The 56,477-nt window shown below is 69.5% G+C and carries 54 protein-coding genes and 1 tRNA gene (1 of these 55 only partly in view); 32 read left to right on the top strand and 23 right to left on the bottom strand.

The genetic code is table 11. The features are described 5' to 3' along the window. On the bottom strand, positions 1-501 hold the 5' portion of the coding sequence (locus ACFQW8_RS04355) for an MFS transporter (protein WP_380085736.1). Its footprint begins 1,071 nt before the window's first position; the window shows 501 of its 1,572 coding nt (coding positions 1-501); its start codon is at positions 499-501; the stop codon falls past the left edge of the window. A 33-nt stretch (positions 502-534) separates the two neighbouring features. Next, the gene (locus ACFQW8_RS04350; protein WP_380085735.1) at positions 535-1,146 is read right to left on the bottom strand and encodes a TetR/AcrR family transcriptional regulator; all 612 of its coding nucleotides are present in this window, start codon (positions 1,144-1,146) and stop codon (positions 535-537) included. Between the two features lie 144 nt (positions 1,147-1,290). Here ACFQW8_RS04350 and pepN point away from each other — a divergent pair, with 144 nt between their 5' ends. Next, positions 1,291-3,753, top strand: coding sequence for an aminopeptidase N (pepN, locus tag ACFQW8_RS04345; protein ID WP_380085734.1), 2,463 nt, complete (start codon positions 1,291-1,293; stop codon positions 3,751-3,753). Between the two features lie 71 nt (positions 3,754-3,824). Here the strand turns inward: pepN and ACFQW8_RS04340 are convergent, their stop codons facing one another. After that, positions 3,825-4,730: an SGNH/GDSL hydrolase family protein gene (locus ACFQW8_RS04340; RefSeq protein WP_380085733.1), complete on the bottom strand. Its 906-nt coding sequence runs from the start codon at positions 4,728-4,730 to the stop codon at positions 3,825-3,827. Positions 4,731-5,019: 289 nt separating this feature from the next. Here ACFQW8_RS04340 and ACFQW8_RS04335 point away from each other — a divergent pair, with 289 nt between their 5' ends. Further along, entirely contained in the window at positions 5,020-7,476 is a 2,457-nt protein-coding gene (locus ACFQW8_RS04335) for a GH92 family glycosyl hydrolase (RefSeq protein ID WP_380085732.1), read from the top strand. Between the two features lie 79 nt (positions 7,477-7,555). Here the strand turns inward: ACFQW8_RS04335 and ACFQW8_RS04330 are convergent, their stop codons facing one another. Beyond that, on the bottom strand, positions 7,556-8,050 hold the full coding sequence (locus ACFQW8_RS04330; protein ID WP_380085731.1) for a YajQ family cyclic di-GMP-binding protein: 495 nt from the start codon (positions 8,048-8,050) through the stop codon (positions 7,556-7,558). A 101-nt stretch (positions 8,051-8,151) separates the two neighbouring features. On the opposite strand from ACFQW8_RS04330, the gene ACFQW8_RS04325 reads away from it, so the two are divergent. Continuing rightward, positions 8,152-8,235, top strand: a tRNA-Tyr gene (locus tag ACFQW8_RS04325). Positions 8,236-8,297: 62 nt separating this feature from the next. Here the strand turns inward: ACFQW8_RS04325 and ACFQW8_RS04320 are convergent. The 10 genes from ACFQW8_RS04320 to ACFQW8_RS04275 are packed head-to-tail and all read right to left on the bottom strand — an operon-like array spanning position 8,298 to position 17,780. Further along, entirely contained in the window at positions 8,298-8,813 is a 516-nt protein-coding gene (locus tag ACFQW8_RS04320; RefSeq protein WP_380085730.1) for a glycosyl-4,4'-diaponeurosporenoate acyltransferase CrtO family protein, read from the bottom strand. Beyond that, positions 8,813-10,030 (bottom strand): glycosyltransferase, encoded by a 1,218-nt coding sequence (locus tag ACFQW8_RS04315; protein WP_380085729.1) that lies wholly within the window; start codon positions 10,028-10,030, stop codon positions 8,813-8,815. Before ACFQW8_RS04315 ends, ACFQW8_RS04320 begins: the two co-directional genes overlap by 1 nt. Then, entirely contained in the window at positions 10,027-11,400 is a 1,374-nt protein-coding gene (locus ACFQW8_RS04310; RefSeq protein ID WP_380085728.1) for a cytochrome P450, read from the bottom strand. The genes ACFQW8_RS04315 and ACFQW8_RS04310 overlap by 4 nt, the downstream gene beginning before the upstream one ends. Then, on the bottom strand, positions 11,397-11,735 hold the full coding sequence (locus tag ACFQW8_RS04305; protein WP_380085727.1) for a lycopene cyclase domain-containing protein: 339 nt from the start codon (positions 11,733-11,735) through the stop codon (positions 11,397-11,399). The genes ACFQW8_RS04310 and ACFQW8_RS04305 overlap by 4 nt, the downstream gene beginning before the upstream one ends. Continuing rightward, positions 11,732-12,115 carry a lycopene cyclase domain-containing protein gene (locus ACFQW8_RS04300; protein WP_380085726.1) on the bottom strand — a complete coding sequence of 128 codons (384 nt, stop codon included), beginning with the start codon at positions 12,113-12,115 and terminating at the stop codon, positions 11,732-11,734. Before ACFQW8_RS04300 ends, ACFQW8_RS04305 begins: the two co-directional genes overlap by 4 nt. Continuing rightward, on the bottom strand, positions 12,112-13,719 hold the full coding sequence (gene crtI, locus ACFQW8_RS04295; RefSeq protein WP_380085725.1) for a phytoene desaturase family protein: 1,608 nt from the start codon (positions 13,717-13,719) through the stop codon (positions 12,112-12,114). The genes ACFQW8_RS04300 and crtI overlap by 4 nt, the downstream gene beginning before the upstream one ends. Further along, the gene (locus ACFQW8_RS04290) at positions 13,716-14,645 is read right to left on the bottom strand and encodes a phytoene/squalene synthase family protein (protein ID WP_380085724.1); all 930 of its coding nucleotides are present in this window, start codon (positions 14,643-14,645) and stop codon (positions 13,716-13,718) included. The genes crtI and ACFQW8_RS04290 overlap by 4 nt, the downstream gene beginning before the upstream one ends. Next, a complete protein-coding gene (locus tag ACFQW8_RS04285) occupies positions 14,642-15,691 on the bottom strand; it encodes a polyprenyl synthetase family protein (RefSeq protein WP_380085723.1) in 1,050 nt (349 codons plus the stop codon). The genes ACFQW8_RS04290 and ACFQW8_RS04285 overlap by 4 nt, the downstream gene beginning before the upstream one ends. Positions 15,692-15,719: 28 nt before the next feature. Beyond that, the gene (locus ACFQW8_RS04280; RefSeq protein WP_380085722.1) at positions 15,720-16,610 is read right to left on the bottom strand and encodes a phosphatase PAP2 family protein; all 891 of its coding nucleotides are present in this window, start codon (positions 16,608-16,610) and stop codon (positions 15,720-15,722) included. A 27-nt stretch (positions 16,611-16,637) separates the two neighbouring features. Further along, positions 16,638-17,780, bottom strand: a complete 1,143-nt coding sequence (locus tag ACFQW8_RS04275) for a zinc-binding dehydrogenase (protein ID WP_380085721.1) — start codon at positions 17,778-17,780, stop codon at positions 16,638-16,640. 82 nt (positions 17,781-17,862) lie between these two features. Between ACFQW8_RS04275 and ACFQW8_RS04270 the strand changes: the two genes are divergently transcribed. From ACFQW8_RS04270 to ACFQW8_RS04230, 9 genes are all read left to right on the top strand, one after another. Next, complete coding sequence (locus tag ACFQW8_RS04270) at positions 17,863-18,450, top strand: nucleotidyltransferase family protein (RefSeq protein ID WP_380085720.1); 588 nt, start codon at positions 17,863-17,865, stop codon at positions 18,448-18,450. Positions 18,451-18,544: 94 nt separating this feature from the next. Beyond that, entirely contained in the window at positions 18,545-20,170 is a 1,626-nt protein-coding gene (locus tag ACFQW8_RS04265) for an HNH endonuclease signature motif containing protein (protein ID WP_380085719.1), read from the top strand. Positions 20,171-20,209: 39 nt separating this feature from the next. After that, entirely contained in the window at positions 20,210-21,085 is an 876-nt protein-coding gene (locus tag ACFQW8_RS04260; protein WP_380085718.1) for an AAA family ATPase, read from the top strand. Further along, positions 21,082-22,191: a vWA domain-containing protein gene (locus tag ACFQW8_RS04255; protein ID WP_380085717.1), complete on the top strand. Its 1,110-nt coding sequence runs from the start codon at positions 21,082-21,084 to the stop codon at positions 22,189-22,191. The genes ACFQW8_RS04260 and ACFQW8_RS04255 overlap by 4 nt, the downstream gene beginning before the upstream one ends. Then, positions 22,184-23,299 carry an XdhC family protein gene (locus tag ACFQW8_RS04250; protein WP_380085716.1) on the top strand — a complete coding sequence of 372 codons (1,116 nt, stop codon included), beginning with the start codon at positions 22,184-22,186 and terminating at the stop codon, positions 23,297-23,299. Before ACFQW8_RS04255 ends, ACFQW8_RS04250 begins: the two co-directional genes overlap by 8 nt. A gap of 101 nt (positions 23,300-23,400) precedes the next feature. Next, positions 23,401-23,907: a (2Fe-2S)-binding protein gene (locus tag ACFQW8_RS04245; protein ID WP_380085715.1), complete on the top strand. Its 507-nt coding sequence runs from the start codon at positions 23,401-23,403 to the stop codon at positions 23,905-23,907. After that, positions 23,904-26,393, top strand: coding sequence for a xanthine dehydrogenase family protein molybdopterin-binding subunit (locus ACFQW8_RS04240; RefSeq protein ID WP_380085714.1), 2,490 nt, complete (start codon positions 23,904-23,906; stop codon positions 26,391-26,393). The genes ACFQW8_RS04245 and ACFQW8_RS04240 overlap by 4 nt, the downstream gene beginning before the upstream one ends. Continuing rightward, positions 26,390-27,244 carry an FAD binding domain-containing protein gene (locus ACFQW8_RS04235; RefSeq protein ID WP_380085713.1) on the top strand — a complete coding sequence of 285 codons (855 nt, stop codon included), beginning with the start codon at positions 26,390-26,392 and terminating at the stop codon, positions 27,242-27,244. The genes ACFQW8_RS04240 and ACFQW8_RS04235 overlap by 4 nt, the downstream gene beginning before the upstream one ends. 2 nt (positions 27,245-27,246) lie before the next feature. Next, the gene (locus tag ACFQW8_RS04230; protein WP_380085712.1) at positions 27,247-27,918 is read left to right on the top strand and encodes an SRPBCC family protein; all 672 of its coding nucleotides are present in this window, start codon (positions 27,247-27,249) and stop codon (positions 27,916-27,918) included. 10 nt (positions 27,919-27,928) lie between these two features. Here ACFQW8_RS04230 and ACFQW8_RS04225 read toward each other — a convergent pair whose 3' ends face one another. Continuing rightward, positions 27,929-28,126 carry a hypothetical protein gene (locus ACFQW8_RS04225; RefSeq protein ID WP_380085711.1) on the bottom strand — a complete coding sequence of 66 codons (198 nt, stop codon included), beginning with the start codon at positions 28,124-28,126 and terminating at the stop codon, positions 27,929-27,931. Positions 28,127-28,209: 83 nt separating this feature from the next. On the opposite strand from ACFQW8_RS04225, the gene ACFQW8_RS04220 reads away from it, so the two are divergent. Beyond that, positions 28,210-29,166, top strand: coding sequence for a GlxA family transcriptional regulator (locus tag ACFQW8_RS04220; protein WP_380085710.1), 957 nt, complete (start codon positions 28,210-28,212; stop codon positions 29,164-29,166). A gap of 42 nt (positions 29,167-29,208) precedes the next feature. Here ACFQW8_RS04220 and ACFQW8_RS04215 read toward each other — a convergent pair whose 3' ends face one another. Beyond that, entirely contained in the window at positions 29,209-30,978 is a 1,770-nt protein-coding gene (locus ACFQW8_RS04215; protein ID WP_380085709.1) for a hypothetical protein, read from the bottom strand. Positions 30,979-31,174: 196 nt separating this feature from the next. Between ACFQW8_RS04215 and ACFQW8_RS04210 the strand changes: the two genes are divergently transcribed. From ACFQW8_RS04210 to ACFQW8_RS04150, 13 genes are all read left to right on the top strand, one after another. Then, a complete protein-coding gene (locus ACFQW8_RS04210) occupies positions 31,175-31,900 on the top strand; it encodes a response regulator (protein ID WP_380085708.1) in 726 nt (241 codons plus the stop codon). Further along, a complete protein-coding gene (locus ACFQW8_RS04205) occupies positions 31,897-34,503 on the top strand; it encodes a DUF4153 domain-containing protein (protein WP_380085707.1) in 2,607 nt (868 codons plus the stop codon). The genes ACFQW8_RS04210 and ACFQW8_RS04205 overlap by 4 nt, the downstream gene beginning before the upstream one ends. A gap of 88 nt (positions 34,504-34,591) precedes the next feature. Beyond that, the gene (gene aroQ, locus ACFQW8_RS04200; protein WP_380085706.1) at positions 34,592-35,035 is read left to right on the top strand and encodes a type II 3-dehydroquinate dehydratase; all 444 of its coding nucleotides are present in this window, start codon (positions 34,592-34,594) and stop codon (positions 35,033-35,035) included. 49 nt (positions 35,036-35,084) lie between these two features. After that, entirely contained in the window at positions 35,085-35,243 is a 159-nt protein-coding gene (locus ACFQW8_RS04195) for a hypothetical protein (RefSeq protein WP_380085705.1), read from the top strand. Between the two features lie 102 nt (positions 35,244-35,345). After that, entirely contained in the window at positions 35,346-38,588 is a 3,243-nt protein-coding gene (gene icmF, locus ACFQW8_RS04190) for a fused isobutyryl-CoA mutase/GTPase IcmF (RefSeq protein WP_380085704.1), read from the top strand. A 342-nt stretch (positions 38,589-38,930) separates the two neighbouring features. After that, positions 38,931-40,790, top strand: coding sequence for an AAA family ATPase (locus tag ACFQW8_RS04185; RefSeq protein WP_380085703.1), 1,860 nt, complete (start codon positions 38,931-38,933; stop codon positions 40,788-40,790). A gap of 3 nt (positions 40,791-40,793) precedes the next feature. Then, the gene (locus tag ACFQW8_RS04180) at positions 40,794-41,843 is read left to right on the top strand and encodes a hypothetical protein (RefSeq protein ID WP_380085702.1); all 1,050 of its coding nucleotides are present in this window, start codon (positions 40,794-40,796) and stop codon (positions 41,841-41,843) included. Between the two features lie 111 nt (positions 41,844-41,954). After that, positions 41,955-42,992 (top strand): histidine kinase, encoded by a 1,038-nt coding sequence (locus tag ACFQW8_RS04175; protein WP_380085701.1) that lies wholly within the window; start codon positions 41,955-41,957, stop codon positions 42,990-42,992. After that, positions 42,974-43,237 (top strand): sensor histidine kinase, encoded by a 264-nt coding sequence (locus ACFQW8_RS04170; protein WP_380085700.1) that lies wholly within the window; start codon positions 42,974-42,976, stop codon positions 43,235-43,237. The genes ACFQW8_RS04175 and ACFQW8_RS04170 overlap by 19 nt, the downstream gene beginning before the upstream one ends. 56 nt (positions 43,238-43,293) lie before the next feature. Then, on the top strand, positions 43,294-43,599 hold the full coding sequence (locus tag ACFQW8_RS04165; RefSeq protein ID WP_380085699.1) for a response regulator: 306 nt from the start codon (positions 43,294-43,296) through the stop codon (positions 43,597-43,599). A gap of 11 nt (positions 43,600-43,610) precedes the next feature. Then, a complete protein-coding gene (locus ACFQW8_RS04160; protein ID WP_380085698.1) occupies positions 43,611-43,955 on the top strand; it encodes a response regulator transcription factor in 345 nt (114 codons plus the stop codon). Positions 43,956-43,980: 25 nt separating this feature from the next. After that, positions 43,981-44,301 carry a carboxymuconolactone decarboxylase family protein gene (locus ACFQW8_RS04155; protein ID WP_380088583.1) on the top strand — a complete coding sequence of 107 codons (321 nt, stop codon included), beginning with the start codon at positions 43,981-43,983 and terminating at the stop codon, positions 44,299-44,301. Continuing rightward, positions 44,220-44,765 carry a methylmalonyl-CoA mutase family protein gene (locus tag ACFQW8_RS04150; protein ID WP_449274536.1) on the top strand — a complete coding sequence of 182 codons (546 nt, stop codon included), beginning with the start codon at positions 44,220-44,222 and terminating at the stop codon, positions 44,763-44,765. Before ACFQW8_RS04155 ends, ACFQW8_RS04150 begins: the two co-directional genes overlap by 82 nt. Positions 44,766-44,879: 114 nt before the next feature. On the opposite strand, the gene ACFQW8_RS04145 is transcribed toward ACFQW8_RS04150, so the two are convergent. Then, a complete protein-coding gene (locus tag ACFQW8_RS04145) occupies positions 44,880-45,236 on the bottom strand; it encodes an IS110 family transposase (protein ID WP_380088581.1) in 357 nt (118 codons plus the stop codon). Between the two features lie 672 nt (positions 45,237-45,908). Here ACFQW8_RS04145 and ACFQW8_RS04140 point away from each other — a divergent pair. Next, positions 45,909-46,190 carry a hypothetical protein gene (locus ACFQW8_RS04140; protein WP_380085697.1) on the top strand — a complete coding sequence of 94 codons (282 nt, stop codon included), beginning with the start codon at positions 45,909-45,911 and terminating at the stop codon, positions 46,188-46,190. A 202-nt stretch (positions 46,191-46,392) separates the two neighbouring features. Here the strand turns inward: ACFQW8_RS04140 and ACFQW8_RS04135 are convergent, their stop codons facing one another. Continuing rightward, positions 46,393-47,442, bottom strand: coding sequence for a hypothetical protein (locus tag ACFQW8_RS04135; RefSeq protein WP_380085696.1), 1,050 nt, complete (start codon positions 47,440-47,442; stop codon positions 46,393-46,395). Between the two features lie 80 nt (positions 47,443-47,522). Here ACFQW8_RS04135 and ACFQW8_RS04130 point away from each other — a divergent pair, with 80 nt between their 5' ends. After that, complete coding sequence (locus ACFQW8_RS04130) at positions 47,523-48,980, top strand: phospholipase D family protein (RefSeq protein WP_380085695.1); 1,458 nt, start codon at positions 47,523-47,525, stop codon at positions 48,978-48,980. A 413-nt stretch (positions 48,981-49,393) separates the two neighbouring features. On the opposite strand, the gene ACFQW8_RS04125 is transcribed toward ACFQW8_RS04130, so the two are convergent. The 4 genes from ACFQW8_RS04125 to ACFQW8_RS04110 all read right to left on the bottom strand — a co-directional run bounded on the left by ACFQW8_RS04125 (position 49,394) and on the right by ACFQW8_RS04110 (position 52,481). Further along, positions 49,394-49,861: a DUF4395 domain-containing protein gene (locus ACFQW8_RS04125; RefSeq protein ID WP_380085694.1), complete on the bottom strand. Its 468-nt coding sequence runs from the start codon at positions 49,859-49,861 to the stop codon at positions 49,394-49,396. A 281-nt stretch (positions 49,862-50,142) separates the two neighbouring features. Then, positions 50,143-50,931: a hypothetical protein gene (locus tag ACFQW8_RS04120; RefSeq protein WP_380085693.1), complete on the bottom strand. Its 789-nt coding sequence runs from the start codon at positions 50,929-50,931 to the stop codon at positions 50,143-50,145. Between the two features lie 226 nt (positions 50,932-51,157). Continuing rightward, positions 51,158-52,183, bottom strand: coding sequence for an agmatinase (gene speB, locus ACFQW8_RS04115; RefSeq protein WP_380085692.1), 1,026 nt, complete (start codon positions 52,181-52,183; stop codon positions 51,158-51,160). A 76-nt stretch (positions 52,184-52,259) separates the two neighbouring features. Then, positions 52,260-52,481, bottom strand: a complete 222-nt coding sequence (locus ACFQW8_RS04110; protein WP_380085691.1) for a hypothetical protein — start codon at positions 52,479-52,481, stop codon at positions 52,260-52,262. A gap of 115 nt (positions 52,482-52,596) precedes the next feature. Between ACFQW8_RS04110 and ACFQW8_RS04105 the strand changes: the two genes are divergently transcribed. From ACFQW8_RS04105 to ACFQW8_RS04090, 4 genes are read left to right on the top strand one after another with little or no spacing between them, the layout of a single operon-like run. Next, positions 52,597-53,358 (top strand): SDR family NAD(P)-dependent oxidoreductase, encoded by a 762-nt coding sequence (locus ACFQW8_RS04105; RefSeq protein WP_380085690.1) that lies wholly within the window; start codon positions 52,597-52,599, stop codon positions 53,356-53,358. Between the two features lies 1 nt (position 53,359). Continuing rightward, positions 53,360-54,166, top strand: coding sequence for a serine hydrolase (locus ACFQW8_RS04100; RefSeq protein WP_380085689.1), 807 nt, complete (start codon positions 53,360-53,362; stop codon positions 54,164-54,166). A gap of 30 nt (positions 54,167-54,196) precedes the next feature. Then, entirely contained in the window at positions 54,197-54,880 is a 684-nt protein-coding gene (locus ACFQW8_RS04095; protein WP_380085688.1) for a class I SAM-dependent methyltransferase, read from the top strand. 10 nt (positions 54,881-54,890) lie between these two features. Beyond that, positions 54,891-55,646 (top strand): helical backbone metal receptor, encoded by a 756-nt coding sequence (locus ACFQW8_RS04090; protein WP_380085687.1) that lies wholly within the window; start codon positions 54,891-54,893, stop codon positions 55,644-55,646. A 57-nt stretch (positions 55,647-55,703) separates the two neighbouring features. On the opposite strand, the gene ACFQW8_RS04085 is transcribed toward ACFQW8_RS04090, so the two are convergent. Then, the coding region (locus ACFQW8_RS04085) for a hypothetical protein (RefSeq protein ID WP_380085686.1) at positions 55,704-56,477 on the bottom strand (774 nt) is incomplete at its 5' end.

Below are 56,477 nucleotides of genomic sequence, written 5' to 3'. Positions count from 1 at the left end.
GATGAGCCCGACCGCGGCACCGGCACCGGACATCGCGGCATACACGGCCATCGCGCGGTTGCGCTCCTTGCCCGCGGGGAACGTGGTGTTGATCAGCGCGAGCGCCGCGGGGGAGGCCAACGCCGCTCCAGCACCTTGGAGGGCCCGAGAGGCAAGCAGGAGAGGCTCGTTCGGCGCGAACCCGCCGAGCAGTGAGGCGAGCGTGAACAGGACGACGCCCGCGACGAACATGCGTCGACGCCCGAAGAGATCACCCAGGCGACCGCCGAGCAGCAGCAGGCTGCCGAAGGCCAGCGCATAGGCGGTGACGACCCACTGGCGGTTGGCATCGCTGAACCCGAGGTCGGTCTGGATCTCGGGAAGGGCGATGGTGACGATGCTGGCGTCGAGGACGATCATGAGCTGTGCGGTCGCGATGACCACCAGGGCGAGCGCCAGGTTGCGGGGTGGGGGAGCCTTGCTCTTCTGCTCCTGGGCAGCGTCGAGCGGTGTCGTGGACATGGGTGTTCCTTCTCAGCGAGGGGGGAGTGGTGCTCAGGTGTTGAGCGCTGCCTGGCAGGCCGGTAGGAGGACGTCGTCGATGACCCCTCGCATGTAGGCCTCCGTGGGACCTTGCCCACGGACGAACGTGTGGTGCATGGCCAACGCGGGAACGATGGCAGCGAGAAGCTCCAGGTCGGCGCGGGCGGCGACCTCGCCACGCTGCTGGGCGCGGTGCAGGATGTCGCCGATCATCTTCTGACGCGGAGCCACGAACGACTCCTTGAACCTCTCGGTCAGCTCCGTGTCGCGATGCAGGGCCGGGATGACCGCGGTCATCAGGTCCGGCAGGCGGCTGGTGAGCTCACCGTCCGTGCAGGCCAGGGCGTGCATGTCTCCGCGGAGCGTGCCTGTGTCGGGAGGGACGTCGTCGTCGCCGGGACACAGCTTCACGAGGGCGATGGCGCCCAGGACCAGGTCGGCCTTGGTCGGCCAACGCCGGTAGAGGGTGGCCTTGCTCGCCTTCACCTGGGCGGCGACCAGGTCGAACGTCAGCTTGTCGTAGCCCACGTCCTCCAGGACGTCCAGCACACCCTCGAGGATCTCGCCCTCGCGGTCGCCGGCGACTCGTGGGCGAACCCCAGCGGCTGTCGGCGTGATGTGCACTGCACTCCTCGGAGATGGGTACGTCGGGTACGAAACGAGACTGTACGGAACGAAACTGTTTCGTACACCGGCAACGTAGACCCTGGGGCCGGGCGCCGTCAACTGGCTGAAAGGCGGTGGCGGCGGCTGTGACACCATCGCTCAGTGGCATCACTGACTCGCGAAGAAGCCCGGCAGCGGGCGCAGCTCATCACGGTGAACCGGATGGAGGTCGATCTCGACCTCGACAGGGGCAGTGAGCACTTCGGGTCCACGACTCGAATCCGGTTCTCCTGCAACGTCCCCGGCGAGTCGACCTTCCTGGACCTGCGGTCGGTGTCAACCGGCTCTGTGACCCTCAACGGCGGCTCCATCTCGCCCGATGCCGTCGTCGACGGACGACTCCCGCTGACCGGCCTGGCGGAGGACAACCTCGTCGAGGTCGTCGCGACGATGGCCTACTCCCGCGACGGCCAGGGGCTGCACCGGAGCACCGACCCGGCCGACGGCGAGGACTACGTCTACGGACACCTCTTCCTCGACGCGGCGCCGACCGTGTTCGCCTGCTTCGACCAGCCCGACCTCAAGGCTCCGTATGCCGTGACCGTGCGCGCGCCGCAGGGATCCGTCGTTCTCGGCAACGGCCGGGCCACCCAGACGTCGCCCGGTCACTGGGAGCTCAGCGAAACCCTGCCTCTGGCAACGTACTTCGTCACTGTCTGCGTCGGGCCCTACGTCTCGGTGCATGACGAGCATGACGGCATTCCCCTCGGGATCCACGCGCGCCGCAGCCTGCAGCGCGAGCTCGAGCACCATGCGCCGCAGATGTTCGAGGTGACGAAGCAGTCCTTCGACCACTACCACCGCACCTTCGGCATCCGCTACCCGTTCGGCGACTACGACCAGGTCTTCGTCCCCGAGTTCAACGCCGGTGCGATGGAGAACCCGGGCTGCGTGACCTTCCGCGACCCCATGCTCTATCGCGGAGCTGCGACCCGCGAGCAGATCCTCCAGCGCAGCAACACCATCGCGCACGAGATGGCACACATGTGGTTCGGCGACCTCGTGACGATGCGCTGGTGGGACGACCTCTGGCTCAACGAGTCCTTCGCCGAGTTCATGGCCTACACCGCGACGAGTGCCGCGACCGAGTTCACCGACAGCTGGGTCGAGTTCGGGATCGCCCGCAAGCAGTGGGGATATGCCGCGGAGCGCGCGCCGTCGACCCACCCCGTTGCCGGGTCTCCTGCTCCCGACGCGCAGAGCGCCCTCGAGAACTTCGACGGCATCTCCTATGCCAAGGGCGCCTCCGTCCTCCGCCAGCTCGTCACGCACATGGGCGAGGCGGCGTTCACGTCCGGCGTCACGGCATACCTGCGCTCGCACGAGCACGGCAACGGTGAGCTCGCGGAGTTCCTCGCAGCGATGGAGGACGCGCACGGGTCCCCTCTCGGTGAGTGGAGCCGCGCGTGGCTGGAGACGGCCGGCGTCGACGTCATCGCGCTCGACCGCGACGGGATGATGACGCGAACGACGCCGGAGGCTTATCCAGCCGACCGCCCCCACTCGCTCGACGTCGCCGGGTTCACCGACGGGGCCGAGGCGTTCCGCACGACGGTGACCCTCGACCGGCCACGGGTCGAGGTCGCCGGTGTCGCACGGGACGTCACCCTGCTCGTGCCCAACGCAGGTGACCTCACCTGGGCCCAGGTCGACCTCGACGACGCCACGCTGGCTGCGCTGCCGGCTGGTCTCTCTCGCGTCACCGACCCGATCGCCCGTGGCGTCCTCTGGGGGGCGGTGCTCACCGGCGTCTTCCGGTCGAGCGTCGGTCCGCGGGTGGCGGTGGACGTCTTCACCGCAGACTGGCCGCACGAGGGCCATGACGCCCTGATGTCCCGCGTGGCTCTGGCCTTCACCGACCGCGTCGTCCCTCAGTTCGTGCCCACCGCGCTCGTCGAGTCCGTCGACGGGCGCATCGCCGGCGCGGCGCTCATGGCCTTCCAGGGCGCTGAGCCCGGTTCGGACCGCGCGATCGTGGCTGCTCGGGTGCTGGCGTCGACCACCACCGATGAGGACCGGCTGCGCGCGTGGGTCGATGGACACAACCTTCCTGACGGGCTCCAGGGTGACGCCGACTTCCGCTGGATCGTCGTGCGGACCCTGGCCCGGCTCGGCCTCGCCGACGATGCGCTCATCTCGCGCGTCGAGGCCGACGACACGACACTGTCCGGGCACCTCGCCGCGCTGGCCGCGCGAGCCGCGCGACCCGGCATACCGGACAAGCAGTGGGCGTGGTCGGAGCTGACGCAGAACCGCGAGCGCTCCAACTACGAGCTCAACGCCCTCGCGACCGGCTTCTGGTCGGGTGGGGACGTCGACAACCTGCGCCCGTATGCCGCCCGCTACGTCTCCGACATCCCCCACCTTGCGCAGTGGGTGGGCGCTGACGCGCTGGACCACGTCGCGACCCTCGCCTTCCCGGCCCGCGTGGTCGAGCCGGAGACCGTCGAGCTGGTGCGTGAGGCGATCGCCCGCCCCGACCTCACTGCCGGGGTCCGGCGCGCAATGGGCGACGAGCTGTCCAAGCTCGAGGAAGCACTGCGCTCCCGCGCCCGCTGGGCCTGAACCCATGGCCTTGTGTGCCTGAGAGCAGGCTATGGCCTGCTCTCAGGCACACAAGGTGAGGTCTCGGCGGGTCAAAGGCTGACGCGAGCCATGATCTGGTCGGCGTAGGCCCGCTCGCCGGCGGCGTTCGGGTGGATCGGGACGAAGTTGAGGGAGCCGACGGCCGGCTCGACCCAGCGCACCCACGGGAGCTGGCAGGCGTCGCGTCCGGCCGACGGAGCCCACATGTCGACGAAGGTCGCCCCGTTCTCGAGGGCAGCCCGCTTGACTGCTGCGTTGAGGGTCTGCTCGATACCGTTGACATAGGGCACGTCGCCCGTGGCGATCGGCATCGTCAGGTAGCAGCCCGTGGTCGGTGGGAGCACCTGCGGGTAGCCCGGCACGACGATGGTGGCCCGCGGCGCCCTGGCCCTCGCGTCGGCGATGGCCTTCTTCACTGCGGGGTAGGTCCTGGTCTGGATCGTCGTCGCATAGGTGGAGCCGTACTTGTCCTTGCACGGGCTGCCCTGGCCGAGCGTCGTGAGGCCGGCGGTGGTGCAGTTCTGGATCAGGCTCGAGAAGAGGCTCGAGTCGTTGCCCCCGATGCCGATGGTGACCAGCCGCGCCTGCGAGGTGAGGGCGTCGAGCTGTGGGGGCGTGCCGGGGTACTGCGCCGTGGAGAAGTCGCTGGTGTCGGCGCCTCCGCACGTGACGTCCTTGAGCGCTCGCCCAGTGCGCTGCGCGATGAGGTGGGGGTAGTTCACCGCAGACTGCGCGCACAACGGGTTGGCGGTGGGGCTAAGGGGGAGGACGCCGGAGCCGGCCGAGAAGCTGTCACCGAGGGCGACGTAGGGACCGGCAGCCACGCGGGGCGTGGGCTCAGCCGCCTTGGCCGCCTGGGCGGCCTGGGCCGGTGTTGTGACCGCGGCGAGTCCGAGGGCGAAGGTGGCGGCGACGGCGCTGGTGAGGGCGGCGACTCGCAGAGCTGGGCGGCGCATCTGAACTCCGTTGTTCGATCCGGCGTGCCCACGGCAGCGTGGGTTACTCGAGCGTAGCCAAACATCGCGTCGGTTCACCAGAGATGCCACTGCATGTCGCGGCCACACCCCCTTCCGCAGGCGTGGTGCCGGGCGCCGGCTTCTTGAGTGCCCGTTGGTCGGGAGGTAGCCTCCCATTCACTCGGCAGACACGGCGGCTGTCTTGACTCGAGGGGTTGTGTGATTCGGCAGCAGGATCCGCTCCGGCCCGTCGCGGGGGGCGGCACATCTCTCTCGGGAAGGGACACCCATGTCCGGTCGACGCTCCACCCGCCAGGCCTTGTTGGCCACCGCGCTCCTCGCAGCCGTCGGCCTGCTTCCGGTGGCCGCGGCGGCACCTCCGGAGGCTGGGTACGACCAGGCGCGCGCCGCTCAGAAGCCGCACCAGAGTGACCTGGTCTCCTCCGTCGACCCGCTGATCGGGACCGCGAACGGTGGCAACACCTATCCGGGCGCCGTGCGGCCGTTCGGGATGCTCTCTTGGTCACCGACGAGCACGCGTGGCGACCAGACCGACACCGGCGCAGCCAACGGCTACCAGTACGACACCACGCGACTGCGCGGCTTCGCCCTGACGCACGTCAACGGGGCGGGGTGCCACCCCGGAGCAGCAGGGGACGTGCCGATCTTCCCGCACGTCGGCGCGATGACCACCTCTCCGTCCGCTGACACCAAGGACGCCGTCTACGCCAGTGACTTCAGCCATGCCGACGAGGTCGCCGAGCCGGGACGCTACCGGCTGCGACTCGCCAACGGTGCGGCCACCGACTTCGCGGCCACCACGCGCGCGGGCATCGGGACGATCGGGTTCCCGAAGGGCGCCCCCGCAAACCTGCTCTTCCGGACCTCCAACTCCCTCAACGGCAGCGAGGACGCGGACATCTCCATCGACCGGGCGGCCAGGACCGTGTCGGGATCGGTGCTGACCGGTGGCTTCTGCGGGCGTCGGGGCAACGGCGGTGGCAGCAACAAGTTCTCGTACTACCGGCTGCACTTCACCGCCCAGTTCGATCGCGACTTCGTCCGCACGGGGACCTGGGTGAACGACCAGCTCCGTCCGGGCACGACGAGCGCCAGCGGCGGCGAGGGCTACGAGACCGGCGTCCTGCGCGCGGGGCGTGGGTCGGGCGGGTACGTCGGCTTCGACACCTCGACCAGCGACCCGGTGACCATGCGGATCGGCCTGTCCTACACCAGTGCCCAGGCCGCCGAGGAGAACCTGGCAGAGGAGCTGGGCAAGCGGGCGACCGTCGAGAAGGTGGCCGCCGACGGTCGCCGTGCCTGGAACAAGCAGCTGCGCAGCATCGACGTGACCGGCGGGGCCCCCGAGAAGCGCACCGCCTTCTACACCGCGATGTACCACACGTACCTCCAGCCCAACATCACCAGCGACGTGGCCGGCACCTACCCGGGCGGAGACCAGAAGACCCATCGTCTGGCGCCGGGCCAGGACGAGCAGTACGGGAACTTCTCCGGCTGGGACCAGTACCGCGCCCAGACCCAGCTGCTCGCCCTGCTCGAGCCGGACGTGGCCGGCGACTTCGCCCAGTCGCTGCTCAACCTGTCGCGCCACAACGGAGGCGTCTGGGACCGGTGGGTCCACGTCAACGGGTCGACGCGGGTCATGACCGGCGACCCGAGTGCCCCGACCCTGGCAGGCATGCACGCCCTGGGTGTGGACAAGTTCGAGGTCGAGGCGGCCTTGGACTCGTTGGTCCGTCAGGCCACCGTGCCGCACCCCAACGGGCTCTCCGACTACGGCTGCCCCGGCCAGTGCCATGGGATGCGGCCCAACCTGGCGGAGTACCTCCGGCTGCACTACGCACCCCAGGACACCTGCCACTGCTGGGGTGGGGCAGCCGAGACGCTCGAGGACGCCGCCGCCGACTACGGCCTGGCCGACTGGGCGCGACGCCTCGGCCGCGACGAGACGGCAGCGACCTTCACCGCGCGGGCCCGGTGGTGGGAGAACACCTTCAACCCGGCCGCCACCCCCACCGCGGGCTACCAGCAGGCCCGCCGGGCCGACGGGTCCTGGGTGGAGCCGTTCACCCCCGGCACGCAGGTGGGCTTCGCACAGGGCTCGTCGGCGACCTACACGTGGATGGTCCAGCACGACGTGGCTCGACTCGCCCAGCTGATGGGCGGTCCTGCGACGGCCGTGGCGCGGCTCGACGAGTTCTTCCGTCGAGCCGACGGCTCCTGGACGACGGGCGGTCCGGAGGACTACGACCCCACCAACGAGCCCGGCATCCACACCCCGTGGCTCTACAACGCGCTCGGGCAGCCGTGGAAGACCCAGCAGACCGTGCGGGCCTACATGGACCTCGTCTACGGCACCGGTCCACGAGGGCTGCCCGGCAACGACGACCTCGGCACCATGTCGGCCTGGTACATCTGGGGCGCGCTGGGGATGTATCCACAGACACCGAGCCGGGGCGACATGCTGCTGTCGAGCCCGATGTTCACCAAGGCGACGATTCGACGGGAGGGCGGCCCGACCATCACTGTGACTGCTCCGGATGCCTCGCCGTCCAACGTCTACGTCCGGTCGGCCACCGTGGACGGTTCACCGTGGAGCAGGTCGTGGGTGCCCGCGTCCTTGCTGAACGAGGGGGGCGAGATCCGGTTCGCCCTGGCAGACCAGCCGAACCGCTCCTGGGGCACTGGGGCGGGGAACCTGCCGGTGGACCACGGGATGCCCTGATCGAAAGGCCGAGAACGGCGTATGCCGCCGTGCCCCACGTCCGGGGGCACGGCGGCATACGCCGTTCCTGCGGTCTGCGTCAGCGGTAGTTCGTGAACTGCAGCGCGACGTCGAGGTCGGCAGCGGTGAGCATCCGCTGCACCGCCTGCAGGTCGTCGCGGGACTTGCTCGACACGCGCAGCTCGTCGCCCTGGATCTGGGACTTCACGCCCTTGGGCCCCTCGTCGCGGATGAGCTTGTTGACCTTCTTGGCGTTCTCCTGCGAGATGCCCTGCTTGAGCGCCACGTCGAGCTTGTACTCCTTGCCGGACAGGCGCGGCCCGGCCTCGGGCACGTCGAGGTGCTTGAGCGACACCTTGCGCTTGACCAGCCAGGTCTGCAGGACGTCGAGGACGGCGAGCGCGCGCTCCTCCGAGTTGGCCTGGATGGCGATGGACTCACCTGAGAGCTCGATCGAGGCGCCGACGTTCTTGAAGTCGTAGCGGTTCGCCACCTCCTTGGCCGCGGCGGTGACCGCGTTGGCGACCTCCTGCTTGTCGAAGTTGCTGACGATGTCCATGGAGCTGTCGGCCACGGTTCCTCCTCGATCGGGTGCCTCGCGCGTGGGTGGTCCATCGCGGTCCGCAGACACGGTTTCGTTGTTGGGTCGTTGGCTTGCTATCCTTCCACGCGCACGGCAGGTTGCCCGAGCGGCCAATGGGAGTGGACTGTAAATCCATCGCGAAAGCTTCGAAGGTTCGAATCCTTCACCTGCCACCACGTGCACGAAGGCCCCTGAACCCGGCGTATGCCGGTCAGGGGCCTTCGTCATGTCCTTCCCGTCAGGAGGTGGTGGGGTCCGGGCCGCCCGCCGGGCGCCGCCGACGGCGGATGAGAAGCGCGTCGATCCGCAGCCGGTTGTAGCGCTGGATGAGGATGAAGGGCAGGTTGACGAGGACGCCGTAGGCGACGAGCAGCACCGAGGCCAGCGGTGGGTTCCAGAGGATGAAGAAGGGACTGCACGCCATCGCCCACCAGTGACCGAGCTCGGCGCGGCGGGTCTCCCGGACGAACGCCTCGAGGCCGGCGTCGTCGAGAGTGCCGAGCTCGCGCTTGCTCACCCCGCCGGCGAAGAGGTCGCCGGCCTCGGGGAGCCGGTCCTTCCAGAGATGGATCCGCAGCCGGCGGCGATACCAGCCCGCGTCCTCGAAGTCGCGCGCCCGCAGCACCCAGCCGTCGCGGGCGAGCCGCTGGGGCCCGAGCCGGTGCGCGAGATATCCGGTGGTGGCGTGGAAGGCACCCCACGCCACGACGTCGATGACGACGATGACCGGGAGCGGCACCTGCTGCGCGAGCATCACGGGCTCCGGAGGCGTCGGCCCAGGGTCACGTCGCGACCGCGCCAGCGCACCGTGCCCAGCACATGGGTGAGGACGAGGGACCGGACGAAGACGAGACCGAAGACGGCCAGGGGCAGGGGGAAGAGCACCCACGTCCACCAGCGGAAGGAGCCGATGCGACGCAGCTCGTGCCTGAGGTGCGCGGCGGTGGCTGCCCAGGCGCCCAGCCAGACGGCGACGAGCCACCATGACGCAGCGGTGGCGGCGGACAGCGCATCGACGAGGGCCGAGGCGCTGGCACCGGCGACCGCGGCGTGGCACGCGACCCAGAGCGCGGCGGCCACGGACGAGCGGCGGTCGGCCTGGGTCGCGCCGGAGGCGAAGTTCTTGGTCCAGCCCTCGAGCAGCTGCCGCAGACCACCGGGATACATCCGCATCGCCACGGCTGCGCCCCCGACGACGCACGACACGGGCAGGCCGGTCCTGCCGTAGGCGGCGGCGAGCTGCGCGTCGTCGAGGATCTCGGCGCGGATGCCTTCGTGACCACCGGCGGCCGCGTAGTCGTCCCGGGTGGTGAGCAGGCACGGCCCGAACGCCATGGGAGTGGTCGGGGGGCGCCGGGCGAACAGCCCGCTGCCCATGAGGGAGACGAGGTTGAAGTAGCTCGACAGGTGCTCGTAGGCGTGGACGGGCCGGTGGTGGGGCTGGACGGACAGCAGACCCCGGTCCTGCCTGTGCAGCTCGAGCAGGGCGGGCAGCGCCCCCTCGGCCAGCACGGTGTCCGCGTCGAGGAAGAGCAGCAGCCGCCCGGCCGTTGCCCCGGCGCCGAGATGGCAGGCCCACGACTTCCCGGTCCAGCCGTCAGGAGGCACAGGGGCGGTGAGCACCCTCGCCCCGCCGGCCCGGGCCAGCTCTGCCGTGCCGTCGGAGGAGCCGTCGTCGACGACGAGGAGGTCTGCCAACGAGGAGCTCGAGGGCGCCAGCGACGCGAGCAGCGCGGGAATCGACGCCGCCTCGTTGCGGGCGGGCACCACGATGGACAGCTCCGAGAGGTCGTGCTCCGGTGCGGCGCTGGTGTCGGGAAGGCCCGGCTCGCCGACGATCGGGTCGCCTCCGAGGATCCGGAGCCGAGCCAGCTGGTGACGGGCGAGCGCCACCATGGCCGCGACGAGGACCAGGGCCGTCAGGACGGCCCAGATCGACACGGTTCCGGACCACGAGGAGGTGTCGTTCACGATGCGGTCCGGCCACGCCCACCGACGAGCAGGGTCATGCCGCCTCGAGGGTGCAGCGCCACCCTCGCCTCGGCGAAGGGGCGGGTCCAGCCGGGCGGCGTCGTGAATTGGTGGCCCGCAAGCAGTCGGGTCAGGACGACGACCATCTCGGCGAGGGCGAACTCGCGGCCGATGCACAGGCGCGGTCCCGCCCCGAACGGGAGATAGGCCCCGCGTTGCTCGATGCCGTCGTGGAACCGGCTCGGGCGGAAGGCGAGCGGGTCGTCCCAGAGGCGAGGGTGCCGGTGCAGCACATAGGGGCTGATGATCGCGAGCGTGCCGGCAGGCACCTCGCGGCCACCGATGAGGTCGGGCAAGGAGGAGCGTCGTGAGATGGCCCAGGCGGGCGGGAAGAGCCGCAGGGCCTCGTCGACCACCGCGCGCGTCACTGGGGCGGCCGCGTCCGCGCCCATGAGGGGCGGCGGGCCGGTGAGGCCGGCCGCCTCCTCGTGGACCTCCTCCTGGATCGCGGGGTGCTCAGCGAGCAGCATGAGCGTCCACGTGAGGCCCGCGGCGACGGTCTCGTGCCCGGCGATGACCATCGTCACCAGCTCGTCGCGGATCTCGTCGTCGGTCAGGCCGCCGTCCAGGAGCAGGCCGAGCAGGTCGTCTCCCGAGGTGGCCTGCCCCGCCGTCGACCGGCGCCGTTCGGCGATGAGCAGGTGGGACAGGGCGTCGAACTCTCGGCGTGCCGCCCGGATCCGACGGTTGAGCGGGGTGGGGGTCCGCGCCGGGATCGGCACGATGGACCGGCCCGCCCGGACGACGAGGACGGCCGCCTCGCTCGTGGCGTCGAGCAACCGGCCGGCATGGGGGGAGAGGTCGGACCCGAAGAGGGTGCGTCCCACGACGTCGAGGGCGAGCCCGGCGAGGAGGTGGGAGACCTCGACCTCCCGGGCGCCGCCGAGGGGTCCGGTGTCCCACGCACGCAGCGCGTCGTCCGTCGCGCCGACCACCTGCTCGCTCACGACGGCGAGTCGCTGGCGGTGGAAGGCAGGTGCGGCCGCGCGTCGGTGCGGCATCCACGAGGGCTCGGCGCTCGCCAGCAAGCCGTTGCCGGTGATGCGCCCCAGGGCGGCGTACTGGACCGTGTCCTTGGTCCACTGCCGAGCGGACGTCTGCAGGACGTGCCGGACGTCGACCGGGTCGGAGAGCAGCAGGGCCGGCACCCCCGGGACGGGGAAGGCGGCGACGTCCCCGAACTCGTCGCGCACCTCGCCGAGGAAGGTCAGCGGGTCCGCGCGCACCTTGGTGAACGCCTTGGCCATGTCGAGGGCGGTGGGCCCGGGGAAGGGACCCGCCGAGAGCGAGCTCGGTGTCGCGGTGGTCATGACTCCTTCGCGTCCCTGGCGCGCGGGCCGAGCCGGACCCACACCGCGCAGGTCGCCAGCAGGAGGGCGAACCCGAAACCCAGGTCCTCGACGGGTGCGAAGACGAGGCGCCCCTCCCCGAAGGCGGTGATCCGCTCGCTGCCCACGATGACGTCACCGTCGTAGCGGACGATGCCGCGGCCGGTGAGCCAGCCGTTGGTGAGGAGCTGGAAGCCCACGACGATGGCGTAGGAGAGCCACCAGGTGCTCGACGACGTCAGCCGCGTGCGCAGGACCCACCGGTCGAGGACGACGACGACGACGAGAGCGACCAGCGTCAGGGCGGTGTAGGTCATGAGGACTCCCGCTGGGGAGCCTCGGACCGACGGCCCTGGGGCGAGGAGTCCTCAGAGGCAGGAGTGAGCCGACCCCTCAACGTCCGCACCGCCTCGTAGGTGAGGATCGCCGCCAGCGGGATGACCACGAAGAAGCCGACCTCCTCGAGCGGGATCCCGGCCACCCGCCACTGCAGCGTCTGGTCGGGATCGAAGTTCCAGTGCCCCGCCCGGGTGGCCCAGAGGTCCCAGAGGAGGAACGGGCCGGCGGCGAGCCCGATGGTGAGGGCGAGACGGCGGACCTGCCGAAGGACGCCGAGGCCGAAGACCAGCTCGAGCGGGATCGTTCCGATGAGGCAGAAGCCGAGCATGGCGACGTAGGACCAGCTGGTGAGGGTCATGCCGACGACGCCTCCGGCGCCCGGTGGGTCAACGGCTCCGGAAGCGGTGTCGTCGAGCTGTCCCCCCGCACGGACTTGAGCATGACCTCGGCGCTGATGAGGCACATGGGCAGCCCGATGCCGGGGATGGTGCTCGACCCGGCGAAGTGCAGGCCGTCGACGCGACCGGACGACACCCGCCCGCGCAGGAAGGCGCTCTGCTGCAGCGTGTGCGCCGGGCCGAGGGCGCCACCGGACCAGGCGTTGAGGTCCTCGGCGAAGTCCTGCGGCCCGATGGTGCGGCGGACGACGACCCGCTCGGCGAGGTCGGGCACGCCGGCCCAGGCTGCGATCTGCGCGATGGCAGCGTCGGCGATCCTCTCGACGGACGCATCGCCCCCACCGCTCTCGCCGCCGCGACCGATGCCTGGGTCGGCCGGTGTCGGGACGAGGACGAAGAGGTTCTCGCACCCTTCGGGGGCGACCGAGGGATCGGTGGCGGACGGACGGCATACATAGATCGATGCGGGGTCGGGCATCGGGTCACCCGAGCCGTGGAGGACGTCGAAGTGCTCCTGCCAGTCCGCGGTGAAGAAGAGCGAGTGGTGGGCGAGCTCGGGCAGCAGGCCACGGACACCGAGCAGGACGAGCACGGCGCCGGGCCCCGGGTCGCGACGCTCCCACCAGCCGTCCGAGTGCTCGCGCAGCTCCGGCGGGAGGAGCTCGGTCTCGACGTGGTGGAGGTCGGCGGCGGCCACGACGAGATCCGCCGGGCGGAACGACTCGCCCTCGTCGCCCCGCACGGTGACGCCGGTGACCGTGGCGCGCGTGCGTCCCCGGCCCCGGCCGGCCTCGGTGTCGATCGAGACGGCGGTGGACCCGGTGACGATGCGGACTCCCTCGCGCTCGGCCAGCTCGGCGAGCCGGTCGACGAGGCGGGCGAAGCCGCCCTGCGGGTAGAACACGCCCTCGACGAGGTCGAGGTGGCTCATGAGGTGGTAGAGCGCGGGCGCCCGTCGCGGCGAGGAGCCGAGGAAGACGGCTGGGTAGCCGAGCACCTGGCGGAGCCGCTGGTCCTGCACGTGCCCGGAGACGAAGGACTCCAGCGGCTGGGTGAGCAGCCGACCCAGCCGCCCCAGCCGGGCCATGACGTCGAGCCGGACGAGCGGGCTGAAGGACTCGAAGGTCGTGTAGAGGAAGCGCTGGACGGCGAGCTCGTAGGTCGAGTGCGCCGAGTCGAGGTAGCGCGCGATGGCCTTGCCCGCCCCTGGCTGGACGCCCTCGAAGGTCGCCGCGACGGCCTCCCGTCCCGAGCGCACCTCCAGGGGAGTCGGGTCGCCCTCGAAGAAGACCCGGTATGCCGGGTCCAGCCGGACGAGGTCGAGCTCGGCCTCCACGGTGGTCCCGAGGAGGCGGAAGTAGTGGTCGAAGACCTCGTTCATGAGCCACCACGAGGGACCCGTGTCGAACGTGAAGCCGTCATGCGCCCACCGGCCGGCCCGGCCACCGACGACCTCGCCCTGGTCGTGCAGCTCGACGTCGAAGCCGTCGCGCGCCAGCAGCGCGGCGCACGCCAGGCCGCTCACGCCTCCGCCGATGACGACAGCCGTGCGACGCGCGCTCACGGCGCGAGACCGCGGACGACGGACACCATGGCGACCCGGTTCTTCACGGATGTCGGGACGCGCACCCGTTGCTGCACGATCGCGGACGCAGGGGTTGCGCGCAGGCGGCGGGACAGCTCGTCGAAGAGGGAGTGCGCGGCCGTGACCGCCACGCGGCTGCTGCGCGGCAGGGCGGCCATCGACTCCCTGGAGGCGTCGAGGTCGGCGTCGATGTCGTCGAGGATGCGGTGCTTGTCGGCCTCGGTCAGCGCAGTCGGGTCGACTCCCGGGAAGTAGCGCCGGCCGCGCTCGTTGAAGTCCTCGCCGAGGTCCCTGAGGAAGTTGACCTTCTGGAAGGCCGCACCCAGACGGCGAGCACCGGTCTCGAGTCCGGCCAGGTCCTGCGGCGTCGGGCGGCTCGCGGTTGCGCTCGTGCCGGCGCTGTCGTCGAGCATGAAGACGCGCAGGCACATGAGTCCGACCACCTCGGCCGATCCGTAGACGTAGTCGACGAAGCTCGCGTCGTCGTGCTCCATGACCGTGAGGTCGGCCCGCATCGAGCGAAGGAAGGGAGCGATGAGGTCGTCGCCGATCTGGCATCGGCGCGCGGTGCCGACGAAGGCGTGCACCACGAGGTTGGGGCTGTAGCCGTCGACCAACCCCTCCGCGGTCTCGGCCTCGAGCCGGTCCAGCGCTGCCGCAGCCCGATGGGGCTGGGACACACCGATGGGGCCGTCGACGATCTCGTCGGCGAGTCGCACGAAGGCGTAGACGTCACGGATCCGGCTCCGGACAGGCTCCTTGAGCAGGCGCGACGCCAGGCCGAAGGAGGACGAGTAGGTCCGGATGACCATGGCGGAGGCCTCTCGGGCGACCGCGTCGTACTGCTGCTGCTCTGCCGACGCCCACTGAGCCGTGTCGTCCCTCTTGCGACGTCCGGGCCTCACGCGACGCTCTCCAGGATCTCGGCACTGAGGAGGGTCAGCTCGGTCACGAGCTCGGCGGGCAGCCCCGACTCGCGGGCGGTGCGCAGCCCCTGGTCGAGGTGGTCCTGCGCCAGCCGGGCGACGAACTCCCTCGACCCGGACTCCTCGAGCAGGTCCCGGACGACGCGAGCCGTGTTCTCGGTGAGCTCCTGGTCGCCGACGTGGGGTGCGATGTGCGGCCAGGCCACCGTGCTGCGGGCGTGGACGATGAGGGTGGTGAGCTTGCCCTCGCGCAGGTCGCCGAGGGCGCTCTTGCCGGTGGTCGACTCCTCACCGAAGACCCCGCGCAGGTCGTCGACGAGCTGGAAGCCGATGCCCATCAGCCGGCCCACGGCGCCCAGCGGCTCTTGGGCGTCCTCCGGCGCTCCGGCCAGCAGGGCGCCCGCCTGCAGGGGCAGCTGGAACGAGTAGACGGCGGTCTTGTGCTGCTGCATCGTCACGATGTCCTCCACCGCCACGTCGTGCGACTCGCACACGCTGAGGAGGACGTCGTCGAGCTCGCCGGCCGCGGTGACGGCGATGGAGTGGTCGAGGAGGTCGAGCAGCCGCTCCGTCATCGGCCTGTTCGCGCCGCAGAGGGCGATGCCGCGGACGGCCCCGGCGAGCGCGAGGTCACCGGCGAGGACGCCCGCGGCGACCCCCGCGGTGAGGCAGCCGTCGGCGGAGGCCCCTCGCTCGGCGGCACGCTCGACGAACGTCCCCGAGACGTTGTGGCTGCCCCGGCGGACGAGGTCGCGGTCGATGACGTCGTCGTGGATGACGAACGCCGTGTGCAGCAGCTCGAGGGCCGCGGCCACCCGGACGACGACGTCATGGTCGCCGCCGCCGTAGCAGCGGTGGGCCGTCAGAAGCAGCTCGGGACGCACGCGCTTGCCTCCGGAGGAGCACCGACCAAGGGCCGACCACATCTCGTGGAAGTCGACGCCGAGGGGCCACGCACGGCGCCCACCGGCATCGACCCATCGGTCGAGCGCTTCGTCGAGCGCGGGGGTCTGACGGCGGGCCATACCAGAAAGTACCTTGCGGACCTTGGGGTCAGACCGGGTGGCTCGACGGGCTGGTGGGCGCCGCTCGCGTGGGCGCCCGGTCACGTGCCTCGCGGCGGCGGCTCAGCCCTCTCGCGACGACGACGGCGACGGCAGCCCCGGACCATCCGGCCACGACATCGACGACGTAGTGCTCCCCGGTGTAGACGAGGGTCCACGCCATCACGGCGGCATACGCGCCTGAGAGGGCTCGCACCCACCACTGCCCGCGCGGCCAGAGGAAGAGGGCCATGAGAGCCGGCACGGCCGCGTGCAGCGAGGGCATCGCGGCCACGGGGTTGCTGTCGCCCTGGAGACTCTCCAGTGCCGTGCCGACCTGCTCGAGGTCGAGGCCCGCCCATCCGTCCGCGGAGGCGCGCTGGACCGACTCGATGACCTGCAGCTCCGCCGCCAGCCAGGGTGGGCTCGCCGGGAAGATCACGTAGACGGCGATCGACGCGAGCGTCATGACCAGCACGGCGGTGATCCACGCGGCGAACCGACTGCGGGCCATGAACCAGACGCCGGCGGTCAGCACCGGCAACGCCACGTAGTGCGTCACGTAGACGAGCGAGGCCAGCACGTCGTACCACTGCGGCTCTGGCCGCAGGAGCAGGTCCTGCAACCAGACCGAGGGCACCTCGCCGAACACCCTGCGGTCCGCGGCGGCCGGCCAGATGATCTGGAGGCCGGCGCCGAGACGGTTGACCTGGCCCTCGTCGAGGGTTCCCCGGGAGAGTGGCGCACTGGCCCACTGGGCGAAGGCGTAGGCCACGAGGATGGGGGACAGCGGGGAGAGGGCGATGAGCAGCTGCGCCCAGCCGGGGCGCTGGGACGCGGTCGTCCCCCGGTCGGAAGCGGCGTCGGTGGTCGGGCGAACGTCGTCGACCGTGGGATCCATGGCACCAGTCTGCGATGGCCCCATGCGTCAGTGTGCCTGCGGGTCCAGGATCTGGCGGACCTCGTCACCCGACTGGAGCCGGTCCAGCGCGAGGTTGAGGTCGTCGAGCGGCACCGAGCGGGAGGTGACGAGCGCGTCAGCGCGAAGCAACCCGGCGGCATACAGGTCGAAGAGTCGCGGCAGGTCGCGGCGCGGGACCGAGGAGCCCATGTAGCACCCGAGGATCGACTTCTCCTCCGCCACGAGCGAGGCAATGGACACGCCGACCTGGTGGCGTGGGTGGGGGAGGCCGGCAACGACGACGCGACCGCCGACCCGCGTTGCGGCGTATGCCGTGGACAGGGCCGCTGGGTGCCCCGCAGCCTCGATCCCCACCGTCACACCGCCGTGGGTGAGGTCGCGGATCTGCTCGACGGCGTCGTCACCGGCCAGGACGCCGTGGGTCGCGCCCACGTCCTTGGCCGAGGCCAGCTTCGACTCGACCGTGTCGACGGCGATGACGGGATGGGCGCCCGCGAGGGCCGCCGCCATCACCGCGGAGATGCCGACGCCGCCGAGCCCGACGACGGCGACGGCCTCGCCCGGGCGCACGACGGCGGTGTTGAGGACGGCGCCGGCCCCGGTGAGGACGGCGCACCCGAAGACGGCAGCGGTCTCGAGGGGCACCTCGTCCGGGACGCGCACGAGGGAGAGCGGTGACACGACGGTGAGCTCGGAGAACGCCGAGACCCCGAGGTGGTGGTGGAGCTCGGTGCCGGAAGCGTCGCTGAAGGGTCGGCGGCCGGTCACGAGCCGTGCCTCGCGGTTGGCTGCCTGGGCCTGGGCGCAGCGCACCGGCTGGCCCCCTGCGCAGTCCGCGCAGTGTCCGCACGAGGGCACGTAGGAGCAGACGACGCGGTCGCCGACCCCGACGTCACTGACGCCCGGGCCGAGCTCCTCGACCACCCCTGCGGCCTCGTGCCCGAGCACCATCGGCAGCGGCCGCGGGCGGTCACCGTTGACGACCGAGAGGTCCGAGTGGCACAAGCCGGCGGCGACGATCCGCACGAGGACCTCGCCGGGCCCCGGTCCCTCGAGGGTGACCACCTCGATCGAGAGCGGTGCCGAGCTGGCGAACGGCTGGTCGGTGGTCGAGTGGCGCAGGACCGCCGCTCTCGTCGTGATGCTCATGCGCCCACTCTCCCCGACTCCTCCCGCTGGCGCAGTGTGCGGTTGGCACACGCGGGGCTCCGCCCAGTGGCACAGTGGGGCGATGGTTGAAGGGGAGGTCGCCGGACTCGTTCTCGCGGCGGGTGCCGGACGGCGCATGGGTGGTCCCAAGGCCCTGCTCCGTCTCTCGCCGACCGGGCCGTCCCTCGTCGAGACGGCGGTCACCCGCCTGCGTGAGGCTGGCGTGACCCAAATCCACGTCGTCGTCGGCCACTCGGCCGCGAGCGTCCGGCAGCGCGCCGAACGCGTCGGCGCCGTCGTCGTGGAGGCCGAGGACTGGGACGAGGGCATGGGCGCCTCGCTGCGCTGCGGGCTCGACGCGCTCGAGCCCACCGATGCGGCAGCAGCCCTCCTCATGCTTGTCGACCTCCCCGACGTCGGGTCCGACGTCCATGCCCGCCTCCTGGGCGCTGTCGAGGACGAGGAGTTGCGTGTCGTCCTGGCGCGGGCGGCCTATGACGGGCGGGCCGGGCATCCTGTGCTCGTGGGACGCGACCACTGGCGGCTGGTGCGGAGCCACGCCGTCGGCGACCAAGGGGCACGGGGGTACTTCGACGCCAACGCTCCCGAGCTCGTCGAGTGCGGGGACCTCGCCACGGGCCGGGACATCGACCGCCCCGGAGACATCTGACGCGCTCCTCGGATCTGCGTGTTCGCTTGCAGCAGAACGGAATTCGCTCCCGCAGGACTTGATCATAGAACTCATGTTCGAGTAATATGGGGTCATGGAAAGCACCGCTGCGACCGCCGCTCTGGAGGGTCGGTATGCCGCGTTGTCTGCTTCCGCTTCCACGTTGAGTTCCGAGGAGCTGCTCGATGTCATCGAGTCGGCGCAGCGGGAGAAGGATGCGGCGTCGGCGCGTCAGGCGGTGGCGTTGGCGCACCTGTCGGCGCTTGACTCGCACGTGCAGGAGGACGGCACGTCGGTCGAGGTGCACCACGGGTTGGGGTACCAACGGTTGGATGCCCCGGAGCTCGCGGCGCCCCGGTTGGGGTGTTCTGTGCATGTCGCGACGAACCGGGTCCTGGACGCGATCCGTCAGCTGACCCGCACCCCGGCCGTGGTCGACGCGATGGCCGCGGGTGAGCTGGATGAGCAGCGGGCGCGGGTCGTGACGGAGGAGACCGAGTTCCTGTGCCCGCAGTCCGCGGCTGAGGTCGTGGACCGGGTCAAGGACGTGTGGGGGCAGCTGACGACCGGCCCTTTGCGGCGGCTGCTGGCGCGCACGGCGGCGCAGGTCGACCCGGACGCGGTGACCGCGCACGCGCAGGACGAACGGGCCCGGCGCGGGCTCACCCGGCGCACCGGGGTGCATGGCACGGACCACTGGCGGGGGGACTTCAAGGTGGAGCAGGCCCGGACCGCGTGGGCTGCGGTGACCGAGCGTGCCCGCCAGCTCGTGCGGGACAAGCAGGCCGACTCCCTTGAGCTCGCTCGGGCCGATGCGGTGATGGAGCTGATCCTCGAACATTCCGACGTCAAGGTCGTCGTCCACATCACCCGCGCCGCCGATGACGAGGCGTCGGCGAGTGATTCAGGCAACGCCGCCGCCGAGGATCTCGTCGAGGTCGGTGGGCTCGGTGCACCGGGCACGACGTTCGTGAACCGTGACTGGCTCCAGGCCGCGCGCACCTCTGACCCGGACCGTGACCTCACCTGTGACCCCGGCACCGGCGCGCTGGTGCACGGTGACGTGCCCGCCGCGTTCGCCCGCGGCCAAGACAGCGCCAGACGTGCTCATCGCGCCGCTGAACGCTCGGGCACGAACGTCGTCGACTTCAGCGAGTCCTACCGGGTGCCTGACCCGATGGCCCGGCTGATCCGGCTGCGCGACGGGTCGTGTCGCTTCCCCGGCTGCGCGACCCCCGCACGCCAGTGCGACCTCGACCACGTCCGCCCCTGGCCGGCAGGCCCCACGACCCCGACCAACCTCATGTGCCTGTGCCGACGCCACCACCGGATCAAGCAACGCGACGGCTGGACCGTCCAGCTCCACCCCGACGCCACGGTCACCTGGACCGACCCCACCGGACTGTCCACCACCACCTGGCCGGTCGACCACCTGCACCTGGTCACCGCCGGCCACACCCCCCGCGACCCCAAAACGCTCGGGCGCGCCGCAACCGACCCGGCCGACATTTCCACCACCTTCGAAGAAGAGCTCATCGAGCTCCTCGGCGGACCCGACAACGCTGCACCCCGCGCCTACCCGGTCTCGTTCGACATCGACGGCAACATCTACGGCGGAGCACCACCACGCCTCGACCTCGACCACAGCCCGGGCTGGAGCGGCTACGAGGTCGACTTCCCACCACGGCCACCCCGTCCGCCGGAGCCCATTCCGTTCTGAGGGACCCCGCCCGGGCGCGGACGTGTGACGATGCACGGTATGGAGTTCCCCACTGCCGCCGATCTGCGGCTGGCCCTCGAGGGCACCGGCTACCTCGCCGACGACGAGCTCGCCACGATCGCCTGGCTCGCGACGCGGCTGCACCGGCCGCTGCTCGTCGAGGGCGAGCCGGGCACGGGCAAGACCGCACTGGCCGAGGCGCTGGCTGAAGCCGGTGGTGTTCCCCTCATCCGGCTCCAGTGCCACGAGGGCATCGACGCGAGCCAGGCGCTCTATGACTGGGACTTCCCGCGCCAGATCCTCCACCTGCGTGCGGTCGAGGCCGTGGATGGCGCCGCGTCGCTCGAGGACGTCGAGTCCGGGTTGTTCACCGAGCGGTTCCTCGTGGCGCGCCCCATCCTGCGAGCCCTGCGCGAGGCTCCGGCAGTGCTCCTCATCGACGAGATCGACCGCGCGGACGACGAGTTCGAGGCGTTCCTGCTCGAGGTCCTGTCGACGTGGCAGGTGAGCATCCCTGAGCTCGGCACGGTCCGGGCGGCGACGCCACCGCTCGTCATCCTCACCTCCAACCGGACCCGCGAGGTCCACGACGCGCTCAAGCGCCGCTGCGTCTACCAGTGGCTCGAACACCCCTCTCTCGAGCGGGAGCTCGCGATCGTGAGGTCCCGAGCGCCCGAGGTCCCGGAGGCCTTGGCCGAGCAGGTCGTGCGCGCCATCCACGGGGTGCGCACCGACGGCGAGCTGCTCAAGCCCCCAGGTGTGGCCGAGACCCTCGACTGGGCACGAGCCCTCCACGAGCTCGGTGTCCGCGAGCTCGACACCGCATCGGCCGCGGCCTCCCTCGGGGTGGCCGTGAAGTACCGCGAGGACGCAGCGAGGGTCCGCGCCGCCCTCGATCGGATCCTGGCGCGGTGACCGTGCTCGCGCGGTCGGCCGAGGAGATCCTCCTCGGTTTCGCGCGCGCACTTCGCGCGGCCGGGGTGGCGGTCACCGCCGACCGCGAACGCACCTACCTGCGTGCGGTCGCCACCGTGGGTCTCGAGGACCAGGCAGCCGTGTATGCCGTGGGGCGGGCCACTCTCTGCGGCTCACCGTCCGACCTCGAGAGGCACGACCTCGTGTATGCCGCGTGGTTCGGCGCCGAGCGCGCCGGAGCGGCGCGTCGGCCACGGCAGCGTCCACCCGTCTCGATGGCCGACCTGCTCGATGGTGCGGACCAGCAAGAGTCGGGGGAAGGCGATCAGGACGAGGTCCGCGCCATGGCCAGCGCAACAGAAGTGCTGCGGCACAGGGACATCGCCGCGATGTCCGCCCGTGAGCAGGCCGCCCTGGCGGCGATGTTCGCGGCCCTTCGACCCCGGTCCCCACGTCGTCGGACCCACCGCCTGGCCGCCTCCCCGCGGGGGCGCGTCGACGCCCGGCGCACGCTGCGCGAGATGGTGCGGCGTCACGGTGAGCCCGGTCCGATCCGGCACCGGCGGCGGACCGAGAAGGCCCGCAGGGTGGTCGTGCTCCTCGACGTCTCGGGGTCGATGAACGCCTACACGGACGCGCTGCTCCGACTGGGCCACGTGTGGTGCCGCAGCGCCACGTCGGTCGAGGTCTTCACCCTGGGCACGCGGCTCACCCACGTGACCAGGGCCCTGCACCAGCCGGATCCGGACCGGGCCCTCGTCGCGGCGGGTCAGGTGATCCCGGACTGGTCGGGCGGGACCCGCCTCGCCGACGGGGTGAGGGCCTTCCTCGAGCACTGGGGCCGGCGGGGCATGGCTCGGGGGGCGGTCGTCGTCATCGTGAGCGACGGGTGGGAGCGGGGCGACCCCGCGCCTCTGGCCGAGCAGATGCGACGGCTGCACGCCCTGGCCCACCACGTCGTCTGGGCCAACCCACACCGTGGGCACCCGGCATACGCGCCGGTCCAGCAGGGCATCGTCGCGGCCCTGCCGTACGTTGACACCTTCGTGGCCGGACACTCGATGGCCGCCTTTGCCGAGCTGCTGGAGGTCGTTGCCGATGCGTGAGGTCCTGGCGGAGCTGCGCGAGTGGTGGGAGGCAGGCGAGGGCACCGCCCTCGCGACGGTCGTCGAGACGTTCAACTCCTCGCCGCGACCTCCCGGTGCGTCGATGCTCGTGGGCGCCGACGGGACCGCGGTCGGGTCGGTCTCGGGTGGCTGCGTCGAGGGGGCCGTCTATGAGGTGGGCCAGGACGTGATCGCCTCTGCGACACCGCAGCTGAGCCACTACGGCATCTCGGACGACACGGCATTCTCCGTCGGCCTGACCTGCGGCGGACAGCTCGACGTCTTCGTCGAGCGCGTCGACCGCGAGAGCTTCCCCGAGCTCGGGTCGGTCGCGGACGACATCGCCGCGGACCGACCCGTGGCCGTGGCGACCGTGGTGGCGCACCCCGACCCGGCCTGGGTGGGGCGCCGCCTGGTCGTGCGACCCGACACGGTCCACGGGGACCTCGGCAGCGCTCGGGCGAACGAAGCCGTCACGGATGACACCCGTGGTGCGCTGGCATCCGGCTCGACCGAGACGCTGACCTACGGACCCGACGGCGAGCGGCGCGGCGAGGGGATGCGCGTCTTCGTCGCGTCCTACGCGCCCAAGCCGCGGATGATCGTCTTCGGTGCCATCGACTTCGCGGCGGCGGTCGCGGACGTGGGCCACTTCCTCGGGTATGCCGTGACCGTGTGCGACGCGCGCCCGGTCTTCGCCACGCCAGCCCGGCTGCCCGCAGCGGACGAGGTCGTCGTCGCCTGGCCGCACACCTACCTCCGGGAGGAGGTCGAGGCCGGACGCGTCGACGGGCGCACGGTGCTCTGCGTCCTCACCCACGACCCCAAGTTCGACGTGCCGCTGCTCGAGGTCGCGCTGCGGCTGCCCGACGTCGCCTACGTCGGCGCGATGGGTTCGCGGCGCACGCATGACGAGCGGATGGAACGGTTGCGCGAGGCGGGTCTCATCGACGAGGAGCTCGCCCGCCTGTCGTCGCCCATCGGCCTCGACCTGGGCGGGCGCACTCCGCAGGAGACCGCGGTGTCGATCGCCGCCGAGATCATTGCCCGCCGTTGGGGCGGACGCGGCGAACGGCTGGCCGTGCGCGAGGGCCCCATCCACTCCTGAGCCGGCGGCCATTCTGTGGGTTTCGTTGAAACCTTGTGGAGTGTGACGGAGCAGTGCAGGATCGCGAGTACTGCACACCCGCCCACGGCGAAGGGTCAAGGATGACTCGCATCACGGTCACGGTCGACGGCACGTCCTACAGCGACGAGGTGGAGCCACGGATGCTCCTCGTCCACTACCTGCGCGAGGGGGTGGGAAAGACCGGGACGGTGATCGGCTGCGACACGAGCAACTGCGGCGCGTGCACCGTCCACCTCGACGGCAGGAGCGTGAAGTCGTGCAGCGTCCTCGCCGTCCAGGCCGACGGTCACGAGGTCACGACCATCGAGGGGCTCGCCACGGACGGTGAGCTCCACCCCATGCAGCAGGCGTTCCACGAGTGCCACGCCCTTCAGTGCGGCTACTGCACGCCGGGGATGATCATGCAGGCCATCGACGTGCTGAACGAGAACCCGAACCCCTCCGAGGAGGAGATCAGGGTGGGTCTCGAGGGCAACCTCTGTCGCTGCACCGGCTACCACAACATCGTCAAGGCCGTGCAGCAGGTTGCGGGCCAGGGCGCCCCCCAGAGCTTGACCGAGAGCATCACCGCAGGAGTGCAGGCATGACCGCCGTCGACGACCGCCCCGAGGCCAGGACCGCCGAGATCGGGCGCGCCCGGCGTCGCAAGGAGGACCAGCGACTCATCACAGGCCGCACGAAGTGGACCGACAACATCCAGCTGACCGGGATGCTCCACCTCGCGATGGTCCGCAGTCCGCTGGCGCACGCGACGATCACCAACATCGACACCGAGGCGGCCCGGTCCGCGCCCGGCGTCATCGCGGTCTTCACCGGCACGGACATCGCCGACATCCAGGGTGTCAACATCACCGCGTGGCCCATCTCGGCCGACCAGAAGTCACCGGACCACCTGCCGATGCCGCTCGAGCGCGTCGCCCACGCCGGCGAGATCGTCGCCGTGGTGGCTGCCCGCACCGCTGCCGCAGCGCGTGATGCCGCCGAGCTGGTCGACGTCGACTACGACGCGCTTCCGGCGGTCCTCGACCTCAAGGAGGCAGCGACGGACGCCGTCCTGGCGCACCCGTCGCTCGGCACCAACAAGTCCGCGTTCTGGCAGCTCGACTCCAAGGAGGGCGGCACCGGCGAGGACGTCGACGAGGCGATCCGGCAGGCCGGCATCGACGGGATCCTCATCGAGCGCGAGTACCGCCAGCAGCGCCTCATCCCGGCGTTCATGGAGCCGCGGTCCACGGTCGTGGACCCGACCGGCGAGCAGGTGACCATGTGGTCGGCCACGCAGATCCCGCACATCCTGAGGTTCTGCATCGCCGCCACGACGGGCCTGCCCGAGTCCAAGATCCGGGTCATCGCCCCGGACGTCGGAGGTGGCTTCGGCGGCAAGCTGCAGTCGACCCCGGAGGAGTTCGTCACCCTTGCCGTGGCGCGCAAGCTCGGCCGTCCCTGCAAGTACACGGAGACCCGTTCGGAGTCGATGGTCTCCGCGCACCACGGTCGTGACCAGTGGCAGAAGCTCACCCTCTGCGCGCAGAAGGACGGGACGGTCACCGGGCTCAAGGTCGAGCTCATGGCCGACCTCGGCGCCTATGCCGCGATCGTCGGCGGTGGTGTGCCGGTGCTGGGCGCCTGGATGTTCAACTCGATCTACAAGTTCCCGGCATACCGGTTCAACACGACGAACTACTACACCAACAAGACCTGGGTGGACGCCTACCGCGGCGCCGGACGACCCGAGGCGACCTACGCCATCGAGCGGCTCATGGACGAGCTCGCGGCCGAGGTCGGCGTCGACCCCCTCGAGATCCGTGAGAAGAACTGGATCAGGCACGACGAGTTCCCGTTCACGACGGTCGCGGGCATGACCTACGACTCCGGCAACTACGAGGCTGCGACGGCCAAGGCCAAGGAGCTCTTCGGCTACGACGAGCTCCGCGCCGAGCAGCAGCAGCGGCGTGACTCGGGCGACCCCGTCCAGCTCGGCATCGGTGTGTCCACCTTCACCGAGATGTGCGGCCTCGCACCCTCACGCGTCCTCGGCTCGCTCAACTACGGTGCGGGCGGCTGGGAGTCGGCGAGCATCCGGATGCTCGCGACCGGCACCGTCGAGGTCATCACCGGCACCTCGCCCCACGGCCAGGGGCACGAGACGGCGTGGAGCCAGATCGTCGCCGACCGGCTCGGTGTCCCGTTCGAGAACGTCGAGGTGCTCCACGGCGACACCCAGATCGCCTCCAAGGGCATGGACAGCTATGGGTCCCGGTCGCTCGTCGTCGGTGGTGAGGCACTCGTGCTCGCCGCCGACAAGGTCATCGAGAAGGCGAAGGTCTTTGCCGCGCACCTGCTCGAGGCCAACGCCGACGACCTCGAGTTCGCCGAGGGGACGTTCACGGTCAAGGGCACGGACAAGGGCATCGGCATCACCGACATCGCGCTCGCGACGTTCGCCGGCCACAACCTGCCCGACGGCGCCGAGCCGAGCATCGACGCCGACGCGACCTTCGACCCGGTGAACTTCTCCTTCCCGCACGGCACCCACCTGTGCGCGATGGAGGTCGACACCGAGACGGGGGCGAGCAAGATGCGCAAGTACGTCTGCGTGGACGACATCGGCGTCATCATCAACCCGCTCATCGTCGAGGGCCAGGTCCACGGTGGACTGGTCCAGGGCATCGCGCAGGCGCTGTGGGAGGGCGCCGAGTACGACGAGCAGGGCACTCTCGTCTCGGGCTCCTTCGTCGACTACACGCTCCCCACGTCGGCCGACACGATCAGCTTCATCACCGACCACACGACGTCCCCGGCGACCTCGAACTCGCTCGGCACCAAGGGCGTCGGTGAGGCCGGCACGATCGCCTCGACACCGGCTGTCGTCAACGCCATCGTCGACGCGCTGCGGCCGAGGGGCATCAACGACATCACCATGCCGTGCACGCCCGAGCGGGTGTGGACTGCGATCCAGACGGCCGGGTCCAACCAGTCCGAGCCGGTCCCGGCCGAGGCGCAGCCGCACTTCGAGGCGGACTCGGCCAACCAGGACGATCCCGGCTCGTCGAGCGAAGGAGCAGGCCAGTGATCCCCGCAGAGTTCGAGTACGTGGCTCCCACGTCGGTGGCCGACGCCCTTGCCGCCCTCGCCGAGGCCGGTGACGACGCCAAGGTCCTCGCCGGTGGCCAGAGCCTCCTGCCCGTCCTGCGGATGCGCCTCAACGCCCCCGAGCTGGTCATCGACCTCGGGCGCATCGAGGAGCTGCGGGGCATCAGGGAGGACGGCGACCACATCGTCATCGGCGCCATGACGACCTACTTCGACGCCCTCGCCTCCGACCTCGTGCGCGAGCACGCCACAGTCCTCCACGCCGCGATCAAGGAGGTCGCCGACCCCCAGATCCGGCACCGTGGCACCGTGGGTGGCGCCCTCGTCCACGCCGACCCGGCCGGTGACGTCGGGGCACCGGCACTCGCCCTCGACAGCGAGTTCGTCATCACGGGCAGCGGGGGAGAGCGGACGGTCGCGGCCGGCGACTTCTTCCAGGACCTCTTCGAGACCGCTGTCGGTGAGGGCGAGCTCCTCACCGCCATCCGCATCCCCAAGCACACCGGGTGGGGCGCTCACTACGAGAAGTTCGTCCGGGTCTCGCACCAGTGGTCGATCGTGGCGGTCGCGGCCACCGTCCGCGTCGAGGGTGGGTCGATCGCGGAGGCACGCGTCGGCCTGACCAACATGGGCTCGACGCCGCTGCGCGCGTCGGCGGTGGAGGCGGCGCTCGTCGGAGCAGCCGCGACGGACGAGGCGGTGCGTGAGGCCTGCGCCGCAGCGGCCGAGGGCACCAACCCGCCGAGCGACCTCAACGGCAGCGCCGACTACCGCCGCGCGCTGGCGCCCGTCCTCGCCCGTCGCGCCGTCCTCGCAGCGGCCGGGGGCTGAGCGTGGAGCTCCATCACGAGTTCACCGTCCCGGGCGACATCGAACGGGTCTGGGACACGCTCCTCGACCTCGAACGCGTCGGTGGCTGCTTCCCCGGAGCGACCGTGACCGAGGCCAGCGCGGACGGCTTCGCCGGGACCGTCAAGGTCAAGCTCGGTCCCATCGCCCTGGTCTATGCCGGGTCCGGCACCTTCCTCGAACGCGACGCCGCGACCCACCGGGCCGTCATCGAGGCCAAGGGCAAGGACAAGCGGGGCAACGGCACGGCCGGCGCCACGGTCACGCTTCAGCTCTTCCCCGACGGTGACTCGACGAGGGTCGAGGTCGGCACCGACCTGGCCATCACCGGCAAGCCGGCCCAGTTCGGGCGCGGGGTGATGCAGGACGTGTCCGACAAGCTGCTGGGCCAGTTCGTGGCCTGTGTCGAGAGCCAGTTCGACGAGCCCGCGAAGCCCGACGAACCGGCTGAACCCGTCGAGGACGTGCCTGCAGCCGTTGTGGCGCAACCGAGCCCGGCTCCGCGGCCTGCGCCGAGACCGACCCCACCGGTGGATGATGCGATCGATCTTGGCGCCGTGGCCCTGCCCTCGGCGGTCAGGCAGTGGGGCCCGTATGCCGTGGCCGGGCTCGTCGGTGCCCTGATCGGCTACGCGATCGGCCGTGACCGCGGCTGACCGGCTGCGCTCAGGCAGCGCGCCCGTAGGAGTCCATGTCGTGGGCGCTGCGGCGGTGGTCCGCGTCGTGCGCGGCGGGGTGGCGGTAGTCGTCGGCCCAGGGCGCTGACCCATGGCGACGGTTGCTGGCCTCGAGGGCCCACACGAAGAGGGCGGTGAGGATGAGCGCGGGGATGAAGGGGGCGATGGTGGCGATGAAGGTGCTCATGGCTCAAGTTTGATGGCCCAACACATCCTGCCACGAGTGGCAGGGCTGTCGCTGTAGCACAAGATGCTGCCATACTGTGCGGCATGGCCCTTCGCTCCGTCGCCGTCGTCCTGCAGGACCCCGTCGCGCTTTTCGAGTTCGGGGTGCTGTCCGAGGTGTTCGGCATGGACCGCACCGCCGACGGGGTGCCGCCCTTCGACTTCCGCGTCTGCGCGGAAGACCCGAGTATGCCGTTGCGCACCGACTCCGGCGTCGTCCTGACCGCGCCGCTGGGGTTGGCTGCGACCACGGACGTCGACCTCGTGGCCATCCCGGCCAGCCCCACGGCATACACACCGTCAGAGGCGGTGAAGCAGGTGGTGAGGGACGCCGTGGATCGTGGGGCGTACGTGCTGTCGGTGTGCACGGGCGCCTTCACGCTCGGCGCCGCGGGCGTCCTCGACGGACGCGAGTGCACGACGCACTGGATGCACAGCGACCGGTTGGCGGCCACCTACCCGCTCGCCAGGGTGAACCCTGACGTCCTCTATGCCCACGACGGCCAGGTCATCACGAGCGCGGGGACGGCCGCGGGCATCGACGCGTGCCTGCACCTCGTCCGGTCCGAGCACGGTGGCGCCGTCGCCAACCGCATCGCCCGTCGCATGGTCGTCTCGCCGCACCGTGACGGCGGCCAGCGCCAGTTCATCGACCAGCCCGTGCCGGTCACCGAGTCCGAGAGCCTCGGTCCGGTCCTCGAGTGGATGCTCGAGCACCTGGCGCAGCCGCACACCGTCTCTGAGCTGGCCAGGCGCGCGGCCATGTCGTCGCGCACCTTCGCCCGGCGGTTCGTCGCAGAGACGGGGACGACGCCGCACCAGTGGATCACCGACCAGCGGGTCCTGCGGGCGCGCGAGCTGCTCGAGGAGACCGACCTGTCGATCGAGCAGATCGCCGGCGACGTCGGCTTCGGCAGCGCGGCCCTGCTGCGCCACCACTTCGCCCAGTGCACGGGCCTGACCCCGACGGTCTTCCGGACGCGACACCGCTCCCCGGCCTGAGCCGAGGAGTGGTGTGTGCGTTGCTGATTCAGCGCGCCGCTGTCACTTGGGTGCGTTCGGCACGAGGCACATCACCGAGGCCGAGCGGTTGCCCGAACCATCGATCGCGTAGACCTCGGCGTCACCCCTGCCCTTGAGGTTCCACTCGACGACACCATCCCCCGGCTTCTGGCTGGGCCTGGCACCGTTGGCCTCGACGTACTTGATGTCCGTGTCGACCGCGAACGGGCCCCAGACGGTGGAGCTGCCGTCGTCCTTGACGAAGACGTCGAGGCCGCCGTCCGGCCACACGTCGTCGTGGGCGACGAGGCGGTAGAAGCCGTCCTGGTTCTGGCCCTGGCCACCGTTGCCGGGGGCGCCGGGGACGTGACCGTCCGGGTTCGTCGACTCGACGCACGTCGTGACCGGCGGGGTGGTGTCCCGCCACAGCTTCGACACCCTCCGGGTCGCCTCGTCACCGTGGATGGTGGCGGTCGCCGAGATCGTGTCGGTGCCGAGCGAGGCGGGCTCGATCGGGACGTCGTAGGTGAACGTCACCTGCCCCGCTGCGTCGGTCGCGCACGACGCCGGTGCGCAGACGCCGGACTCACCCGTGTTCGGTCCGGACGAGACGGAGAAGTCCACCGTGTGGCCACCGAGGTCGGACGCCGGGCCCGCCACCGTTGCGGTGACCGTGTGGGCGTTGTCGCTCCCGAGCTCGTTCGTCGCCGTGAGGGGAGTGAGGGTGAACGCGAAGACCGAGAAGCTCTCGCACCGCGTCACCGAGCCGGTGGCGGTGGGATCGCTGGCCGGGCCGACGCCCGTCGCCGTCGCGCAGACCTCGTGCAGGCCAGGGGCGAGGTCGTTGCCGGGTGCGGTCCAGGTGATCGAGGCGGGCCCTGCGGTCGGCAGAGCGGTGCTCGGCGTCGCGGTGACCGGGGCACCGTCGAGCGTCACGCTCAGCCCGGTCAGGGTCGTCGCCGTGACGTTGGTGATGACGTCGGGCAGGTCGGCCGGGTCCGGCACGGCGAAGCAGGTCGTCCCGCTGGCCGAGGCCATGGCGCTGAGGGTGCCCGCCGAACCGCCCCCGCACGAGCTGCCGCTGCCCACGGCGAACGGATAGATCGTCGCACCGGTCGCCACCGAGGTGAGGGCGGTGTTGAACGCGGCGAGGGTGCCGGCGTTGGACTCGCCGTCGGAGAGGAAGACGACGTTGACCTGGCTGCCCGAAGCCGCCGCGACGAGGGTGCTCGCCGCCTGCAACCCGGCTGCGTAGTTCGTCGAGCTGCTGCCGATGCTCCTGTTGGTGAACTGGCCGATGAACCCTGCGCTGAGAGAGTCCACGACGGTGTCGACGTCGCTGCCCGAGGGTGAGGTGAAGCGCTGGTCACCCGCGGCCGCCTGCATGTCCGCCGTGGCTGCACCCGATCCGAAGGCCGCGACCGCGCTCTCGAGGGCGGAGCCGTCGGTGACGACGAGGTCGTTGAGCCCCTTCACCGCGGCCTTCTCGCAGGTGAGGATCGTGCGGGTGGCGTCGCAGCCGAGCTCCGTGCTGCCGGACACGTCGACGACATAGATCCAGCTGGTGCTCGGTGCCCCGGTGGCGATGCTCGCCGTGCCAGACAGGGGCACGTCGACGGTGGTGTCGCCCGCGGGCACGATGAACGAGTCGCCGTCGACGGGTGACGTGATGCTGACGGTGAGGGCTGCTCCGTTGGGAAGGCTCCCCGAGGTCGAGCCGGCCACCGCTGCGGGCACGACGAGGGCGGCGACCGCGAGGGCGGCGCCGCTGGTGAGACAGGCGCGTCGCCGCGCCCGTGGTCCTGTGTTCATGATGTGTCCCTCCTGGTTGGTGCGATCGCCCATGTGAGGTCGCCCGCCGACCGGACGGCACCGCGCTCGCTGTGGGGGAGGAGGGGCCAGTGGCGGCGCAGATACATGACGGCCTCGGGGCCGACGAGGCGATCTTCACGAGATCTCCAGAGGTCGCGCCCACCCGCGTCCCGGGTTGGCTCCTACTGTCAGTGGCATGAGTGGACCGGGAGCCGACACCACGGCGAGGCCTTCGTCGGTGACGAGCACGACCGTGCTGGTCGTCGAGGACGAGCCGACGATCAACCAGGCCGTCACCGATCGGCTGCGCGCGGAGGGCTACACGGTCCACCAGGCGCACGACGGCCCCGCTGCCGTCGCGGCCTTCTCGGAGCACTCGCCCGACCTCGTCGTCCTCGACGTCATGCTCCCCGGCTTCGACGGGCTCGAGGTGTGCCGCCGCATCCAGGCGGTCCGTCCGGTCCCGGTGCTGATGCTCACGGCCCGCGACGACGAGACCGACATCCTCGTGGGGCTGGGGGTCGGTGCGGACGACTACGTCACCAAGCCGTTCCGGATGCGTGAGGTGGTCGCCCGCACCCACGCCCTGCTGCGTCGGGTCGAGCGCGCCGCCGAGCTCGCAGCCCGGCCCGCGCCCACGACCCGGGTCGGCGACGTCCAGATCGACGGTCCGGCCCGTCGCGTGACGGTGGGCGGCGTCGACGTGCACCTCACCCCGCTCGAGTTCGACCTCCTCGCCGCGCTAGCGTCGACCCCGGGTGCCGTCCGCTCCCGTGAGCAGCTCATGGGCGAGGTGTGGGGATGGTCCGACGCGTCCGGCACCCGCACCCTCGACAGCCACGTGAAGTCGCTGCGCGCCAAGATCGGTGCAGGTCGTGTGCGCACGGTCCACGGTGTCGGCTACGCGCTGGAGGGTGAGTGAACACCGAGCAGCCCCTCGAGAGCATCGACTCGATCAAGGTCAAGCTCGGGCTCCTCGTCGGTGTCAGCTGCGTCGTCGCCGCGCTCTTCGCGACGATCGGTGACCGAGCCGGTATGCCGCTCTGGCTCACCCTGCCGGTCACCGTCGCGCTGGCCCTGCTCGTCACCCAGTGGCTGGCCCGTGGCATGACGGCACCGTTGCGGGAGATGACCCACGCGGCGAGCCGGATGGCGGCGGGGGACTACGGCCAGCGCGTCTCCACGCGCTCGACGGACGAGGTGGGTGAGCTCGCCCGTGCCTTCAACGCCATGTCCTCTGACCTCGCCGATGCCGACCACCAGCGGCGCCAGCTCGTCGCCACCGTCTCGCACGAGCTGCGCACCCCGCTCACGGCGCAGCGCGCGCTGCTCGAGAACCTCGTCGACGGTGTCGTGCAACCCGACGACGCGGCCCTGCGCGGAGCACTCACCCAGTCCGAGCGGCTGAGCGACCTCGTCGGCGACCTCCTCGACCTGTCCCGCATCGATGCCGGCGTGCTGCCGCTGCGCCTCGAGGAGGTGCCGGTGGGCGACCTGCTCCGCGGGGCCGTGTCCGAGGCCGAGCTCGGCTCCCGGACCGTCCATCACGTATGCCGGGTGGTCCCGGACGATCTCACCGTCACCGCCGACCCGGCTCGCCTGGCCCAGCTCGTCGCGAACCTCCTCGACAACGCCGCTCGCCACAGTCCTCCCGAAGGCGAGATCCAGCTCGTTGCAGAGGCGCTCGACGATGAGCGCTGGTCCCTCGAGGTCGTCGACGACGGGCCGGGCATCTCCGTCGAGCAGGCGGCCAGCGTCTTCAGCCGCTTCGGGACGGGCGACGACTCCGGTGGTGGCACGGGCCTCGGCCTCGCCATCGCCTCGTGGGTCTGCGAGCTCCACGGAGGCTCGATCCACGTCCTGCCCACCCCGCCCGGCGCACGAGGCGCGCGACTGCGCGCCGTGCTGCCACGGCACACCCGCACCCGTGCCCCACTGACCCCGGAGGTCGCCATGACGGCAACGCCCCCGCCCACGCCGACCCCGCCGCGCGTGGCGCCACGCCCCTCCGCGCCGACGGTCGCGGCCAGGTCCGGCCCCCCGCTCCTCACCGACACCGTCTTCGGGAGGTTCTGGCCGGAGGCCGGCCTGGGCCCACAGCCCCGGCTGCTCATCGGCGCGTTGGCGCTGGGCATCGTCGCGGCGGTCGCTCTTCCCGAGAGGCGGCTCGGTGCAGGAGCGGGCCTCGTCGCCCTGCTGGCCGCGGCGCTCATCCTGTCGGCGTCTCGCGAGAAGCGGAACGTCTGGTCCCTCGTCTGCGTCGCGGTCGGGGTGGGCCTCACGGCGATGACGGTCATCCGGGCGGCGGAGTGGATCATGGTCCTCTCGGCGATGATCGCGGCGCTGCTGCTGGCCGCCACCGTGACCCGCGCACGGTCGTTCGTGAGCATCCCGTTGTCAGCGGCCGCGTGGGTGCTCGCCGGGCTGCGTGGTCTGCCACTGCTGGGGCGCACGCTCACCGCGACGAGCCGTATGCCCCTGCTCTGGCCGGTGCTGCGCACCATCGCGTTCGCGGCGGTGGGACTCGTGCTCTTCGGTGGCCTCTTCGCCTCCGGTGATGCGCTCTTCGGGTCCTGGGCGCAGTCGCTCGTGCCCGACCTGCGGTGGGACACGATCATCGGGCGGATCTTCATCTTCGTCTTCGTCGCCGGCGTCGCCCTCGCCGGGGCCTACCTCGCGCTCAACCCTCCGCGAATCGCCGACCTCGACGTGCCGCGCGGTCGGCCCGTCACTCACCGTTGGGAGTGGCTCGTCCCGCTCGGTGTGGTCATCGCCCTCTTCGTCCTGTTCCTCGCCGCCCAGGCGACGGCCATGTGGGGCGGTCACGAATATCTGCGCGAGACAACCGGACTCACGTATGCCGAGTACGTCCACCAGGGCTTCGGCCAGCTCACGACAGCGACCTTCCTCACCCTCGTCGTCGTGGGCATCGCCACCCGCAAGGCCCCCCGGGAGACGGCCTCGGACCGCTTGGTCCTCAAGGTCGCCCTCGTCTCGCTCTGCCTGCTCACGCTGGCCGTCGTCGGGTCGGCGCTCTACCGGATGAGCCTCTACCAGGAGGCCTACGGATACACCGTGACGCGCGTCTTCGTCGACGGGTTCGAGCTGTGGCTCGGCCTGCTCATCGTGCTGATGATCGCGGCGATCGTCCGGGGCTCCGGCAGGTGGGTGCCGCGGGCAGCGCTGCTCACGGGTGCACTGTTCTTCCTCGGCTTCGGGCTGATGAACCCCGACGGCTGGGTCGCCCAGCGCAACATCGAGCGTTTCGAGGAGACGGGCAAGCTCGACACCTACTACCTCGCGGGCCTCGGGCCGGACGCGATCCCAGCCATGGTGGCCGGCCTCGACGCGAAGCAGGCGGCCTGCGTGGTGACCTGGCAGCTGGAGCGTGGTCAGGACCGCGACGACGACCTGCTCGAGTGGAACCTCGGCCGGTCGCGCGCCTTCGCCGCGGTCAAGAGCAAGGACCTCACCGTCGACCCGGCGTTCTGCTCGAGCTTCGGCGACGGCTTCGTGCCCCGCTGACGCCTGGCGTCTGCGCAGGTGGCGGTTCTGGTGACCACCCCCGCAGACGCGACCGGTGCGGAAGGTGAGCGAGCGGCATACTCGCGTCATGGACTCGACCACGGTGCTCGTCCTCAACGGCCCCAACCTCAACCTGCTCGGCGAGCGGGAGCCCGAGATCTACGGCTCCGAGACGCTGGCCGACGTGGAGGCACGGTGCCGGGCGGCGGGCGAGGCGGCCGGGCTCACCCTCGAGTTCCGCCAGTCCAACCACGAGGGCGTCCTCATCGACTGGGTGCAGGAGGGACGCCGCGGCATCGCCGGGCTGGTCATCAACGCTGCGGGCTACACGCACACCTCGGTCGCGCTGCACGATGCCCTCTCGGCGGTGACGGTCCCACGCGTCGAGGTGCACATCAGCGACATCCACGCCCGCGAGGAGTTCCGGCACCACAGCTATCTCACCGACGTCACCGACCACCAGGTCATCGGTCGCGGCACGGCCGGGTATGTCGAGGCGATCCTCTGGGTGGCCGCCCAACGCGAGGGTTAGCCTGCTGACCTGAGCCCGCCCGTGGCTCGGGGGAGCAGGGGGCACCGCCATGAAGTTCTTCATCGCACTGATCGTCATCATCGCGCTGGTCGCGCTCTACCTTCGGCACCGCGGCTCCTCCGGGGTGAGCGGTGACGAGAAGTCCGTCCCCAAGGCCCTCGGCCAGTCCCACCGTGGCGGGCCGGGTGGGGGCGGGAGCAGCATGTGAGGCTCGTCGAGCCTGCCCATGTGAGCACCTACCAGGGGCTGTGACCCTCCCCCCACTTTCGTGACTTCCGCGTAGATAGTTGGACGTCCTACTATCTCGGGTATGACACAGACGTCGCCCGACCTGCACGTCCCCTCGAACCCGGTCCGCATCGTCACGGCGTCCAGCCTGTTCGACGGTCATGACGCGTCGATCAACATCATGCGGCGGATCATGCAGAGCCAGGGCGCCGAGGTCATCCACCTCGGGCACAACCGCTCCGTGCAGGAGGTCGTCGACGCGGCGGTCGAGGAGGACGTGCAGGGCGTCGCCGTGTCGTCCTACCAGGGCGGGCATGTCGAGTACTTCGAGTACCTCGTCGAGCTGCTCCGTGAGGCCGGCGCCGGGCACGTCAAGGTCGTCGGGGGTGGCGGTGGCGTGATCGTCGCGGACGAGATCGCCCGGCTGCGCGAGGCGGGGGTGACGATCTTCAGCCCCGAGGACGGCCAGCGGCTGGGTCTCGTCGGGATGATCAACACGGTCGTCGAAGCCTGCGACACCGACCTGTATGCCGCTGGGCCGGCTGATCTTGCGGCCGTCCTGTCCGGGGAGCGGGCAGCGGTCGCCCGGGCCATCACTGGCGCCGAGGTGTCGGCGCTGTCGGACGCCGACCGGGCCGAGCTGGAGAGGGCTGCGGCAGGACGGCAGGTCCCGGTGGTCGGCATCACCGGCACCGGTGGCTCCGGCAAGTCGAGCCTGACCGACGAGCTCGTCCGCCGGTTGCGCGTCGACCAGCAGGACAAGCTCCGTGTCGCCGTCGTCGCTGTGGACCCGACCCGCCGCCGCGGTGGCGGTGCGCTCCTGGGTGACCGCATCCGGATGAACTCGCTCGACGGCGACCGCATCTTCTTCCGCTCCATCGCGACCCGCGGTGGACGTGAGGTCCCCGAAGCGCTCGAGGACGTCATCACGATCCTCAAGGCCGCGGCATACGACCTCATCGTCATCGAGACGCCCGGCATCGGCCAGGGCGACGCGGCGATCGTGCCGTTCGCCGACGTCTCGATGTATGTCATGACGCCCGAGTTCGGCGCGCAGAGCCAGCTCGAGAAGATCGACATGCTCGACTTCGCCGACCTCGTCGCGATCAACAAGTTCGAGCGGCGCGGCGCCCTGGACGCGCTGCGCGACGTCGGTCGCCAGCTCGTCCGCAACCGCAGCGCCTTCGGCAAGAAGCCCGAGGACATGCCGGTCTTCGGCACCTCGGCCGCGACCTTCAACGACGACGGCGTCACCGCGCTCTACCAGGAGCTGCGCGGGTTGCTCGTCGCCAAGGGGCTCGAGCTCGGCGAGGGCGTCCTGCCGCACGTCGACGTGCGGCACTCGTCGGTGCTGCGCCAGATCGTCCCCGCCTCGCGCGTCCGCTACCTCTCCGAGATCACCGACACGGTGCGCGGCTACCACCAGCAGACTTCAGTGTTTGCCGAGCAGGCCCGTCGCGTGCAGCGGTTCGAGTTCGTGGACGACGAGCTGGCTGCTGCGGGGCACGAGGACCACGCGGTGGATGCGCTGCTGGCCGCTGCGCGCAAGGAGCTGCCCGCTGCCGTCGAGGAGGCCATCGAGAGGTGGCCCGCCGTCGTCGAGTCGTATGCCGGTGACGAGCAGGTGGTGCGGATCCGTGAGCGCGAGCTGCACACCTCGCTGGTCAAGGAGTCGTTGTCCGGCAGCAAGATCCGGCGTGTCGCCGTGCCGTCGTTCGCCGACCACGGTGACCTCGTGTCCTTCCTGCGGCGCGAGAACCTGCCCGGCTTCTTCCCGTTCACCGCTGGGGTCTTCCCGTTCAAGCGGGACAACGAGGACCCGGCGCGGATGTTCGCCGGTGAGGGTGACCCGTTCCGCACCAACCGCCGCTTCAAGCTGTTGTCCGAGGGGCAGCCGGCGACCCGTCTGTCGACGGCGTTCGACTCGGTGACGCTCTATGGGCGCGACCCCGACCCGCGTCCCGACATCTACGGCAAGGTCGGCACCTCCGGTGTCTCGATCGCCACGCTCGACGACATGAAGGCGCTCTACGACGGGTTCGACCTCACGTCGCCCACGACGAGCGTGTCGATGACGATCAACGGACCGGCCCCGACGATCCTCGCGTTCTTTCTCAACACCGTCATCGACGGCGAGGTGGCGAAGTTCGTCGCCGAGCACGACCGGCAGCCGGACGAGGAGGAGGCGAGCGGCATACGGGCGCTTGCCCTCGCGTCGGTGCGGGGCACTGTCCAGGCCGACATCCTCAAGGAGGACCAAGGGCAAAACACGTGCCTGTTCTCGACCGAGTTCTCGCTGCGGATGATGGCCGACATCCAGGAGTGGTTCATCGAGCAGCAGGTGCGCAACTTCTACTCGGTGTCGATCTCGGGCTATCACATCGCCGAGGCCGGGGCGAACCCCATCAGCCAGCTCGCGTTCACGCTGTCGAACGGGTTCACCTATGTCGAGGCCTATCTCGCGCGCGGCATGGACATCAACGACTTCGCGCCCAACCTGTCGTTCTTCTTCTCCAACGGGATGGACCCGGAGTACTCCGTGATCGGGCGCGTGGCACGTCGGATCTGGGCGGTGGCGATGCGCGAGAAGTACGGCGCCAACGAGCGGTCGCAGAAGCTGAAGTACCACGTGCAGACGTCGGGCCGGTCGCTGCACGCGCAGGAGATGGACTTCAACGACATCCGCACGACGCTTCAGGCGCTCATCGCGATCTATGACAACGCGAACTCGTTGCACACCAACGCTTTCGACGAGGCGGTGACGACCCCGGGGCCGGACTCGGTGCGTCGGGCGCTGGCGATCCAGATGATCATCAACCGTGAGTGGGGGCTCGCGATGAACGAGAACCCGCTGCAGGGGTCGTTCATCATCGACGAGCTGACCGACCTCGTCGAGGCAGCCGTGCTGGAGGAGTTCGACCGCATCTCGGAGCGCGGGGGAGTGCTCGGGGCGATGGAGACCGGCTACCAGCGCGGCAAGATCCAGGACGAGTCGATGGTCTACGAGCACCGCAAGCACGACGGGTCGCTGCCGATCATCGGCGTCAACACGTTCCGCAAGCCCGACGCCGAGGGCGGCACGCCGCAGCACGTCGAGCTCGCGAGGGCGTCCGAGTCCGAGAAGGAGTCGCAGCTCGAGCGGGTCAACGCCTACCGCGAAGCACACCGCGAGGAGGCCGAGGAGGCGCTGGGCCGGTTGCGTCGGGCGGCGATGTCGGGTGACAACGTGTTCGCCGTGCTCATGGACGCGGCGCGGGTATGCACTCTCCAGCAGGTGACGGACGCCTTCTTCGAAGTCGGGGGCCAGTACCGCCGCAACGTCTGACAAACCAGGGGTCTCTGGCCGTTGCCTCAGGGAGGAGCCCGCCAGTGTTGTGACTAGGGCCGACAAATCTCTGATGGGACGTCGTAGACGGCAAAGCGCTGGGAGTCCGGCGCCGTTACTGGTGTCGTCGCCTCCGGATGCAGACGTTGGATGAAGCGCTAGCCACACGCAACTGGCACTGCCATGGGACACGCGGACGCTGACCTTACGTATCTTGGGTGTGCCGTAGAGGCGAAGGTCGAGCAGCAGCTAGATCGGTCCAAACCTGACATTGCGCGTTCCGTCGACCGTATGGGGCCACTGGGCCGTAGTGTTGTAGTGAATCGACCTAGGAGGGGGCCCATGCTGAAGCGCGTTCGTCTGTCGTCGTTCAAATCGGTGGGCGGTGCTGTAGAGGTAGAACTTGGCGACCTCACGCTGGTAGCTGGCGCGAACAGTAGTGGTAAGAGCACTCTGCTCCAAGGGATCTTGCTCATGCACCAAACGCTGAGCAGCAAAGTGACCGGACGTGCCCTGGTGTTGAACGGCCCGACAGTCCGTCTTGGAGCGTTCGACGACGTGCTGGCTCACGGCTCAAGAAGGCTCCAGTTCGGCATCGGAATCGATGTCGTTCCAGATGAACCGACTCTGCCAAGTGGAGGCGGAAGTCGAGCCGGAGGTGCAAACTCAGCGCGACGAGCGGCCCAAATAAGCCTTCAGGAAGTGTCGCTGGACGTGTCATTCCGCGGAAGTCGCCGAAAGCGGAGTTCAGCCTCGGGGGCGGCAGATCAAACCATCAGGGTTTCATCGGTGGAAATGGCCAGCGACTTTCTGAATGCCGAAAAGGATCTGGGTAGAGCTCGTATCCGGGTAAAGCCCTCCAACTCGAAGCAGTTGGATTCGGTGAGCCGATTTGTCGGTGCAGATGTGGTGAAGCATCTACGGGAAGCGTTATCATTTCGACCCTATTTGGACGCGACCAGTCGCAAGGCCATCAAAGTCGATTCCCCCACGGCAGAACCAGTGGGAGTCAATTTGGACCATTTCCTTCCTCGGAGTCTGGCTGTTCAGGAAAACCTGACATTGGAAGGCATTGGCAAATCCATTGACGCCGTATTGCAGTTGACTTCCAAGGGAGGCCGCGGTTCTGAGGGACGTGTGACGCTTCCTCAGCCGATGGTGCAAACGATTCGAAGCAGCCTGCCTGAAACCGTGGCTTCTAGGCTGCTAGATGTCGACGACCAAGAAATTACTATCGCTTTGTGGTCGGAAAGGTTTCTCCGGTTGCCAGCGAAGGATCGCAGTGAGACATTGGCCCAACTCAGGAATCATGCGAAGCCGCTAATCGAGTCTGCTTACACCATCGTTGAGGCTACGCATCTCCGACCTCATGAATACGACATCCGCACTGAAAGCCTGCCCTCCGGACTCCGTGAAGGGGCGGAACTCATTGATAGATTTCTCTCGAAAAAGGTCCGCTACCTGGGCCCACTACGCGATGAGCCGCGACCCGTTTATCCCCTGAGTTCGTCAGGAGATATTTTAGATGTCGGGACCAAAGGGGAGTTCACGGCTTCTGTATTGAATTTGAATCGCGACGAGACCGTAGACTATTTGAGCCCTGCCAATGTTGCGGCAGGAAACTATAACGCACCTATGGAACACAAGCCGCTACTCGCAGCCGTTGAAGAATGGCTGCGCTATCTAGGAGTTTCAGATGGCGTCAGTACCGAAGAGATGGGAAGTCGCGGTCACGAGTTGCGGGTCCGAACAACGTCGAAGTCCTACCTTGATCTGACCCAGGTGGGTGTCGGAGTTAGTCAAGTGCTGCCAATCATTGTCGCTGGGCTCGTAGCGCCGGCAAGGTCACTGACGATTTTCGAGCAGCCAGAGTTGCACCTGCATCCTAGGGTGCAAACTAGGTTGGCCGACTTCTTCGTCAGCATGGTGCATAGCCACCTTCAATGTCTGATAGAGACCCATAGCGAGTACATAATTAATCGTCTACGACTGCGCGCCGCCTCATCAGAGTCGGGTCTGCACAAGAAAATAAAACTGTACTTCGTCGAACAGGTTGATTCTCAGACCAGGTACCGAGACGTGCGCATCTCGGAGTTTGGCACGTTCACAGATTGGCCGATCGGATTCTTCGACGAATCTCATCGAGAAGCTGAAGCAATTCTTCGCGCAGGGATGGCAAAGCGCCGAAAGCGCAAAGGTTGAGTGATGTTGCACGCTACGCTCGATCCGTTCTTCCTACTATTGGACCGCGAGTCCACGGCAGATTCGGTAGAGACTCAGCTCGAGGCTCTATTCCATATATCGGAAGCAGTCACATCTGAATGGCTCACGGTCCACATCACGAGCGAACTGATGGAGGCGTTGGCTGATGATGGCGTACTGCCGTTGCGGGGTGACGTCGCGCAAACCCTTGACGTTATGGGCATTGATGAGATGTCAGGGCATGACGTCGAGCAAGTGATTTTTGGTATCATGCAACGCGCCCAATTTCTGCAGGGAGATTTGGGTGTAGAAATCGCGCTATGCGACGGTATGGTGGTTCGTCCGCCCTTAGAGTCTCGCGAAAGACTCACCGCCTTACGAGCGGCGCAGGAAGAGACGATCGAGATGCTGGGCCTAGGCATTAGTGCCGGCTGGGAAGCGGAACTTGGCCCATTCGTGTCGAGATCGGCGCGAGCGTCCGAACTTCAGGTTGCAGGAAGCCTGGAGGCTGTTGAGGGGTCGACGGAATGCGCTTTGTGCCTTGGCCCGTTTGCTGCGGTTCTTCGGGTGGTGGAAGATTTTGAAGAGCTGCTGATGCTGAGCGAGCCGGTTCGATTGTTGCGGTTGTTGAACGAACTCGCTGACAATCAGGAGAACGTGGTCAAGGCTGCCGTTCAAATTGCGGTTTTCCAGCTCCAGCGAATGGATGCGATGGTTCGGTACCAAGACCGGCCGCCGTTCGGTATGGGTGACCGCTTCATCGGTACGTTGCGGGCACTGGGTGTGCCGCGGTCGGAAGCTTTGGCAGAGCGCGTACTCGCAGCGGTCGCTGAGGCTATTTGTCAGCGAAATCTTCGAAAAACTCACGCATTGAGGCTGGGGTCTGGAGGTGGTTCCCCGGCTGTTCGCCAAGGTGATTATATCGCGCAACGGCATGACGTGGACTATGAGGTGCACCTGCATTATTGGCGCGGTCCAGATGCTTTCGTCGAACTAGCATCGGTCGTGACGCACAACGATTTCACTATTCCACCGCTATGCTCCAACGGATAGCCCTTGCTTCAAGGGCTATCACTGCCCTCTTATTTCGAGCGCCATAATGTATAGCCCAACCTATTCTACGGGCGCCTTCGCAAAAAGCTCGGTCCTAAAATCAGTCAATTGGTGGGCGTCGTAGCCGTCCTGCTCACCGTCGTCGCCACGGCTTTGGCGCCTCCGTGGGTGCGGGCGGTCGCCGTCCTGCTGATCCCGCTCGCGCTGGTCGTCGCCGTCCTGCGCTACCGCTTCTTCGACATCGACCTCCTGCTCAACCGCACGTTCGTCGCGTTGGTGCTGCTCGCCGGTGCCGCGATCCTGCACGCGGCGGTCACGGGATGGGTCGGCGCCCTCGTCGGTGACGAGGGCCGGGCCGCCTCCTTCGCCGCTGCCATGGCGATCGCCCTCGCCTTCAACCCCGCTCGGGTGCGCGTCCAACGGTATGCCGACCGGTTGCTCCAGCGCGACCGTCCCGTCCTAGAGGTGGTCGTCTACCGCCTCGACGAGGCGGTCCGCTCCGCGCCCTCGCCCCGGCAAGCAGTGCAGGACCGGCTCCACGTCCTGCGGGACGCCCTCGGCCTGGCACGCGTGCACCTGGAAATGGAGACCGCGACCGGACCGGTCGACCTCTCCTCGGGGGATGACGCAGCCGGCGGACCCGCCCACATGGTGGCGATGCTTCACCACGGCCAGCCCCTCGGCTCCCTCCACCTCACGCCCGACACGCGGCGAGGTGGCCTGTCGGTCCAGGACCAGCGGGTGGGGGAGGCCGTTACGGGTCCACTGGCCGCCGCCGCCGCGGCACTGTCCCTCACGGTCGGGCTCGAGCAGAGCCGGGGCCGGCTCGTCTCCGCGCAGGAGGAGGAGCGACGCCGGCTCCGCCACGACCTCCACGACGGCCTCGGCCCGCAGCTGGCAGCGGTCACCATGACCGTCGACGCGGCCCGCGCCGCCCTGATGCGCGGCGACACCACGAGGGTTGACGAGCTTCTCGTCTCGACCTCCGAGCAGGCGGCCATGGCCGTCGAGGACGTCCGCGCCGTCGCGAGAGGGCTCCGGCCCTCGACGAGGTCGGTCTCGCCGCGGCCCTGCGGACCGCCGGCCCGGCCGTTGCCGCAGCGCAGGGGTCGACCATCCGCACGGAGGTCGTGGCGGAGTCCGAGCTGACGGGACTCTCCGCGGCAGGTGAGGCAGCGGCATACCGGATTGCGCAGGAGGCGATCACCAACGCGGTCCGGCACGGACAGGCGACCGAGGTGCGAGTCGGGCTCGCGCTGGACGACTCAGTCCTGCGCGTGTCGGTGCAGGACAACGGCGTCGGGTTCCACCCGTGGAGGACGACGCCTGGCGTGGGACTGACGAGCATGAAGGAGCGGGCCGCAGCTCTCGGCGGGTCCGTCGAGGTGCGGTAGGCACCGGGCGCGGGGACGACCGTCGTCGCGACCCTGCCGGAGAGGAACGGAGCATCATGACCACCGCCGTGCTCGTCGACGACCATCCCGTCTTCCGCAAGGGGCTGCGGACGCTGCTGGAGGAGCTCGGGGTCGAGATCGTGGGCGAGGCCGCTGATGGCGCTCAGGGCCTGACGACCGCCCTCAAGCTCCGGCCCGACGTCGTCCTCATGGACGTCCAGATGCCCGAGCTCGACGGGGTCACCGCCACGGCTCGCCTCATCGAGCACTGGCCGGAGGCCCAGGTGCTCATGCTGACGATGCCGGTGACGACTGGGCGGTGTTCGCGGCCATCCAGGCGGGCGCGCTGGGATACCTCCTGAAAGGGGCCGGCATGGAGGAGATCTCCCGGGCCGTCAGCGGGGTAGCGGCCGGGCACGCGGTCTACGGGCCCGAGGTCGCGCGGCGGATGCGCGCGTTCTTCACCGCGGGCAGCGGGGTCGCGGCCAAGCCGTTCCCCGAGCTGTCCGAGCGCGAGCGGGAGGTGCTCGACCTCATGGCCCGCGGCCTGGCCAACCCGGTGATCGCGCGGCGGCCGTTCCTCTCGGAGAAGACCGTGCGCAACCGGGTCAGCAGCATCTTCGCCAAGCTCGGTGTCGCCGACCGGGGAGAGGCGATCGTTATGGCCCGTGAAGCCGGCCTGGGCGCAGCGAACGGCTCTCTGAGGACCGGATCGTGAAGCCCACCCACGACACGCCTCGCAGATCAACGGCTGCGCCTTCTGCCTGCGCCTGCACGTTGCGGACGCCCTGGCGGGCGGGGAGCAGCGCGACCGGCTCGCGGTGCTCAGCGCCTGGCGGGAGACGGGCTACTTCGAGCCGGTCGAGCGCGCAGCCCTGGCGCTGGTCGAGGCCGTCACCGACATCCCCTCGCTGCCCGAGCGTTCCGCCGACCGCGCCGCTGCCGAGAAGGTGCTCACGGCAGAGCAGATCTCGGCGGTGACCTGGGCAGCCATCGCCATGAACACCTTCAACCGGATCGCTATCTCCAGCAGCTACATCGTCGCGCCGGGGGTCCGCCGCTGAGGTGGCACCAGGACGAGCTGACCGACCTCGTCGAGGCAGCCGTGCTGGAGGAGTTCGACCGCATCTCGGAGCGCGGGGGAGTGCTCGGGGCGATGGAGACCGGCTACCAGCGCGGCAAGATCCAGGACGAGTCGATGGTCTACGAGCACCGTAAGCACGACGGGTCGCTGCCGATCATCGGCGTCAACACGTTCCGCAAGCCCGACGCCGAGGGCGGCACGCCGCAGCACGTCGAGCTCGCGAGGGCGTCCGAGTCCGAGAAGGAGTCGCAGCTCGAGCGGGTCAACGCCTACCGCGAGGCCCACCGCGAGGAGGCCGAGGTCGCTCTCCAGCGGCTGCGGGAGGCGGCGATGTCGGGTGACAACGTCTTCGCGGTGCTCATGGACGCCGCGCGCGTGTGCACCCTCCAGCAGGTGACGGACGCCTTCTTCGAGGTCGGAGGCCAGTACCGCCGCAACGTCTGATCAGAACGCGTGCGCTCGCTCCGGGTGCAGGCGCGTCACACCGACCACCTGGCCCTACGGCGTGGCTCGCTCCCTTTGACGGCTGCTTCTCGATTCGGCTCATGATTGTGGCGGTCAGCGGCTTGAGGGAGTGGGGTTGACGTACCCCGCTCGTGGGCACGGTCCGGGTTGGGTGGAGTGCGCGTCGGTGGCGTCGGTCTTGCGGCCCTGCCCGGTGGCGAACACCCGCGCCCAGGCGGACAGCTTCGCCGGAACGTCGACGATGTCCTGACCGTCGGCGAGGAGCCGGTGGGCGATGTGCCGGCCGATGCCCTCGCAGCCCTCGATCGCCCAGACCCGGTCCGGCCAGGCGGCGGCGAAGTCGAGCATCTCCTTGTAGCCCTCGACGGTGGTGTCGAACCGGCCGCTGCCGACGACCGAATCGTCGGCGAGCATCACCTCGATCGTGACGCTGCGTTTGTGCGGGTCCATTCCGATCACGACCCGCGGAACCTGCTCTTCCATGACGCCTCCGTTGCCTCGAACCTGTGATGGTTGGGCGTGGAGGGCGCCGCTACTTGGAGCAGAGCAATCCCTTCTTGAGTCTCTCCTGCCCGGCGGTGCCCGGGCGGCGCAGTCCATGTGAGAGCCACACGATCATCGTGGGCAGCCGCGGATGAGAGCGACGAACCCGGGCACCTAGACCAGAGCCTGCGCAGGTACCGGTCCTACCGTCAATGAAACAAGTAGCCACGGTTCGGCAAAGCCACCCTTCGGTGTGACTGGCCGCACATCGCCGGCCTCGAGCGCGATGCGACATCGATGGCAGTGGACCGAGACCAAGCACCCGGCTCGACGTCGTGCCACGCGCCAAGGGAATGGGTCGACGCCCCTGACCGTCGAGTGGGCTCCCGGTTCGGCACGGCTGAACCGCTCACGGAGAAGGGCGGACCGTTCCAGCCCGCCGACCCGGCCGCCCATGTCGCGGCCCCGTCCAAATGCGGGCTCCAGGTGCCGTCCCGGCGCCGCCCAAGTCCCGAGGCTTGGACGGTGCCACCCGTAACGGTTGTGCCCCCACGTGACCGGGTGCACACTGGTAGAACCATCGGCTGCCCCGGACCTCGGCAGGCGCGAAACCCCGCCGCCTCCCGAAAAGGTCCACGCATGACCGCCACATCAGCATCGACACCGCACTCGTCGCTCCCGTCCGCCCTGACCGCGTTCGTCCCACCCCGCGCCACGTCAAACCTCGACCTCGACGTCATGGCCGCGATCGCCGTGGACGCTGGCCGGTTGGCCGCCAACGATGCTGTCCGCGCCCCCATGATGAGCCCCGCCTACCGCGACGCCGTCGTCAGCCTCCCCGTCGGTGCGCCAGCCCGCGGCGCCGCCGCCCGCTTGTTCGCGGCCTGCTACGACGCCGCCCTGGACCCCGCCACCGACTGACCCTCGGCCCCTCAACACGACCCGTGCGCGGCTTCAGGCTCCCTTCAGCCCCGCGCACGGGTCGTTCCACGGGCCCGCACGCGGCCCGCTGGCCGGGCCCGCGCGGGCCGCCGTCATGCACCTCGAGCCAGACAGTAGGACGGACTCGTCGGGTGGGCACACAAACCCGCAGCTGAGGCCGAAAGGACGCGGAGGGGGTCGCTCAGGTGTCGTCCCGGTCGATGGCGCCCGGCGCGCGACCGTCGGATTCCGCAGCCTGCTCGGCCAGCTGGACCCGCAACGCTCGGGCCAGCCCGATCAGGCCCAGGTTGACGAGCACGGCGAGGTAGCCGAGGAACTGTGCGTCGAGCAGCTGGAAGAACTGCACCACGAGAAGGTCCAGCAGCAGCGCGATCTCGCACACCCGGAGAGCCTCCTGGCGCCGGCCGCGAAGCCGGGTGCCAAGGGCCAGCAGGCCGATGAGCAGTGCCAGCGCTGCGAAGCAGAGATACACCAGGTTTCTCAGCGAGGGCTCGGTGAGGACGAGCCACGCCGGATGCACCACGGAACCAGCCAGGAACAACAGGAACAGCGCGACCGACGTACGCCGGATCGCCCGGGCGCGTGGCAGGTTGACGATGAGGCCGCGCCCGGCCCCATACGTGCGCGCGAACCACGACCTGGTCGCGGGCTGCGGGGGAACTCTCCCGAGCACCCCTGTGAGCAACCGGACGACAGGGTCGCGCTGGTCGGCCCGGCGAAGCAGACCCACTGCGCGTTCCCGCTCGAGCTCGTCCATGTCGTGGGCTGCTGACTCCTTGAGCAGCTCGACGGCGTTGACCACGAGCTCGACCTGGCTCATGGGCTTGCGGTGCACGAGCACCTCCACCACGACGCAGATGCTCACGAAGGTCCCGTAGATGATCGCGGGCACCGGCTCGAAGAAGTAGTTGTGGTCCCCGGTGACGAACTTGCCCACCTCGTCGATGAACAGCCCGAAACCGATGCCACCCACGACCGCGGCGACGCTCTGGGCCGTCCGGCTCAGGAAGAGCAGCATGATGAGAATGGCCAGGAGCATGCCGAGTCCGCCCCACAGCAGGTGCGCCAGATGGAGATTGCCACCGCCGATCTGCGGGTAGCCCGTCGCCTCCAGATAGATCCGGGTGAGTGCGATCGCAGCCACGGCACTGACGACGAACAGCTCGAACCGATCGCCGCCCTCCGCGTCACGCAGCGGAAGCCGCGAATGCCTGGGCGAAGGACCGCTCATCAGTCCATCGTAGGTCGAGGAGCGTGACCGGCTCCTTGCTACCAGCCCACGTCGCACCACCCGATGGGAGAGTGGGACGCGTGAGCGAATGGTTCCTTCCCACTACGGAGCGGCCGTGGTCGGCCGGGAACCTCGTCGTGCCGCGCGTGCACGGAGCCGACTACTTCGCTCGCCTGCTCGAGGTCGTCGAAGCGACCCAGCCCGGGGACCGGATCTTCCTCACCGACTGGCGCGGTGATGCCGACCAACGCCTGAGCAGTGACGGCCCGACCACGGCTGATCTGCTGTCCTCGGCGCTACGTCGCGGCGTCGAGGTCCGGGCTCTGCTGTGGCGCTCCCACCCCGGCAGCCTCAACAGTGAGGAGAACAACCACCTCGGCACCATCATCAACGAGGCCGGTGGAGAGGCACTCTTCGACGAGAGAGTGCGCCGCGGCGGGTCCCACCACCAGAAGCTCTTCGTCGTCAGGCGCAAGGGCAGGCCCGAGGAGGACGTCGCGTTCGTCGGTGGCATCGACCTGTGCCACGGCCGTCGTGACGACGCAGCACACGCGGGCGATCCGCAGGCGCCGCCACTGGACGAGCGATACGGCCCCAACCCGCCGTGGCACGACGCCATGGCAGAGATCCGGGGTCCGGCGGTGGCGCACGTCCTGGACACGTTCGCGGAACGCTGGGACGACCGCACCCCGCTCGACCACCGCAATCCCTACCGAGCGGTGCTTCATCGGCTGACCAAGATGCCCCGGCACACCAAGCCACTGCCCCAGCGCTGGGATCCGCCTCCGGAAGCTGGCCGACACCTGGTCCAGATCCTGCGTACCTATCCGTCGAAGCGGCCGGCATACCCCTTTGCGCCGGACGGCGAACGCTCGATCGCGAGGGCCTACTCGCATGCGTTCGGCCGGGCCCGTCGCCTGATCTACATCGAGGACCAGTACTTCTGGTCCGACGTCGTGGCAGCCACGCTCGCCGAGGCCCTTCGACGTGAGCCGGAGCTCCAGGTGATCGCAGTCGTCCCCCGTTTCCCGGAGAAGGACAGCCGCATCGCCGGACCACCGATGCTCCACGGGCAACGGTTGGCCTGGGATCTGCTGCGCGAGGCAGGAGGTGAGCGGGTTGCGCTCTTCGACCTCGAGAACGCCGTGGGGAACCCGATCTATGTTCACGCCAAGGTCTGCGTGGTCGACGACGAGTGGATGACCATCGGGTCCGACAACCTCAACCGGCGTTCCTGGACGCACGACTCCGAGCTCACCTGCGCCGTGGTCGATCCCGATGATGTGCTGCCTCGCACTGTCCGGACGTCGCTGTGGGCCGAGCACCTGGGCCTGGCGCAGGACGACCCGCGGATGGCGGACCTGAGTGACGCCCTAGCCCTGTGGGCGGAGCGTGAGGACGCCCCGGGGAGCCGCATCCGCCGTCACCTGCCCCCTGCGATCTCCGCGGCGACGAGGCGATGGGCACGGCCGGCCTACCTCGCCCTCTACGACCCCGACGGCCGACCACGACGGCTGCGCGGCACGACGGACTTCTGAGGACGCCGACGCGTCCACTGTTTCGGGCTGATGCACGCCAGAGAAACCAGGGCAGTGCGTCCTGGCGTGGCCGAAGCGTCCGAGCCCTCGACGGATCGACGCGGGACCCGAGGGAATGAGCCCCGTGGGGCCATGGACACGCTTATCAGAGCGCTAGAAACTGTCCGTCATGAAGGCTGGACGCCTTATCTGCATGGTCGGTTTCTACAAGTGGCACCGGTTCCGCCGTGACGGCCTGGACATGCGCGAGTGCAAGCGGTGCGGCTACCTGGTCCGACACGACGCGGACCCCCCTCGAATGATGGGGGGCGACGGCGGGCTCTAGAAGCAAGCCCGTATAGCGCGGCCACGCGAAGCGAGCCGTTGAATCGGAGTTGCGTCACGGCGCCGCGTTGGTCTCGGCCCAGTCGTGGTCAGGAAGAATGCACTCCTCGGCGGACCAGCATGTAGGCCCTGCAGCCCAAGCACAACCCCGTGGAAGCGTCTAGTGCTGCCAAGCCGAAAGCGAGCGCCGTCAGGCTGTAGGCAGGCACGTCGATGCCGAAGACGAAGAAGGTCAGCGCCAAGGCGGTGAGCGCGAAGCCGAAGAGCTGGGCAAACCTCGCCGGCCGAGCATCCTCAAGCGCGGTTGGTGCCCCGACCCGCGGCCAGATGAAACGGGCATAGATCTGCGCCCAGAGCGACCACTGAAAACTGACGAACGCGGTGAAAGCAAACACGGCAACCTGCGAGGCGAGTAGGCCCAGACCGAGTGGACGAGCAACGTCCACGATCAGCAAGACCGCGGCCAGAACGCCAGCGGTCGCCCCAGCACTGAACCGCTTTAGCCGCGGATCGACCTGATCACGGAGCGGGCACGCAACAATTGGATGGCTGGACACGAGACTTCTCCGGAGTGGATTCCAGGGATCCGACTCACGGTAGGCGGTCCCTGTGATCAGTACCAGCACGTCGGGCCGCCGGGCCCAGAGTCGCGCTCGCCATGTGTCACAGCGCCGCGAATGGACGTGACTGACATTCGTCGCTCTTCGGCTGCTCGCCACGTCGAGCGAGTCGTTGCAGTCATAGTCGGATCGCAGGAGCTAGAGCGATTGGCAAACGGATCCGTCGGGGCCTGGCTGGGCTGCCTCAGGCGTCCCCGCCGCCCGAGGCCCGCTTGGGGCTAGTTGCTGCCCGACGCATGTTCAGGAGACCGATGGCGAAGAACAGTAGTTGCTGCAAGGGCACAAGCCCAGCCGATCGCGGCCCAACCGGCGACGGTCCCGAAGCTTCCGGCGTGTGTGGGGTAGCCGACCGAAAATCCCCCCATCCACATCACCGTTATGGCAGAGGTCCATGATGGGACCGGCCAACCAGAGATGTTGGTTGATGCCAAGCTAGTTGTCAGCACAATGGCCGCGGCCAAGGCCGCTTGCATCGGCCAGTGATCCAGACCGATCGTGATGTCATCGGTGGGTGGACGTCCCTCACGCCGCCCAGCCACCATGTCAGCCGCATAAAGGGTCAGAGGGATAGCGGCGGCGACTGTGAGAAGCAGAGTTACTCGGTTCAGCGCACCGGATCCGACGGCGGTGATGGCCGCTCTGGGCCTGAGCCGGTTACCGGTGTGGCCGGATAGCAGAGCCAGAACGAAAGACGTGAGAAACAGTCCAGCGGCAGGCAAGAACTGACGCCATTCCGGGACGACGACTGCGATGGCGCCTACGGCAAAGCCGACGAGGGCTACCTCTATCTGTGGAGCGATCCGTTCGGGTGCGAAAGCCGCAGACACGAGCGGAGTTCCGACGAGAAACACGAACATGGCTCCCCAACCGGTCTCAAGGAGGTAGCTCGAGTCAAAACCCGGCTGACGGAGGATGGGTACCAGCAGATCGACGTACCCAAAGAAGAAGACCACCCAGAACGCTGCGGCGAGCATTGCGAAACCACGCGCGGGCCACATCTTCGACATCACACAAGACTGCACCTGATCGGCACGACTGAACAGACCGCGCCCCGCGAGGCAGGGTCAGTCTCAAGGAGCGCGATATGACCGCTCAGCCGAGACAGCTTGGTGCTGCTGACACGGCATGCTTACGCACAAAAAAGTTGAATACGACAGCCGAGTTGCCACGTGAGGCGCGTCAAACCGCCGCCTATGACGCGGGACTGACGTCCGGCTGGCCGGGGTGGCGGGGTCAACCTGCTTCAGGGCGACCGTGGAGCAGTGGTCGCGCTGGATCCCACGACGTACCGTCCCGCTCGTCGCGACGCTTGCGCGCGATCGCCGACAGCGCCTCGAGCACGACCCTGTTGGCCAAGGCAGCCGTGATGTCGGAGCTGTCATAGGGGGGGCTGACCTCCACCACGTCGATCCCGACGACGGGAAGCTCGAGGCAGATGCGACGCACCGAGTCGAGCAGCTCTCGGGCGGTGAGACCACCGGGCTCCGGCGTGCCGGTCCCCGGTGCGTGGCCCGGGTCGCAGACGTCGATGTCGACCGACAGGAAGACGCCGTCACACTCGTCAACCGCGATCGAGGACGCCTCTATGAGCACGTCGGTCAGTCCGCGCTGGACGATCTCGGTCATCTCAAAGGACCGCATCCCTCGCTCCGCCATCCAGTCGAGCGTCTCTGGACCGGGCCAGTAGCCGCGCAGGCCCACCTGCAAGAACCTGTCACCTCGCAGCGCGCCCGACTCGATCAGGCGACGCATCGGTTGACCGTGCCCCCATAGTGAGCCGAACTCGATGTCACCGGTGTCCGCGTGGGCGTCGAAGTGAATCATCGAGACCCGCCCGTGCCCCAGCACGTTGGCCACGCCCTTGGCGTCAGGGAACGCGATGGAGTGGTCACCGCCCAGGACGACCGGGATCGCGCCGGAGCGGGTCACCTTCTCGACAGCCGCCTCCAGCACCCCCAGTGCCTTCACTATGTCACCCGGTGGCATCTCGACGTCACCAGCGTCGAGGACCGTCAGGTCCTTGAGCCCGTCGGTCCGCAACGCCAGCGACGGTCGAGACCCGTCATGAGGGAGGTAGTCGGCCATCCTGATCGCCTGAGGGCCAAAGCGCGTGCCGGGCCTGTGCGAGGTGCCGCCGTCGAACGGCGCGCCCACGATCACCACGTCTGCATCGGAGTACGTCGACTCGTGGTCCAGGTCGCACGGAGGGACGCCGAGGAAGGTGATGTCGGGACCGAACTGCGCGCCGTAACGGGTCATGGCGATCATGATGCTCGCCAGATCCTGCCCTTGACCAGCAAACACCTCAGGGCCGAGGCCCAGCTCTGGCTCGAGGCTAGAGCTTGGTCATCTTGCGGAACGGCGTCTCGATCCGCAGCGTGCGGCCGTCGAAGTCGACCGTGGCACCGCCCGCGTCGATGTTCAACACGCGACCGAGGCCGTGCGCGTCGTGGCAGACGCGGTCGCCGGCCGCGAACTGCTCGACCGCCACCTCGGCCTGGGGCCGAAACGGGCTGTTGGCGTGCCGGGGTCTGGGGTACGCAGATGAATCAGTCATTCCTCCCAGTGTGCCCCTAGTCGGCCCGCATGGCGAACTTTCGCGTCATGAGGGCGTTACGTGAGCGTGGTGAGCGGGTACGGCGAGGGCCGTCTGCAGTGACAGGATGACGGCCATGCAGATTCAGCACACGTCCGCCATCGTCACCGGCGGCGCCTCCGGCCTCGGAGCTGCCACAGCAGCCGCCCTCGCCGCGAGCGGCGCCCACGTCTACGCGCTCGACCTCGCCCAGGGCATCGAGCAGGCCCCCGAGGTCGACGGCATCACCTATGTCGCGACCGACGTCACCGACGAGGAGCAGGTCCGCGACGCCGTCAACCAAGCCAGCACAGACATGGCCGCCCCGCTGCGGGTCGTCGTCAACTGCGCCGGCATCGGCCCGAGCGCGCGCATCCTCGGCCGGAAGGGTGTCCACGACCTCTCGCTCTATCGCAAGGTCATCGAGATCAACCTCATCGGCTCGTTCACCGTCCTCGCGGTCACCGCCGAGGCCATCGCCCAGACCGAGGCCGACGAGCACGGCCAGCGCGGCGTCGTCATCAACACCGCGAGCATCGCGGCCTACGACGGCCAGGTGGGCCAGGCGGCATACAGCTCGTCCAAGGGCGGCATCGTCGGCCTGACCCTGCCGGCAGCGCGCGACCTCGCGCAGTACGGCATCCGCGTCTGCACGATCGCCCCCGGCATCGTCGAGACGCCGATGCTCGCCACCGTCTCGGAGGAGTTCCGCGCCGGCCTCGCGGCAGGAGTGCCGTTCCCCCAGCGACTCGCAGCCCCGACCGAGTACGCCAAGCTCGCCCTGGCCATCGTCGACAACGACTACCTCAACGGCGAGACGATCCGCCTCGACGGCGCCCTGCGGATGGCGCCGCGCTGACGTGCCCCTGAGCCTCGAGCTGCTGCCAGGGGTCGACTGGTCCATTGCGATCGTCGACCTCGGCAGCGGCGAGGTGCTCGCCTCGCACGACCCCGACCGGCTCCTGTCGACAGCGAGCGTCGGCAAGGTCTTCGTCCTCGTCGAGCTGGCCGAGCGGCTGCGCGACGGGCGCCTCAGCCCTGACCACCCGCTCGATCGCCGCGCCGTCCCCCCGGTCGCGGACTCCGGCCTGTGGCAGCACCTGACGACCGACCTGCTCCCACTGGGGGACGTCGCCCAGCTCGTCGGGTTAGTGAGCGACAACCTCGCCACCAACGTCCTCATCGACCTGCTCGGCCTCGACGCCATCCGGGCACGGGCAACCGCGTGGGCGCCCCGCGGGTCCGACCTCGTCGACGTCGTGCGCGGACTGCGCGGTCCCGGCGACCCGCCCCACCTCAGCCTCGGGTGCGCCGCCGACCACGTCGAGATCCTCGCCCGGCTGTGGAGCGAGCGCGACACCCCAGGCTCCACGGGCGAACGCGTCCTCGCCTGGCTCGCCCCCGGCATGGACCTCTCGATGGTCGCCGCCGCGTGGCACCAGGACCCGCTCTCGCACGCCGAGGAGCCCAGCGGCACGCGCATCGTCAACAAGACCGGCACCAACCTCGGGGTGCGCGCCGACGTCGGCATCGTCGACGGCGGGGGGCGAGCCACGGCATACGCCGTCCTGGCCAGCTGGACCGAGCACCCTCCCGGCACTGGCCGCGACGACGTCATGCACGCCCTGCGCGGCATCGGCGACGCGCTGCGGGCGGCTCGGGGCTGACACCCCGGCCGGCGTGGCAGGGTGGCAGGCATGAGCCGCATTGACCACGACCACGCCGACTCCCACGCGGTGCCGACCGGCCACGGCCACTTCGACGCCGCGGCCAGCACCTGGGACGCCGACCCCGCCAAGATCGAGCGCGCCCACGCCACCGCAGGCCTGCTCCGCGACACCCTGGCCCTCGACGGCACCGAGCGCGTCCTCGAGATCGGTGGCGGCACCGGTCAGCTGAGCCTCGCGCTCGCCGACCACGTCGCCAGCGTGCTCGTCACGGATGCCTCGCCGGGCATGGTGGACGTGGCCCGCGCCAACATAGAGCAGGCCGGCCTCTCCCACCGCCTCACCACTCAACAGCTCGACCTCGTCACCGACCCGGCGCCCGAGGGCAGCTTCGACGGGGTGTGGAGCGCTCTCGCGCTGCACCACGTGCAGGAGGTCGACCTCCTGCTCGAACGCGTCAAGACGCTGCTCGTCCCCGGCGGCTGGGTGGCCATCGTGGAGCTCGACGACGACCGGACCGGCGCCTTCCACGCGCACCACGACGACTTCACCGGCCATGACGGCTTCGACCGCGAGAGCTTCGCGGACCGCCTACGGGCCAGTGGCTTCCGCGACGTGACCGTGACCGACGCCGGGTCGGTCGAGAAGGAGCTCGGCGGCGACGACCAGGGCCGTGGCACCTTCGCGACGTTTCTCGCGGTCGGCCGCGCCTGAGGGGAGGGGCATGACCCGCACGCTGCGCGACGACCTCGGCCACGCCGTCGACCTGTCGGACGGTCCCGTATGCCGTGTGGTCTCGCTCGTCCCGTCCCTCACCGAGGCGGTGGCCGCCACGGCACCCGACGTTCTCGTGGGAGCAACGGACTGGTGCACCCACCCGGCCGACCTCGACGTGACGCGGGTGCGAGGGACCAAGAACCCCGACCGCGCCGCCATCGTCGAACTGGGGCCTGACCTCGTCATCGCCAACAAGGAGGAGAACCGCGAGCTCGACGTCACGCGCCTTCGCGAGGCGGGGCTGGCGGTATGGGTCACCGACATCGAGACCGTGCCCGCGGCGCTCGCGTCCATGCGGCGGCTCCTTTTAGAGGCCTGCGCGTGGCCGGAGCCGACCTGGCTCACCGAGGCAGAGAGGCTGTGGACCGGCGACGTGCCCAAGCCCCACGCCCGGGTCGTCGTGCCCATCTGGCGGGACCCGTGGATGGTCGTCGGGCACCCGACCTTCACGGCCGACCTGCTCGCCCGTCTGGGCCTGGATGCCGTCACCGCCGGGGTCGAGGGTCGCTACCCGCACGTCGACCTCGAGCAGCTCGACGCAGCCGGTGCCGACCTCATCCTGTTGCCCGACGAGCCCTACGTCTTCACCGAGACGGACGGGCCGGAGGCCTTCTCCCGCACCGCAACTCGGCTCGTCAACGGTCGCCTCATCACGTGGTACGGCCCGTCCCTCATCGAGGCCCACACGGCGATCGACGGCTGAGGCGGTCCAGATGCGGGTCATCCACGCCGGACGTTGCTGCAAACCCGCCGGGTCCGGTCAGGGGAGCGTGAGCGAGTAGTCGTTGAGCGTGAACGTGGTCGGCTCCCCGGTGTAGGAGACCTCGAAGCCGTACTCCACCTCACCCAGCACCTGCGACGACCTCAGCCAGCCGTTGGCCACGGCCCACTGGAGGATGTGCGCCAGGTCGACGCTGCCCTTGTTGGTCACGTTCTCCCGGATGAACCACATCGCTGTGCTCGTGCTGTTGCGATAGGCGAAGTAGCTGACGCCGTCGATGGTGACCTTCTGGCCGCGGTAGGTGTTGTACCAGTACTGCCAGTTCATGGTCCACGTGTTCCAGACCATGACCTCGGTGCCGAAGTTGTCGAGCCACAGGTCGTAGGCGGCGTTCCACTGCTTGCCCCTGGACGGGACGGTGCCGCCGCCGGGCGGGACGGTGACGTCGAAGGTCGAAGGCATGGACCGCAGCGAGCTGAGCGGGTAGTTGACGTGGCGCTGCGTGTCGGGATAGGTCTTCACGCTGTCGTCGGTGCCTGTCCCGGGCTGGTTCGACGTGACCGACCACTGGCGCCAGGAGCATGCCCTGATCGTCTGCGGACCAGCCTCTCCGGACCACATGTTGTTGTTGACGAGGTAGCCGCTGGTCTGCCACGTGCCGAGGCGAGCCGAGGACGACCATGCCGCGTTCGAGCTCGTGCAGGTCGTGGGCGGCGTGGTGGGGGTGCCGGAGCGGTGGTAGCCGGTGACGTCGGCGAGCAGGTGGGTGGTGCCGGAGGAGCGGTTGTGGAGGGAGATCTTGCCGCCGGCTCC

Origin of the sequence: Knoellia altitudinis (assembly GCF_042666355.1) — a bacterium.
GTDB lineage: Bacteria > Actinomycetota > Actinomycetes > Actinomycetales > Dermatophilaceae > Knoellia > Knoellia altitudinis.
The sequence above is the reverse complement of the archived record's forward strand: the minus strand, read 5'-3'. Positions and strand labels throughout refer to the sequence as shown.

Excerpts from the sequence above, each read along its gene's own strand:
- ACFQW8_RS04240 (WP_380085714.1), top strand. The coding sequence starts at position 23,904 with ATGACCGCCGTCGACGACCGCCCCGAGGCCAGGACCGCCGAGATCGGG.
- ACFQW8_RS04165 (WP_380085699.1), top strand. The coding sequence starts at position 43,294 with ATGACCACCGCCGTGCTCGTCGACGACCATCCCGTCTTCCGCAAGGGG.
- ACFQW8_RS04225 (WP_380085711.1), bottom strand. The coding sequence starts at position 28,126 with ATGAGCACCTTCATCGCCACCATCGCCCCCTTCATCCCCGCGCTCATC.
- ACFQW8_RS04215 (WP_380085709.1), bottom strand. The coding sequence starts at position 30,978 with ATGAACACAGGACCACGGGCGCGGCGACGCGCCTGTCTCACCAGCGGC.
- ACFQW8_RS04265 (WP_380085719.1), top strand. The coding sequence starts at position 18,545 with ATGGAAAGCACCGCTGCGACCGCCGCTCTGGAGGGTCGGTATGCCGCG.
- ACFQW8_RS04145 (WP_380088581.1), bottom strand. The coding sequence starts at position 45,236 with ATGGACCCGCACAAACGCAGCGTCACGATCGAGGTGATGCTCGCCGAC.
- ACFQW8_RS04105 (WP_380085690.1), top strand. The coding sequence starts at position 52,597 with ATGCAGATTCAGCACACGTCCGCCATCGTCACCGGCGGCGCCTCCGGC.
- ACFQW8_RS04275 (WP_380085721.1), bottom strand. The coding sequence starts at position 17,780 with ATGAGCATCACGACGAGAGCGGCGGTCCTGCGCCACTCGACCACCGAC.
- ACFQW8_RS04310 (WP_380085728.1), bottom strand. The coding sequence starts at position 11,400 with ATGACCACCGCGACACCGAGCTCGCTCTCGGCGGGTCCCTTCCCCGGG.
- ACFQW8_RS04320 (WP_380085730.1), bottom strand. The coding sequence starts at position 8,813 with ATGCTCGCGCAGCAGGTGCCGCTCCCGGTCATCGTCGTCATCGACGTC.
- ACFQW8_RS04135 (WP_380085696.1), bottom strand. The coding sequence starts at position 47,442 with ATGAGCGGTCCTTCGCCCAGGCATTCGCGGCTTCCGCTGCGTGACGCG.
- ACFQW8_RS04260 (WP_380085718.1), top strand. The coding sequence starts at position 20,210 with ATGGAGTTCCCCACTGCCGCCGATCTGCGGCTGGCCCTCGAGGGCACC.
- ACFQW8_RS04180 (WP_380085702.1), top strand. The coding sequence starts at position 40,794 with ATGTTGCACGCTACGCTCGATCCGTTCTTCCTACTATTGGACCGCGAG.
- ACFQW8_RS04095 (WP_380085688.1), top strand. The coding sequence starts at position 54,197 with ATGAGCCGCATTGACCACGACCACGCCGACTCCCACGCGGTGCCGACC.
- ACFQW8_RS04160 (WP_380085698.1), top strand. The coding sequence starts at position 43,611 with ATGGAGGAGATCTCCCGGGCCGTCAGCGGGGTAGCGGCCGGGCACGCG.
- aroQ (WP_380085706.1), top strand. The coding sequence starts at position 34,592 with ATGGACTCGACCACGGTGCTCGTCCTCAACGGCCCCAACCTCAACCTG.
- ACFQW8_RS04280 (WP_380085722.1), bottom strand. The coding sequence starts at position 16,610 with ATGGATCCCACGGTCGACGACGTTCGCCCGACCACCGACGCCGCTTCC.
- ACFQW8_RS04220 (WP_380085710.1), top strand. The coding sequence starts at position 28,210 with ATGGCCCTTCGCTCCGTCGCCGTCGTCCTGCAGGACCCCGTCGCGCTT.
- speB (WP_380085692.1), bottom strand. The coding sequence starts at position 52,183 with ATGACCCGTTACGGCGCGCAGTTCGGTCCCGACATCACCTTCCTCGGC.
- ACFQW8_RS04110 (WP_380085691.1), bottom strand. The coding sequence starts at position 52,481 with ATGACTGATTCATCTGCGTACCCCAGACCCCGGCACGCCAACAGCCCG.
- ACFQW8_RS04195 (WP_380085705.1), top strand. The coding sequence starts at position 35,085 with ATGAAGTTCTTCATCGCACTGATCGTCATCATCGCGCTGGTCGCGCTC.
- ACFQW8_RS04300 (WP_380085726.1), bottom strand. The coding sequence starts at position 12,115 with ATGACCCTCACCAGCTGGTCCTACGTCGCCATGCTCGGCTTCTGCCTC.
- ACFQW8_RS04120 (WP_380085693.1), bottom strand. The coding sequence starts at position 50,931 with ATGTCGAAGATGTGGCCCGCGCGTGGTTTCGCAATGCTCGCCGCAGCG.
- ACFQW8_RS04250 (WP_380085716.1), top strand. The coding sequence starts at position 22,184 with ATGCGTGAGGTCCTGGCGGAGCTGCGCGAGTGGTGGGAGGCAGGCGAG.
- ACFQW8_RS04340 (WP_380085733.1), bottom strand. The coding sequence starts at position 4,730 with ATGCGCCGCCCAGCTCTGCGAGTCGCCGCCCTCACCAGCGCCGTCGCC.
- ACFQW8_RS04245 (WP_380085715.1), top strand. The coding sequence starts at position 23,401 with ATGACTCGCATCACGGTCACGGTCGACGGCACGTCCTACAGCGACGAG.
- ACFQW8_RS04090 (WP_380085687.1), top strand. The coding sequence starts at position 54,891 with ATGACCCGCACGCTGCGCGACGACCTCGGCCACGCCGTCGACCTGTCG.
- ACFQW8_RS04185 (WP_380085703.1), top strand. The coding sequence starts at position 38,931 with ATGCTGAAGCGCGTTCGTCTGTCGTCGTTCAAATCGGTGGGCGGTGCT.
- ACFQW8_RS04305 (WP_380085727.1), bottom strand. The coding sequence starts at position 11,735 with ATGACCTACACCGCCCTGACGCTGGTCGCTCTCGTCGTCGTCGTCGTC.
- ACFQW8_RS04285 (WP_380085723.1), bottom strand. The coding sequence starts at position 15,691 with ATGGCCCGCCGTCAGACCCCCGCGCTCGACGAAGCGCTCGACCGATGG.
- ACFQW8_RS04140 (WP_380085697.1), top strand. The coding sequence starts at position 45,909 with ATGACCGCCACATCAGCATCGACACCGCACTCGTCGCTCCCGTCCGCC.
- ACFQW8_RS04270 (WP_380085720.1), top strand. The coding sequence starts at position 17,863 with ATGGTTGAAGGGGAGGTCGCCGGACTCGTTCTCGCGGCGGGTGCCGGA.
- icmF (WP_380085704.1), top strand. The coding sequence starts at position 35,346 with ATGACACAGACGTCGCCCGACCTGCACGTCCCCTCGAACCCGGTCCGC.
- ACFQW8_RS04335 (WP_380085732.1), top strand. The coding sequence starts at position 5,020 with ATGTCCGGTCGACGCTCCACCCGCCAGGCCTTGTTGGCCACCGCGCTC.
- ACFQW8_RS04210 (WP_380085708.1), top strand. The coding sequence starts at position 31,175 with ATGAGTGGACCGGGAGCCGACACCACGGCGAGGCCTTCGTCGGTGACG.